This is a genomic window from Rhodococcus sp. EPR-157 (assembly GCF_001647195.1).
GTDB lineage: Bacteria > Actinomycetota > Actinomycetes > Mycobacteriales > Mycobacteriaceae > Rhodococcoides.
On sequence record NZ_LVCV01000176.1, the window covers coordinates 1 to 50,971 of the forward strand.

47 protein-coding genes and 1 pseudogene are annotated in these 50,971 nt (G+C 63.6%); 20 read left to right on the forward strand and 28 right to left on the reverse strand.

What is annotated here, in order from left to right; translation table 11 throughout:
* The 4 genes from A2J03_RS07775 to A2J03_RS07790 all read left to right on the forward strand — a co-directional run.
* Positions 1-873 (forward strand): ABC transporter permease (locus A2J03_RS07775; protein WP_331712361.1); only part of this gene is annotated, 873 nt, incomplete at its 5' end.
* Entirely contained in the window at positions 863-1,105 is a 243-nt protein-coding gene (locus tag A2J03_RS07780) for a helix-turn-helix transcriptional regulator (protein WP_068371706.1), read from the forward strand. The genes A2J03_RS07775 and A2J03_RS07780, both read left to right, overlap by 11 nt.
* Before the next feature lie 29 nt (positions 1,106-1,134).
* Complete coding sequence (locus tag A2J03_RS07785) at positions 1,135-1,824, forward strand: TetR/AcrR family transcriptional regulator (protein WP_068371709.1); 690 nt, start codon at positions 1,135-1,137, stop codon at positions 1,822-1,824.
* A 63-nt stretch (positions 1,825-1,887) separates the two neighbouring features.
* Complete coding sequence (locus tag A2J03_RS07790) at positions 1,888-2,496, forward strand: YqgE/AlgH family protein (RefSeq protein ID WP_068371712.1); 609 nt, start codon at positions 1,888-1,890, stop codon at positions 2,494-2,496.
* Positions 2,497-2,617: 121 nt separating this feature from the next.
* Here the strand turns inward: A2J03_RS07790 and A2J03_RS07795 are convergent, their stop codons facing one another.
* Positions 2,618-3,997: a glutamate decarboxylase gene (locus tag A2J03_RS07795; RefSeq protein ID WP_068371715.1), complete on the reverse strand. Its 1,380-nt coding sequence runs from the start codon at positions 3,995-3,997 to the stop codon at positions 2,618-2,620.
* A 436-nt stretch (positions 3,998-4,433) separates the two neighbouring features.
* On the opposite strand from A2J03_RS07795, the gene A2J03_RS07800 reads away from it, so the two are divergent.
* A complete protein-coding gene (locus tag A2J03_RS07800) occupies positions 4,434-5,618 on the forward strand; it encodes an esterase/lipase family protein (protein WP_068371718.1) in 1,185 nt (394 codons plus the stop codon).
* Positions 5,619-5,690: 72 nt separating this feature from the next.
* On the opposite strand, the gene A2J03_RS07805 is transcribed toward A2J03_RS07800, so the two are convergent.
* The 3 genes from A2J03_RS07805 to A2J03_RS07815 all read right to left on the reverse strand — a co-directional run bounded on the left by A2J03_RS07805 (position 5,691) and on the right by A2J03_RS07815 (position 8,295).
* Positions 5,691-6,854 (reverse strand): GGDEF domain-containing protein, encoded by a 1,164-nt coding sequence (locus A2J03_RS07805; protein WP_231912415.1) that lies wholly within the window; start codon positions 6,852-6,854, stop codon positions 5,691-5,693.
* A 74-nt stretch (positions 6,855-6,928) separates the two neighbouring features.
* Positions 6,929-7,885, reverse strand: a complete 957-nt coding sequence (locus A2J03_RS07810) for a DUF1648 domain-containing protein (protein WP_068371725.1) — start codon at positions 7,883-7,885, stop codon at positions 6,929-6,931.
* Positions 7,886-7,893: 8 nt separating this feature from the next.
* A complete protein-coding gene (locus A2J03_RS07815) occupies positions 7,894-8,295 on the reverse strand; it encodes an SdpI family protein (protein ID WP_068371729.1) in 402 nt (133 codons plus the stop codon).
* 70 nt (positions 8,296-8,365) lie between these two features.
* On the opposite strand from A2J03_RS07815, the gene leuS reads away from it, so the two are divergent.
* Together leuS and A2J03_RS07825 are read left to right on the forward strand one after the other, a co-directional pair.
* The gene (gene leuS, locus A2J03_RS07820; RefSeq protein ID WP_068371732.1) at positions 8,366-11,188 is read left to right on the forward strand and encodes a leucine--tRNA ligase; all 2,823 of its coding nucleotides are present in this window, start codon (positions 8,366-8,368) and stop codon (positions 11,186-11,188) included.
* A gap of 149 nt (positions 11,189-11,337) precedes the next feature.
* The gene (locus A2J03_RS07825; RefSeq protein ID WP_068371735.1) at positions 11,338-12,606 is read left to right on the forward strand and encodes a lipase family protein; all 1,269 of its coding nucleotides are present in this window, start codon (positions 11,338-11,340) and stop codon (positions 12,604-12,606) included.
* 11 nt (positions 12,607-12,617) lie between these two features.
* Here the strand turns inward: A2J03_RS07825 and A2J03_RS07830 are convergent, their stop codons facing one another.
* The 7 genes from A2J03_RS07830 to A2J03_RS07860 all read right to left on the reverse strand — a co-directional run bounded on the left by A2J03_RS07830 (position 12,618) and on the right by A2J03_RS07860 (position 23,115).
* The gene (locus tag A2J03_RS07830; protein WP_068371738.1) at positions 12,618-13,304 is read right to left on the reverse strand and encodes a thioesterase domain-containing protein; all 687 of its coding nucleotides are present in this window, start codon (positions 13,302-13,304) and stop codon (positions 12,618-12,620) included.
* A gap of 179 nt (positions 13,305-13,483) precedes the next feature.
* Positions 13,484-14,713: a glutaminase gene (locus A2J03_RS07835; RefSeq protein ID WP_068371741.1), complete on the reverse strand. Its 1,230-nt coding sequence runs from the start codon at positions 14,711-14,713 to the stop codon at positions 13,484-13,486.
* Positions 14,714-14,753: 40 nt separating this feature from the next.
* Positions 14,754-15,458: a TetR/AcrR family transcriptional regulator gene (locus A2J03_RS07840; RefSeq protein ID WP_068371825.1), complete on the reverse strand. Its 705-nt coding sequence runs from the start codon at positions 15,456-15,458 to the stop codon at positions 14,754-14,756.
* A 16-nt stretch (positions 15,459-15,474) separates the two neighbouring features.
* On the reverse strand, positions 15,475-17,004 hold the full coding sequence (locus A2J03_RS07845) for an FAD-dependent monooxygenase (RefSeq protein ID WP_068371744.1): 1,530 nt from the start codon (positions 17,002-17,004) through the stop codon (positions 15,475-15,477).
* On the reverse strand, positions 17,001-18,677 hold the full coding sequence (locus A2J03_RS07850; protein WP_068371747.1) for a (2,3-dihydroxybenzoyl)adenylate synthase: 1,677 nt from the start codon (positions 18,675-18,677) through the stop codon (positions 17,001-17,003). The genes A2J03_RS07845 and A2J03_RS07850 overlap by 4 nt, the downstream gene beginning before the upstream one ends.
* Complete coding sequence (locus A2J03_RS07855) at positions 18,674-20,995, reverse strand: hydantoinase B/oxoprolinase family protein (protein WP_068371750.1); 2,322 nt, start codon at positions 20,993-20,995, stop codon at positions 18,674-18,676. Before A2J03_RS07855 ends, A2J03_RS07850 begins: the two co-directional genes overlap by 4 nt.
* 17 nt (positions 20,996-21,012) lie before the next feature.
* A complete protein-coding gene (locus A2J03_RS07860; protein ID WP_068371828.1) occupies positions 21,013-23,115 on the reverse strand; it encodes a hydantoinase/oxoprolinase family protein in 2,103 nt (700 codons plus the stop codon).
* A gap of 250 nt (positions 23,116-23,365) precedes the next feature.
* Here A2J03_RS07860 and A2J03_RS07865 point away from each other — a divergent pair, with 250 nt between their 5' ends.
* Genes A2J03_RS07865 through A2J03_RS07880 form a run of 4 tightly spaced genes read left to right on the forward strand, consistent with a single transcriptional unit; the run spans position 23,366 to position 26,214 of the window.
* Positions 23,366-24,118: a maleate cis-trans isomerase family protein gene (locus tag A2J03_RS07865; RefSeq protein ID WP_068371753.1), complete on the forward strand. Its 753-nt coding sequence runs from the start codon at positions 23,366-23,368 to the stop codon at positions 24,116-24,118.
* A 16-nt stretch (positions 24,119-24,134) separates the two neighbouring features.
* Positions 24,135-24,752 (forward strand): VOC family protein, encoded by a 618-nt coding sequence (locus tag A2J03_RS07870; RefSeq protein WP_068371756.1) that lies wholly within the window; start codon positions 24,135-24,137, stop codon positions 24,750-24,752.
* Positions 24,749-24,994 carry a hypothetical protein gene (locus A2J03_RS07875; protein WP_068371759.1) on the forward strand — a complete coding sequence of 82 codons (246 nt, stop codon included), beginning with the start codon at positions 24,749-24,751 and terminating at the stop codon, positions 24,992-24,994. Before A2J03_RS07870 ends, A2J03_RS07875 begins: the two co-directional genes overlap by 4 nt.
* Positions 24,991-26,214: an alpha/beta hydrolase gene (locus A2J03_RS07880; protein WP_068371762.1), complete on the forward strand. Its 1,224-nt coding sequence runs from the start codon at positions 24,991-24,993 to the stop codon at positions 26,212-26,214. Before A2J03_RS07875 ends, A2J03_RS07880 begins: the two co-directional genes overlap by 4 nt.
* A gap of 61 nt (positions 26,215-26,275) precedes the next feature.
* Here A2J03_RS07880 and A2J03_RS07885 read toward each other — a convergent pair whose 3' ends face one another.
* Genes A2J03_RS07885 through A2J03_RS07900 form a run of 4 tightly spaced genes read right to left on the reverse strand, consistent with a single transcriptional unit; the run spans position 26,276 to position 28,559 of the window.
* Positions 26,276-26,701 (reverse strand): pyridoxamine 5'-phosphate oxidase family protein, encoded by a 426-nt coding sequence (locus A2J03_RS07885; RefSeq protein WP_068371764.1) that lies wholly within the window; start codon positions 26,699-26,701, stop codon positions 26,276-26,278.
* A gap of 21 nt (positions 26,702-26,722) precedes the next feature.
* Positions 26,723-27,283, reverse strand: a complete 561-nt coding sequence (locus tag A2J03_RS07890; RefSeq protein WP_231912416.1) for a GNAT family N-acetyltransferase — start codon at positions 27,281-27,283, stop codon at positions 26,723-26,725.
* A 33-nt stretch (positions 27,284-27,316) separates the two neighbouring features.
* A complete protein-coding gene (locus A2J03_RS07895; RefSeq protein WP_068371767.1) occupies positions 27,317-27,988 on the reverse strand; it encodes an SDR family oxidoreductase in 672 nt (223 codons plus the stop codon).
* A 49-nt stretch (positions 27,989-28,037) separates the two neighbouring features.
* Positions 28,038-28,559: a mycothiol transferase gene (locus A2J03_RS07900; protein WP_068371770.1), complete on the reverse strand. Its 522-nt coding sequence runs from the start codon at positions 28,557-28,559 to the stop codon at positions 28,038-28,040.
* A gap of 138 nt (positions 28,560-28,697) precedes the next feature.
* Here A2J03_RS07900 and ggh point away from each other — a divergent pair, with 138 nt between their 5' ends.
* Positions 28,698-30,035, forward strand: a complete 1,338-nt coding sequence (ggh, locus tag A2J03_RS07905; protein ID WP_068371772.1) for a glucosylglycerate hydrolase — start codon at positions 28,698-28,700, stop codon at positions 30,033-30,035.
* A 115-nt stretch (positions 30,036-30,150) separates the two neighbouring features.
* Here the strand turns inward: ggh and A2J03_RS07910 are convergent, their stop codons facing one another.
* From A2J03_RS07910 to A2J03_RS07955, 9 genes and pseudogenes are all read right to left on the reverse strand, one after another.
* Positions 30,151-31,068 (reverse strand): alpha/beta fold hydrolase, encoded by a 918-nt coding sequence (locus tag A2J03_RS07910; protein ID WP_068371776.1) that lies wholly within the window; start codon positions 31,066-31,068, stop codon positions 30,151-30,153.
* Positions 31,069-31,299: 231 nt separating this feature from the next.
* Positions 31,300-33,342 (reverse strand): PhoX family protein, encoded by a 2,043-nt coding sequence (locus A2J03_RS07915; protein WP_068371779.1) that lies wholly within the window; start codon positions 33,340-33,342, stop codon positions 31,300-31,302.
* A 191-nt stretch (positions 33,343-33,533) separates the two neighbouring features.
* Positions 33,534-34,262: an amino acid ABC transporter ATP-binding protein gene (locus A2J03_RS07920; protein ID WP_068371781.1), complete on the reverse strand. Its 729-nt coding sequence runs from the start codon at positions 34,260-34,262 to the stop codon at positions 33,534-33,536.
* 3 nt (positions 34,263-34,265) lie between these two features.
* Positions 34,266-35,969 (reverse strand): annotated as a pseudogene (locus A2J03_RS30945) (ABC transporter substrate-binding protein/permease).
* A gap of 285 nt (positions 35,970-36,254) precedes the next feature.
* Complete coding sequence (locus A2J03_RS07935; protein ID WP_068371789.1) at positions 36,255-37,019, reverse strand: LLM class F420-dependent oxidoreductase; 765 nt, start codon at positions 37,017-37,019, stop codon at positions 36,255-36,257.
* 16 nt (positions 37,020-37,035) lie between these two features.
* Entirely contained in the window at positions 37,036-37,548 is a 513-nt protein-coding gene (locus tag A2J03_RS07940; protein ID WP_269455182.1) for a TIGR04338 family metallohydrolase, read from the reverse strand.
* A 28-nt stretch (positions 37,549-37,576) separates the two neighbouring features.
* On the reverse strand, positions 37,577-38,572 hold the full coding sequence (locus tag A2J03_RS07945) for a hypothetical protein (protein ID WP_231912418.1): 996 nt from the start codon (positions 38,570-38,572) through the stop codon (positions 37,577-37,579).
* Positions 38,569-39,894: a sensor histidine kinase gene (locus tag A2J03_RS07950; protein ID WP_231912419.1), complete on the reverse strand. Its 1,326-nt coding sequence runs from the start codon at positions 39,892-39,894 to the stop codon at positions 38,569-38,571. Before A2J03_RS07950 ends, A2J03_RS07945 begins: the two co-directional genes overlap by 4 nt.
* Positions 39,818-40,636, reverse strand: a complete 819-nt coding sequence (locus tag A2J03_RS07955) for a DUF2786 domain-containing protein (RefSeq protein WP_068371843.1) — start codon at positions 40,634-40,636, stop codon at positions 39,818-39,820. The genes A2J03_RS07950 and A2J03_RS07955 overlap by 77 nt, the downstream gene beginning before the upstream one ends.
* Positions 40,637-40,844: 208 nt before the next feature.
* Here A2J03_RS07955 and A2J03_RS07960 point away from each other — a divergent pair, with 208 nt between their 5' ends.
* Genes A2J03_RS07960 through A2J03_RS30950 form a run of 4 tightly spaced genes read left to right on the forward strand, consistent with a single transcriptional unit; the run spans position 40,845 to position 44,206 of the window.
* A complete protein-coding gene (locus tag A2J03_RS07960; protein WP_068371792.1) occupies positions 40,845-42,131 on the forward strand; it encodes an ABC transporter substrate-binding protein in 1,287 nt (428 codons plus the stop codon).
* A gap of 34 nt (positions 42,132-42,165) precedes the next feature.
* Positions 42,166-43,215 carry a carbohydrate ABC transporter permease gene (locus tag A2J03_RS07965; RefSeq protein ID WP_197480664.1) on the forward strand — a complete coding sequence of 350 codons (1,050 nt, stop codon included), beginning with the start codon at positions 42,166-42,168 and terminating at the stop codon, positions 43,213-43,215.
* A complete protein-coding gene (locus tag A2J03_RS07970; protein ID WP_068371795.1) occupies positions 43,212-44,033 on the forward strand; it encodes a carbohydrate ABC transporter permease in 822 nt (273 codons plus the stop codon). Before A2J03_RS07965 ends, A2J03_RS07970 begins: the two co-directional genes overlap by 4 nt.
* On the forward strand, positions 44,030-44,206 hold the full coding sequence (locus A2J03_RS30950; protein WP_197480665.1) for a hypothetical protein: 177 nt from the start codon (positions 44,030-44,032) through the stop codon (positions 44,204-44,206). The genes A2J03_RS07970 and A2J03_RS30950 overlap by 4 nt, the downstream gene beginning before the upstream one ends.
* Positions 44,207-44,407: 201 nt before the next feature.
* Here A2J03_RS30950 and A2J03_RS07975 read toward each other — a convergent pair whose 3' ends face one another.
* Positions 44,408-45,076 carry a TetR/AcrR family transcriptional regulator gene (locus tag A2J03_RS07975; RefSeq protein WP_068371799.1) on the reverse strand — a complete coding sequence of 223 codons (669 nt, stop codon included), beginning with the start codon at positions 45,074-45,076 and terminating at the stop codon, positions 44,408-44,410.
* 133 nt (positions 45,077-45,209) lie between these two features.
* Between A2J03_RS07975 and A2J03_RS07980 the strand changes: the two genes are divergently transcribed.
* From A2J03_RS07980 to A2J03_RS07990, 3 genes are read left to right on the forward strand one after another with little or no spacing between them, the layout of a single operon-like run.
* Positions 45,210-46,118 (forward strand): alpha/beta fold hydrolase, encoded by a 909-nt coding sequence (locus A2J03_RS07980; RefSeq protein ID WP_068371802.1) that lies wholly within the window; start codon positions 45,210-45,212, stop codon positions 46,116-46,118.
* The gene (locus A2J03_RS07985) at positions 46,105-46,983 is read left to right on the forward strand and encodes a metal-dependent hydrolase (RefSeq protein ID WP_068371805.1); all 879 of its coding nucleotides are present in this window, start codon (positions 46,105-46,107) and stop codon (positions 46,981-46,983) included. The genes A2J03_RS07980 and A2J03_RS07985 overlap by 14 nt, the downstream gene beginning before the upstream one ends.
* Positions 46,980-48,038: a PDR/VanB family oxidoreductase gene (locus A2J03_RS07990; protein ID WP_068371807.1), complete on the forward strand. Its 1,059-nt coding sequence runs from the start codon at positions 46,980-46,982 to the stop codon at positions 48,036-48,038. Before A2J03_RS07985 ends, A2J03_RS07990 begins: the two co-directional genes overlap by 4 nt.
* Positions 48,039-48,145: 107 nt before the next feature.
* Here the strand turns inward: A2J03_RS07990 and A2J03_RS07995 are convergent, their stop codons facing one another.
* Together A2J03_RS07995 and A2J03_RS08000 are read right to left on the reverse strand one after the other, a co-directional pair.
* Complete coding sequence (locus A2J03_RS07995) at positions 48,146-49,228, reverse strand: inositol-3-phosphate synthase (RefSeq protein WP_068371810.1); 1,083 nt, start codon at positions 49,226-49,228, stop codon at positions 48,146-48,148.
* Entirely contained in the window at positions 49,221-49,802 is a 582-nt protein-coding gene (locus A2J03_RS08000) for a PadR family transcriptional regulator (RefSeq protein WP_068371813.1), read from the reverse strand. Before A2J03_RS08000 ends, A2J03_RS07995 begins: the two co-directional genes overlap by 8 nt.
* Positions 49,803-49,974: 172 nt before the next feature.
* Between A2J03_RS08000 and A2J03_RS08005 the strand changes: the two genes are divergently transcribed.
* Entirely contained in the window at positions 49,975-50,571 is a 597-nt protein-coding gene (locus A2J03_RS08005) for a hypothetical protein (protein WP_068371816.1), read from the forward strand.
* Between the two features lie 25 nt (positions 50,572-50,596).
* Here the strand turns inward: A2J03_RS08005 and A2J03_RS08010 are convergent.
* Positions 50,597-50,971, reverse strand: a 375-nt coding sequence (locus A2J03_RS08010; RefSeq protein WP_231912420.1) for a hypothetical protein, incomplete at its 5' end; no start/stop codon positions are given.

Consider the following 50,971-nt stretch of genomic DNA (forward strand, 5'->3'; position numbering starts at 1 on the left):
CACAATGGAAGCGGTGACTCGATGAGCGCGAAAGGAGTAGCTGTACGAGCAGGGTTGCGGCGCACCCGTATAGAGCTCCGCCAGATGTTCACCGATCCGCAGGGTCTGGCCGCGCTGTTCCTCTTCCCGGCATTGATCATGGTCGCGTTGTTCTTCATGCGTAACGGGACTTTTCAGTCGACCGGTTACGGACTTGCGGTGCTGGCGTTGCCCGGTGTCATGGGTACCATCGTGTTCTTCAACGGTGTGTACACCATCGGTGAGAGCTTCGTGCTCGACCGCGAGGATGGAACACTGTTGCGTGCCAAAGCAACTCCGAACGGAATGATCGGATACTTCATCGGGCGCATCGGCACCAACGCCACTGCCGTCCTGGTTCAGGGGATGGCCGTACTGGGTGCTGGGGCGATCATTGTCGGTGGTGTCTCCTTGGACAGTGCACGATCGTGGATCGTCCTCGTGTGGGTTCTGGTACTGGGACTATTGGCGACGTTGCCGCTCGGTGCGTTGCTCGGGGCAGTCGTGGGCACCGCGCGTGGTCTGTTCTTCGTGACGATGCCGCTGATGTTGGTCGTCGGAGTCTCGGGGATCTTCTATCCGATCACCGCGCTCCCGGGGTGGTTGCAGAGCATTGCTCAAGTTCTGCCGTGCTACTGGCTCGGACTTGGTTTGCGATCGGCATTGCTGCCCGCGGACGCGGTCGCCATCGAAATCGGCCAGTCGTGGCGCCATCTGGAGACGGCGGGTGTGCTCGGGGCATGGGCCGTCGTCGGACTCGTGTTGGCACCGATAGTGTTGGGACGCATGGCCAGAAACGAATCCGGTAGCAAGATGGACGAGCGACGAGACAAGGCCCTCGCACGTGCCTACTGAAGTTATCTACAACCGCATCGCGATGCTGCGCGCCGAGCGCGGGATCTCGAGGCGGGAGTTGGCCGACGCCCTCGGTGTGCACTACCAGACCGTCGGCTACCTCGAGCGCGGTGAATACAGCCCGAGCCTCCATCTCGCGCTGCGGATTGCGGCGTACTTCGAGGTGTCGGTCGAAGTGATCTTCTCGATCGACCCCTTCGCGAGGATCGGGTCCAAGGAGTCCTCTGCCTGACGCGTGGTCCCGCCGATACTGTGTTATCTATGACGACCACCCCCCGTGCGCGCGCCAGGGCGCAGACGCTGGCCGACATCACGCGTATCGGTCGCGATCATCTCGCCGCGGACGGTGCAGCTGCGCTGTCCCTGCGGGCGGTGGCGCGTGATCTCTGTGTCGTGTCCTCGGCGGTGTACCGCTACGTCAAGAGTCGGGACGAGCTGCTGACCCTCCTCGTCGTCGACGCCTACACCGAACTGGGTGACGCGGTCGACGCCCTGGTCGACGCGGCCGAGAGCCCGGTCGAGAAATTCCTGGCCCTGGGTCGTGCCGTTCGAAGTTGGGGGCTGAGGGAACCGGCGCGATATGCGTTGCTGTTCGGAAGCCCGGTTCCCGGGTATCACGCGCCGGCCGAGCAGACGACCGGGCCGGGCACGCGAGTCGTTGTCAAGCTCGTGTCGATCTTCGATGACGCCTCCCGGTCGGGGCGACTGGTCGATAGACCGTCACCGTCGTCGCTCGCGTCCTTGCACGGCAGCTTCACCGAGATTCGTAACGAATTGGGAACGGAATTGCCCGACGACGCGATTGCCCGCGGAGTGTCGGTGTGGGCGTCGCTGTTCGGGGCGGTGAGCTTCGACGTCTTCGACCAATACGGCGCGGATACCTTCAGCAGCCGAGACGAGCTGTTCGAGTACCAATTGGCATGTCTGATCGAACTCGCAGGGTTGGAGTGACACCTATGAACTCGTGCGATTCCTTACGTCACATCCGCTTGTGCGCGGTGCCACAATGTTCCCATGGCGGCGCACGCGGAAGAACCTGAAGACCAGACGGCATCCGTCGACCAGGGGGTACGGCCAGGGAGCCTGCTGGTGTCGTCGATCGAGCTCGTGGAACCGACGTCCAGACGTACCGTCATCTACATCATCGAGCACAACGACGCAGGCAGCCTCGGTGTCGTCATCAATCGGCCGAGCGAGACCGCGATCGTGAACGTTCTGCCGAAGTGGGCGGACCTCGCCGCACGACCGAAGGCTCTTTTCGTCGGCGGCCCCGTGAAGCGCGACTCGGCGCTATGCCTGGCGACCGTTCGCACCGGCGTCGACGTCGAAGGATTTCCGGGGGTGCGGCGCGTCGACGGGCGTGTGGTCATGGTCGATCTGGATTCCGACCCAGCCGAAATCGCACCGCTCGTCGAAGGTGTCCGAATCTTCGCCGGCTATTCGGGCTGGACGCTCGGTCAACTCGAGGGCGAACTCGAACGAGACGACTGGATGGTGGTGTCTGCTCTCGCGTCCGACGTCATCGGGCCGCCGAAGATAGATCTGTGGGCACATGTTCTGCGGCGCCAGCCGATGCCGCTGGCGATGCTCGCGTCGCATCCGATCGATGTCGAACGGAACTGATGGGCCTCTGCCCCGTGCTGAGGGGGCTCCGCCCCAGTGGCACGAATGAGTGCGCCCCAGGACACTTAACCGCGCCACTGCGGCGGAGCCGCATCTGACCGCGCACTGCGGCGGAGCCGCATCAATGCGCGAAATGCGTCCTCGCCGGATGTCCCTTCCCCGCGGCTGCCGCATCGAGTTGGTCGATCACCTCGCCGATTGCGATGCACAGCAACCGTCCCAAGTCTGCGCTGAAACCCTCGCGCACGACGATGCGGAGCACGGCGACGTCCGTTGCATTGTCGGGCATCGTGTACGCCGGTACCTGCCAGCCGCGGGCTCGCAGTTCGTGAGAGACGTCGAACACCGTGTAGTGCTGCTTGCCGGTCAACTCGAACGAGATCACCGGGATCGCGCTGCCATCGGTGATGACATGGAATGCCGGGTGTTCGTCCAGATGACCGCTCACCCGAACTGCTGTGTCGCGCAACGCGTTCATGATATCGGTGTAACCGGATCGGCCGAGGCGAAGGAAATTGTAGTACTGCCCGATCACCTGATTTCCGGGCCGCGAGAAGTTCAGTGTGAACGTCGGCATGTCTCCGCCGAGGTAGTTGACCCGGAACACCAGATCCTCGGGTAGATCCTCAGGAGCACGCCATACCGCGAAACCGATTCCCGGATAGGTCAATCCGTACTTGTGACCGCTCGCGTTGATCGATTTCACCCGCGGAAGCCGGAAGTCCCACTCGAGGTGCGGATGCAGGAACGGTACGACGAATCCACCGCTGGCCGCGTCGACGTGAACGGGAATGTCGGGGCCGCCGCCGGCCGCAAGCGAGTCGAGCATGTCGCAGATCTCCGAGACCGGCTCCAGCTCCCCGGTGAACGTGGTGCCGAGGATCGCGACGACGCCGATGGTGTTCTCGTCGACGGCTCCCCGAACCTGATCGGGGGTGATGACGTACCGGCCCGGTTCCATCGGCAAGTACTTCGGCTCGACGTCGAAGTAGCGGCAGAACTTCTCCCAGACGACCTGAACATTGCTTCCCAGAACGAGATTCGGGCGAGTGGTGTCGGCGTCACCGCGTCGTGCTCGCCACCGCCACTTGAGAGCAAGTCCTGCCAGCATCACCGCTTCGCTCGAACCGATCGTGGACACACCCGTCGCGCTGCCCGGATCTTCGGGGTCGAGTCCCGGCGCGTGGAACAGGTCGGCGACCATGTTGACGCAGCGTTCCTCGATCGACGCCGTCGCGGGGTACTCGTCCTTGTCGATCATATTCTTGTCGAACGTTTCCGCCATCAACTTCTCGGCCTGTGGATCCATCCACGTCGTGACGAACGTGGCTAGGTTGAGGCGCGAGGAACCGTCGAGCATCAGTTCGTCGTGAATGAAGCGGTACGCCGCCTCCGGATCGAGTTGCTCGTCCGGCAGCCGGAGCGCAGGTACCGGGTTCGTCGCCAACCGACCGGTGTATGCCGCAGCGATCACTCCGCCAGGATGCTCGATTCGTGCCACGTTTCCTCCAAGGCAATAGGGGTCCCTTGGACGCTAACGTCGTATCGGAGGCGTCCGCATCATCCTTCGCAGGCGATTTCTGCGGATAGTTCACTCGGCTCACGAAATCCTTGGAGCATTCGCGCACACTGTTTGTGAGGGCCTCCAACGACGACGCAGAATGGCAGATCCTTCTCCAGAACTTGCCGAACAGCATAGGAAAACTGTTTCGGTGAACTTAGTGTTCCTTCTGGCTCGGCTGACAGCATCGACGCTGCGCCACACGCGGAAGGCAGGGTTTCCGGAGGGGAACCTCGAAGGTCGTTGTCACGACTGGCTTTTCGTGGAGGTCGCGTGTTTCGGTATGCGACGAAATCGATGCAGTAGCGGCATCTTTGCGCTCACGATTGATCGTGGTCGCGTCCTTGGATGACCACATGAAGAAAGCGAACGGCCTATGTCGATCAAGCATGCCCGATCCGGCGGCACAGCGCGGTGGACCGCGACCATCGGAGCAATATCCTGTGCACTGTTTCTCGCCGGAACCGTCACCGCCACAGCGCAGCCCGCAGTAGAGCCAGCTCCGCCGGCCACGATCACCGAGGACGGCGCGGAGGTTGTGCCGCCCGAGGGTAGCGAAGAGCAGCGGGTCAAGGCCGAGGACCAGGGCGTCGAGCGACCCAGCATCGACCAAGTCGGCCAGGCCTCCAGCACCTATGACCCGGAGAGCGAGACCTCCGGCTACGGACCGGTGTTCACCAACTTCATCGCCGGGTTCCTCTACAACGTGGTCAACCCCAACGTCGCCCCGCAGGGTGCGAACGATTGGAACTGCAAGCCCACCGCCGCGCACCCCGAACCGGTCGTTTTGCTGCACGGAACGTGGGAGAACGCATTCAACAACTTCTCTCGCATGTCGCCTGCACTGAAAGCAGCAGGGCACTGTGTGTTCGCGCTCAACTACGGCGACAGTGACGCCAGCGCTCTGGGCCACGTCCAGTCCGTCCGCGGAACCGGCCCAGTTACCGAGAGCGCCAAGGAAATCGCCACCTACGTCGACGCGGTCCTCGCCCGCACCGGCGCCAGCAAGGTGAACATCGTCGGTCACTCGCAGGGCGGCCTGGTCACCCGTCAGTACCTTCGCTTCGAAGGTGGAGCCAACCCTTCGGATCCGAGCCAGAACAAGGTCAACAAGGTTGTCAGCGTTGCCGGATCCAACCACGGCACCACGCTCGTCGGTATCGGCACGCTCGGCCGTACCATCAACAACCTCGGCCTGAACGTGCTCGGACTCGTCGGCGCGATCGCCGGTCCTGCCGCATCCGATCAGGTCATCGACTCACCACTGGTCAAGGCACTCGCTGTCGGTGGGGACACCGAGCCAGGCATCGACTACACCGTGCTCGGTACTCGCTACGATGAGGTCGTCACCCCGTACGACACGACGTTCCTCGCGGCCGGACCCAATGCGACGGTCAAGAACATCGTGCTCCAGGACGGCTGTGGCATCGACCTGTCCGACCATCTCTCGATCTCGGTATCGCTTCGTGCGATCGGCATCGTGAAGAATGCTCTCGACCCGGTCGGCACTCCGGCCAACGCAATTCCCTGCGCGTTCAACTCGCCGATCACCGGTGGCTGAGTAGGCGCACGAGCCTAGCAGGAGAAAGCCCGAGTCCGCCGCGATGTGCGACGGACTCGGGCTCTTCCGGTTTCACAGTTGTGTTGTTGCGGTGCGATTTCCGCCGTCGTATTTGGCGCGGTACATCATGGAGTCAGCGGCCCTTGTCGCCCTCGTGATGACGCTCGGCCCCCCGCTCCACAGGTCCGACGGGTTGGAGACGATGGCGGCACCGACGCTGACGGTGATCGGGATCGGATCGTCCGGACGGTAGAGGGAACGCCCGACTTCGTAGATCAGATCGTGTGCGTGTTCGATCGGGCCGGAGAACACGATCAGGAACTCCTCACCGCCCGTCCTGGCCACCACACCGTCGCGTTGGAAGAGCTCGCGCAGTCTCTGCGACACCGTGACGATGACGTCATCGCCGGCATCGTGTCCGAAGTAGTCGTTCACTGCCTTGAACCTGTCGATATCGACCACCACGACGACGAGCGAGTGTCCCCGCGCATGGCTACTCGATAGGAGTACGGGAGCTGCGTCGTCGACTCCACGCCTGTTGAGTAGTCCGGTGAGTGGGTCGAGAAGGGATCGTCTGGCATCGCGGCCGATTGCCGTCCACGCGATGTGAGCGAGAAGGGGAATGGCCGAGTTGATCGCAAAAACTACGAGTCCGCCGGCGATGGCGGTCGGGTTATCCTCCACGCTCCACAGGCACGCCCGCACCGTGGTAATGGAGATGATGACGGCGCACCAGGCGAGGTGGGCGAGCAGCCATCGTTGACTCAGAAAGTAGGTGCACAACGCGCCGGTGACGACGAACAGACCGGAACCGATGAGTCCGCCGAAGGGTTCGTACAGCACAAGCACCGATGCGAGCCCGACATCGCCGAAGATTGCGAACGCGATGAAGTCTCGGCGGGTAGGCAGCGGACCGAAGAACCATCGCAGCGCGACGGCCAACTGGAGCGTCAGGACAAGTCCGACCCACGCCTGGGCCAACATGCTTTGTGGACCCCGCGAACTGAACAACATGAGAATCGATGCTGCGGCGAACAACAGCGTTGCTGCACCGAAGACATTCTGGATGGAGCGGTGCAGTCCACGGGTCGATCGATGCTTGATGATCCACTCGTAGTCGAACGGTTGCTCGTACCACTCTTGCAGTGCCGTCCACACGGTGTCGGTAGATGGTCGCCGGTGACTGGCGCTCTGTCCCTGTCGCCTGCCCACCGGTGGTCCTATGTCGTTCGTCATGGCCTCCGGTCACTACCCCTGTGTCGGTTCAGCCTAACCAGAAAAAGCGACAGTTAGTTTTGTTTTCGGACGATTCAGCGCTGTGAACAGAGCGTGTTGAGGGTGCCGGCTATGTGTTCTGCGTTGGCTGTCGTGATCGTCAATCTCTGTCCGTTGGCGAATGTCACGAACACCGCCGGACCTTTGGTTGTCGCGACTGCATAATTCCCACGACCTTTGGAGCGTAAACCCCATCCGCCGAAGTCCGAGAACGGATCCACCTCGCGTACGGACGCACCGGTGATCTCACCGATCGAATAGTCGAACGCGGACATCCCGAGGCTGCGAACGTGTAGTCCGGCTCGGTCGACGATCAGCTCGTAGCGCATCAGTGACACAGTCAGGATCGCGAGCGGCGCGAAAATGGCCACCGGCCACCAGGATTCCGACAACCAGCAGGTCAAGGCTGCAGCCGCTGCGGTGATCGAGAACAGGATCGTGAGTGCGACCCTGCCGGCTCCCAGAGGTTCGACGATGGGGAGATCCAGGTTCGCTGCTCTGGGCAGGGACGCCGGTGGCGGGGAGTCGGCATCGGTGCGCTCGCGGTAGTCGCGGAGCAGGGATGCTCCGAGGAGCCCCACTGAGAAGCCCACCAGGGTGCCGACGCCTAGCGCCCACCCTGGCACTTCCACGTTGTCCACCGCGGTCAAGTCGAGTTGTCTTTCGAGGATGGCCAACTGAAGGACGGTGATCAGCCCGACGACGGTGAGGCCGATCATCAGCATCGTCCGACGCATGATGAGCAGGCCGTGGGCGAGCGCTGCCAGTGCGCTGCACCCGCCGCCGACGAGCACGATGACGATCGCGAGGGTCCACGCACTCGTGTTGGGGCTCATGAAGCCATCGGGCTGGGTGCCGGACCAGTGCGTTGCAATCTGCTCGGGAAGTCTGGACTTCCAGAGCTCGACCGCGATCAGCCCCAGTGCCGCAGCAGCAATCGGAACGACGACGCCGAAAACTACGCCTGCCGGGTCGAATGTCCGCTGCTTCATGATCTACGTCAGCTTGGGGCGCACGCGTCCTTGAGGCTGCAGGAAATACAGGAGTGGCCGCATCCGCCGGTCTCCGGGACGGGTGCTGCAGCGGCGGCACGGGCGCCGATCGAGCCTCCGACACCTGCGGTCACGAATGCGGCGATCAGGCACGCAACGACTGCGACGACGGCAAATGCTCCGGTCAGCAGCACGGCAGCGGCGCCGCCGATGAAGAGGAGTAGGGCGGCGGCGGCGTTGGTGGGGCCGGCGACACGATTGGCCATGACGAACGTCTCGTCGTCGCGCATCGACTCGGTTGTCCGGACGCCTGCCCAGCGGTTACGTGGCAGTTTGCCTGCCAGGCTCGCAGCGGCTACCAGGCCGACGACGAGGGCAAGCACGAACAACAGTATCGACACGACGATCACGGTAGGTAAGGATACGTCGACTACAGGCCGCGGTACCAGGCGCCCCAGCTCACGCTTTAGGCTGGTAGGTGTGACCGATCCAGTCGAAACGCCTTCCGAGTCCGTCCCCGAGCATCGCTACACCGCGGATGTGGCAGGGCGGATCGAGCAGCAGTGGCAAGACCTGTGGGATGAGCAGGGGATTTTCGACGCCCCCAACCCGGTTGGATCGCTTGCCGGTGAGGTTCCGGGGGACAAGCTCTTCGTCCAGGACATGTTCCCGTATCCGTCGGGCAGTGGCCTGCATGTCGGGCATCCACTGGGATACATCGCGACGGACGTCTTCGCGCGCTTCCACCGCATGCACGGTCGCAATGTCCTGCACGCGCTCGGTTACGACGCGTTCGGACTACCCGCGGAGCAGTACGCCGTGCAGACAGGAACACACCCTCGCAGCACCACCGAGGCCAACATCGCGAACATGCGCCGCCAGTTGCGGCGATTGGGTCTCGGGCACGATCGGCGACGGTCGCTGGCGACGACGGATGTCGACTTCTACCACTGGACGCAGTGGATCTTCCTGCAGATCTTCAACGCCTGGTACGACGTCGACCAGGCCAAGGCACGCCCGATCTCGGAGCTGGAAGCAGAGTTCTCCTCGGGAGAGCGCGCGCTGGACGACGGACGTGACTGGACTTCTTTGACGGCGTCCGAGCGCGCCGGCGTGCTGGACTCCTACCGTTTGGTCTACGAATCCAACTCGATGGTGAACTGGTGCCCCGGGCTGGGCACCGTTCTCGCGAACGAGGAAGTTACTGCCGACGGACGCAGTGATCGAGGAAACTTCCCGGTCTTTCGAAAGAATTTGCGGCAGTGGATGATGCGCATCACCGCGTACTCGGACCGCCTGATCGACGACCTCGAGTACCTGGACTGGCCGGAGAAGGTCAAGACCATGCAGCGCAACTGGATCGGGCGATCCCGCGGCGCGCAGGTCTCGTTCTCCGGGATCGAGGTGTTCACCACTCGTCCGGACACACTGTTCGGTGCCAGCTACGTCGTTCTCGCCCCCGAGCACGATTCGGTCGACGGGTTGGTGGCGTCCGAGTGGCCCAGCGGGGTGTCGGACGAGTGGACCGGCGGCGCTGCAACCCCCGCGGAAGCCATTGCGGCGTACCGCGCGTCGATTGCGGCGAAGTCCGACCTCGAACGCCAGGAGAACAAGGAGAAGACCGGCGTCTTCACCGGCTCCTACGCTGAGAATCCAGTCAACGGCGAACAGGTACCGGTGTTCATCGCCGACTACGTGCTGACCGGCTACGGCACGGGCGCAATCATGGCGGTGCCAGGCCATGACCAGCGTGACTGGGAGTTCGCGACGAAGTTCGGCCTGCCTGTTCGTGAAGTCATCGCCGGCGGTGACGTCACTGGCGCTGCGTACACCGGCGAGGGATTGCTGGTGAATTCCGGCTTCCTGGACGGACTTTCGGTCGAGGATGCGAAAGCCTCCGTGATTGCTCACTTGGAGAAGGACGGCAAGGGCCGCGGAACGATTCAGTACAAGTTGCGCGACTGGCTGTTCGCGCGTCAGCGCTACTGGGGCGAGCCGTTCCCGATCGTCTACGACTCCGATGGCAACGCACACGCCCTTCCGGATTCGGTGCTGCCAGTAGAGCTTCCCGAGGTCGAGGACTATGCACCGGTCTCCTTCGACCCCGATGACGCAAGTTCGGAGCCGTCGCCGCCCCTGGCCAAGGCGTCGGATTGGGTGAACGTCGAACTCGATCTGGGCGACGGGCTGCAGACCTACCGCCGCGACACCAACGTCATGCCGCAGTGGGCAGGCAGTTCGTGGTATCAGCTGCGCTACATCGACCCCACCAACTCGGAGACCTTCGCCGATCCGGAGAACGAGAAGTATTGGGTCGGACCACGCCCGGAGATCCACGGGCCGAACGACCCTGGCGGTGTCGACCTCTACGTCGGTGGCGTCGAACATGCCGTATTGCATCTGCTGTACTCGCGGTTCTGGCACAAGGTGCTGTTCGATCTCGGCCACGTCAGCTCGAGCGAGCCCTACCGTCGCCTGTACAACCAGGGCTACATCCAGGCGTATGCCTTCACCGATGCGCGCGGGGTCTACGTTCCCGCCGACGAAGTGGAAGAGCGCGACGGCGGCTACTTCTATCAGGGTGAACCCGTCAATCGTGAGTACGGGAAAATGGGCAAGAGCCTGAAGAACTCCGTCTCCCCCGACGACATCTTCGCCGAGTACGGTGCCGACACACTGCGTGTTTACGAGATGTCCATGGGCCCGCTCGACACCTCACGCCCCTGGGCGACGAAGGACGTCGTGGGCGCGCAGCGGTTCCTGCAGCGCGTGTGGCGGCTGGTGCTCGACGAGGAGACCGGCGCCGTTCGCGTCACCGACGAGAAGCCGACCGAGGACACTCTGCGCGTACTCAACCGTGTGATCGACGGCGTGGAAGCGGATTACACTGCGCTGCGAGACAATACGGCCGGGGCCAAGCTCATCGAGCTGACCAATCACCTCACCAAGGCATACCCGGACGGCGCGCCTCGCGGCGTGGTCGAGCCGCTGGTACTCATGCTCGCTCCGATGGCACCGCACCTGTCGGAGGAGCTGTGGCGTCAGCTCGGTCACGACCGGTCGCTCGCCCACGGGCCGTTCCCGCGGGTCGACGCCAAGTGGCTCGTCGCCGACACCGTCGACTATCCGATACAGGTCAACGGCAAGGTGCGCAGCCGCATCACCGTGCCCGCGGATTCCTCGGTCGGTGACGTCGAGAAGGTCGCGTTGGCCGAGGAGAAGATCGTGGCCCTGCTCGAGGGCAAGGCGCCGACCAAGGTCATCGTCATTCCGGGCCGGATGGTCAACATCGTCCTGAAGTAGCCGACCGCCGTCGAATTCGCACTTGTGCAGGTGAACGGCCGCATTTCGGCTGCACAAGTGCGAACTCGCGGAGACCGAACCCATCCTTGGAGGATGAGACTCGGACATTCGGCTTCTCCCACGGGGCGTCGTGCGCTTTAATCTGTGCCATGTCACAGATCGGTAAAGGCTTTGTTGTGCGGTTGGTTACGCTGATCGCATTGGTGGTCGGTTCGAGCGCGTATGTCGCCCAGGCAGACCCGGGTCCAGGCTCTCCGATCCCCGCGAACGATCCGTTCTACAGCTACGACGGCTCCCTCGACGTGGCTCCGGGAACCGTACTGCGGACCCGACCCATGACCTTCGCGACGCCGAATCTGACCACGCCCATCAAGGGCGAGCAAGTGCTGTACCGGACCACCGACCAGCAGGGCGACAGCGTCGTGACCGTCGCAACGGTATTGCGGCCGCTGATCCCCGGGCCGACGAAAATCGTCTCGTACCACATGGCCTACGACGCGCTCGGCTCTCAGTGCGACCCGTCGTACACCTTGAGCGGCGGCGCGACCAGCCAGATCGCCAGCGCCGAACAAACCGTCATCGCCGGCTACCTCGCCGCCGGATACACCGTGGTCGCACCGGACTACGAGGGCGAAGAGCTGGAGTGGACGGTCGGACGCCAATCCGGATACGCCGCCCTCGACGGCGTCCGGGCTGCGGAGGCGTTTCTCGGGCTCCCGTCCTCGACTCCGGTGGGGCTGATCGGCTACTCGGGTGGATCCGTACCGACGCAGTGGGGTGCCGAGGTAGCGCCGCGCTACGCACCTGAGTTGAACATCGTCGGCGTCGCGGCAGGTGGTGTGCCCGTCGACTTTGCGCACAACCTCCCGTACGTCAGTGGCAGCCCCAAATGGGCAGGGGTCATTCCGGCACTCATCGTCGCCTATCAGCGTGCGTACGGTCTGGACACGAGCGAGTTCGTCTCGGACTACGGCCTACAGGTGATGGATCAGGTCGACCAGGAGTGCATCGCCCAGTTCGCCGACGACTACCCCACTCTCACCGACGCCGACATGGTGAAGGCGCCGTACACCTCGCTGCTCGATGTTCCGGCGGTGGTGGAGATCATCAACGACAACATCATGGGTATATCCGGGTCACCGAGGGCTCCGCTCTTTCTGGCGGTCGGACATTCCGATCCCATCGGCGATACCGTCATGATCACCGCCGACGTCCAAGGGCTCGCGCACGAGTACTGCGGCCGCGGCGTGGACGTGCAGTATGCCCAGTACGACGGCTTGAACCACGAGCTGGCCTTTCCACCCTTCGAGGCTCAGGCTTTGCAGTTCTTGACGGAACGCTTCGCGGGCGGCCCAACGCACAGCAATTGCGCGACCATCCCGGTAGGCAACTCGCTGGCTCCCACGCCCGTCCCCTGACACACGGCGGTCTAGATGAAGCGGTTGACCAGCTCTCCGACGACAGCGAAGTCGTCGACCCGAGGCACGTTGTACTTGACTACCTCGCCACTGATGAACGGGTGCCACGCCGGCCCGCCGACGGAGTCCTCGTCGGAAACGATGAGGGCGTTGCCGACGTAGACGCCGGGGAAATGACGGTTGGCGAGGGACTCGTTGTGAGCAGCGGCAGCGAGGAGTTCCTCGGCCCGGCTTCGATCGATGTCGTCGCCCATCCTCGTGAGCATGTCGTGCGGTGCTTCGCCGTCGTGGTGCAGGGGGTCGCTGCCGAGGAGGGTAAGGCTGTTCACATAGCCGCCGCGCACCTGGAGTTCGACGGCGATGGCGTGGGCAAGTAGGCCACCGAACGACAGTCCCAGAAGGTTGATCGGACCTTCGGTGGACACCTCGCGGATCTCGTCGGCGTAGTGAGCGGCGAGGGCGGTGATCGATCCCGGACGCGCATCCACCGCGGATGCCTGCACACCGTAGACGGGACGATCGGCCCCGAGGCGTGTGGCAAGCTCGGCGTAGCAGCTGGTCAGGCCCTCGATCGGGTGGATGCAGAAGACTGGAGTCTGCGTGCCCGCGGTGTCGATGGGTACGATGGTGGGCGTCGCATAAGCGGTGACTGTGCGGTCGACGAAGGACAGCTTCGAGTAATCATTGACAACGGTCATGCTGAGCCTCCGGGGTCGAGTCTTGGTGCTGGGCGTGCGATCCGCCCGCTTGGTCTGCGCCGCGTGACGAGTATGTCGTGGCAGAAGTCGAATGTGTTACCTGCGTCACACACTCGTTATGTTCGTGGTCAAATCGAGACCTCGAATTACACTGCGGTAATTAGCTTTTCGCTCCACCCTCAGCGAACCTCCGGGTACCTACCGTCGCCGAAGTCGGGGTCCGGGAGCACACCGTCGGGATCGACGAGCACTACGGTCCGTCCGTCGAGCGCCAACCTCCTCATACCCTCGAGGACCATGCGACGACCCACGTCGCTGAGCCTGTCCACCCGACCCACATCGACTACGACGGTCGAGGTGCCGGAGTCGTCGTTCTCCAACCCGTCGAGGATGTTCTCGGCCCCGGTGAACTGGATGACGCCCTGTAGTTCGATGATCAGTTCGCCGTCGACGACGCGGATGTCCCGCAGCACCGAGGAACCGTACGGTTCGACGTCCATCAGGTGCAGGCCCATGTCGTCGGACAGCCGTTCGAAGACCTTGACTCCGCGGACGCTGTTGCCGTGGCTGTCGAGCCGGGGTGAGAAGACGCCGACCCCGGCCTGGCCGGGCAGTGCGCCCAGGAGACCACCCGAGACGCCACTCTTCGCAGGGATCCCGACGGCGGTGAGCCAGTGCCCGGCCGCGTCGTACATCCCCGAGCTCGCCATCACCGACAACGTTTGTCGTGCAACAGCTCTCGAAAGAACACGCTCCTTGGACACCGGATGAACGCCGGCATTGGCGAGCGTGGCTCCCATGACCGAGAGGTCACGCGCCGTCACGTTCACGGAACACTGCGTCGTATAGCCCTCGACCACGGCATGTGCCTCGTCGTCGAGTATTCCGTAGTTGCGCAGCATGTGTGCGATGGCCAGGTTGCGGTCCGCAGTGTCCAACTCGGACCGGCACACGGACTCGCTGACAGACAACCGGCGGCCCGCCAGTGTCGAGAAGAAGCCGAGTGCCCGTTCGACGCGCTGTTCGGTGTCGGGGCCCAACAGTGAATGCGTCGTGATCGCGCCGGCATTGATCATTGCGTTCTTCGGGCGTCGGGAATCGCCTTCGAGCGATAGCTCGTTGAACGCTTCTCCCGACGGTTCGACTCCGACAGCGCTTGCGACAGAACCGAATCCACGATCGGTGAGCGCGGCGGCATACGCGAACGGTTTCGAAATGGATTGAATGGAGAACTCGGTCTCATCGTCGCCGACGGAATGGGTGCGGCCGTCGACGGTGGTCAGCGCGATGCCGAATACGTCGGGATCGGCGTTCATCAACTCGGGTATGTAGTCCGCAACTGCACCGTCGGTGTCGTCGGCAAGGTTGTCGAGCACTTCCCGGAGATAATCGCGAACAGGTGATTTCACAGCCGCAAACCTAACATCGGCTAGGGCGGCGCCTCGGGGGTCACTCCTTGGCGAGTATCCGCTCCAGATAGTCGAGATCCTGACGCAGCATCGAGATCGCGCGTTCCGGGCCCTCGGGTACCGCAGGCGTACCGTCGTCCTGCGCGACGGTCCGCACTGCCATATCGGCAAGCTGGGTGGCCACCGTGCGAGCGTTGTCCGGATCGCCCGGTTGATGCCACCAGGCGATCCAGTTCAACATCCCGATGATGCCGAGCGCAGCGGTGCGTGGATCGACCGGCCGCATTTCCCCGGCCTCGATCCCGCGCTCGATCACTGTCACGAATTCTTTCAGCACATGCCGACGACTCTGGTGATAGGTATGCGAAAGCGACTCGGGCAGATCGGCTTCGGACCTGATGATCAGCTTGAACCGATCGGCGGTCTCCGCTTGACCGATCGCTATTGCGGTGGCCATCTTTCGTAGCTTCTCCGTGGGTCCGAGTTCGGGTCGTTCGTTGATCTCGTGCAGCACGGCTGCCGGAGTGGCGGTGCTCTCGCTGATGAGCCTGGACAACAGTTCGTCCTTGTTGGCCACGTAGTGATAGAGCGCGGGACGGGTGAGGCCGGTCGCGTCGGCGACGTCCTGGAGTGTGGTGCTGGCGAAGCCCTTCTCCGCGAACAACCGAGTCGCCTGGTCGAGAATCTGCTTCTCGACCAGTTCACGACGTGGGTTGCGCCCCCGTGGTGCGTCTTCACGTGTCATCAACGCAGAATAGCCGTCACGTACCCACCGCCACGAGGTGCGTGCGCGCGCTGACCAAGCCCGCCACGGCATCGGCACGACACAGTTCGGGCACATCGACGACGACGAGAGCCGTGCTCGAGGCCAGTATTCGCTCGGCCAGATCGAGTCTCGTCAGGACGGCCGAGCGGTCGGGTGGTCCGGTGAGCCACACCGTGGTGCCGGCCCGGGCCTCGTCGACGAATGCCGTCGCCTTCTCGTTCCAGGCGGAGTCCACCTCGACGTACAGGCAGGTCGTCGTGGGGTTCTCGCGTAGTTCTGCAGGCGCACGCCGGTCGGCGAAGGAGCCATGAGTGTGCTGTAGGGGTCGGCTCATCACCCAGTCGTCGATGTCCTCGGCGTCGACAGCATCCGCCTTCACCTGCCCGAAGGCGGCGATACCGGCGACGGTCACGTCCGGCGCGGATTCGAGGAAACGTCCGAGTCCGACCTTTCCTGCCCTGGTCATGTACGCGACCATCAACTGCTCGACGGGCAGGTGTGCGCGCGCGGGGAAGGACTCCCACCAGTGCTCGCTACGACGGGCGATCTGTTGTAGATGCTCTACGTCGGGCCGCCGCACGCGCTCGTACTCGGCAAGCGCGTCGGCGATGGACTCCGCCGAAGACAGTGCCGCATCGAGCGCGATGGCGTCTTCCATGGCGAGCTTGGTCCCGGATCCGATCGAGTAGTGCGCGGTATGGGCCGAATCTCCGAGCAGCACAACGTTGCCGACCGACCAGCTCCGGCACGTGACGGTACGGAACTGCATCCATCGGGTCCGATTGCCGATGAGTCGGTGTCCCTGCAGCGTGTCCGCGAACGCGCTTTCGAGGTAGCGCAGCGACCTCTCGTCACTGTCGGCGAGTCCCGATGCGGTGGATGCCACATCGAAGCCTGCTCGACGCCACGTCGCGGCATCCGTCTCGACGAGGAAGGTGCTTCGGTCCTGGGCGTACGGGTACGCGTGCGCGACGAAGGTTCCGTGCTCGGTGGGCACCGGTACGAAGACGGCGCTGGGAAGCGCGAAATCGGTTCCGCACCAGAGGTACAGGCCAGATCCCGTGGCCGTCTCGGCGCCGAACCTCGGATCGGACGCACGAGTTGCGCTGTTGATACCGTCGCTCGCGATGACGAGGTCGGCGTCGAGGTCGGACGCCGCGCGGCGTCCGCCGAATTCGAGCCGAACGCCCGCGCGGCGTGCTTGATCGTGCAGGATCGACAGCAAAGATGTTCGCGCTATGGCGAGTAGGTCGCCGTGTGCGAGGCGCGCGGTTCTGCCGCCGACCTGCATCGACATCTCATGTGAATACGCCGTGCTCACAATCGCGTCCAGTGACGGGGCGTCGGCCTCGCGCAGATTCTTCTGGGTTCGGGATGCGAGCCCGACGCCGAAGCCGAACGTGGTGTCCGGTGAACTCTGTTCGTAGACGGTGATGTCGGCATCGGGGTTCGACAGTTTGAGCAGGCGGGCTGCGTAGAGGCCGCCGGGGCCTCCCCCGATGACTGCTACGCGGTCGAGTTTCATTCTTGCCTCTCGAGTTTCGCGGCGATATCGACGCGCAGATGCTTCTTGTCGATTTTGTTCACATTGGTTCGTGGCAGGGCATCGAGCCATTCGATGCGTTCGGGCCACTTGAACTTGGCGACGCCGAGTCGGGTCAGGTGGTCTTGAATATTCGCCAGAGTCAACGACTCCCCGGCAGCAACAAGGTAAGCGCAGGTCCGCTCTCCCAGGCGAGGATCGGGCATCGCCACGACAGCGGCATCGGAAATACCTGGGTGTTCGAGAAGCAGGAGTTCGAGCTCCTCCGCATTGATCTTTTCACCGCCTCGGTTGATGAGGTCTTTGATCCGGCCCTCGATGGTGACGTACCGGGTTCCGTCGATGATCGAGATGGAGGCCAGGTCGCCGGTCCGGTAGAAGCCGTCGGAGGTGAAGGCGACCTGATTGTGTTCCGGTGCAGCGAAATACCCTGTGATGGTGTACGGACCGCGGCAGCACAGTTCGCCCACTTCCCCGTCCGGAACCTCGGTCTCGGTGCCGGGATCGAGGATGCGGACCTCGTCGTCCGTCGACACCGGCGTGCCGACGGTAGAAATGCGTGCCTGACGCGGTGACGAGACGGGCGTGACCGTCAGCAATCCCTCCGACATTCCGAACAGCTGGCCACCCCAATGGGAGTCGCCGTCGTCTACCCGGTCCATCAAGGCCGGAGACACTTTCGCTCCGGACAACACGACGCGACGCAACTGTCCCCGGACCCGGTCGAATCGGGGATCGAGTACTGCCTGGTAGTGGCCGTGCCCGATGAGGACGTCGGTAGCTTCGGCCCGTTCCATCAGATCGAATGCCGAATCGATGTCCGCAGTGGCGAGCACGAGGCAGGCTCCGACCGAGTGTGACGCGTGCAGTCCACAGGCGATGCCGGCGTTGTGCACGATCGGAATCAGGTGCGCTACTCGACTGTCGGCCGTCCATTCCAGGCGCTGTGCGTACAGCAGCGCATTGTTCCAGTACTCGGCGTGGATCCGCGGGATCACCTTGGGGGCGCCGGTGGTTCCACCGGACAGTTGAAATGCCACGACTTCGTGCGGATGTGTGGCCGCGTCGATTGCCTCGACTGCGGCCCGCGCCCGACTCGGCTCGATCCCGCGTCCGATGTCAGCCAGATCCACCACGTCCACGCCGTCGCCTCCCACGGTGACGACACGCCGAACCGTCTCGCTGTCGGCCGCGTGATCGAGGGCGAAGCGCACCAGATCGAACGACCCTCCGGCCTCGACGATATGCAGCACCGCTCCTACGGTTCTCCCGACATGGCTGATCTCGTGCAGACGATGAGCTGCGAGAGTTGCCACCGGAACAAGGCCCGCCTTGACGCATCCGTACCACGCCAGGACGGTGTCCAGTCGATTGGTCAGCTGGAACAGGACTGACTCGAGCCGGGCGAATCCGAGCTGGATCAGACCGGCCGCTATCGCGTCGGTTCGGCGGTCCAGCTCGGCGTACGTCATCGATCCTTCGGCGCTGATGACCGCAGGTCGGTCCGGGAACCGAACGGCAACATCGTGGAACCGTCGTCCGGTCGACTCGGAACTCCATGAACCGCTGGCACGGTAGCGCTCCGCCAGTGAGTCCGGGTATCCGACGAGACGGCCGTCCCAGTCCGAGGGCGTGCGAGTGGCAGTCGCCGTCATCGCTCCGCCACCGCGGGCAGCAACCGGGAGATCTCGAGGGAGTGGTCGGGATGGTCGGCCGGAACGATCCCCGAGTAGATGGCCGTCCAGCATCCCGGGCAGCACAGCTGACGGAAGACGATGGGTGTGTCCACGTACTCGGTGGGGTCGGACGTCACCTGCGGTCCCGCAGCCGACGAGGGACCCTCGTATCGAGCCAGGTCCAAAACGCCACTGGACTTCTCGTCGCCGAGTAGGCGACCGCACTGCGCGCACGCAACGACCCGAACATCGCCGACCGTGACCTCGGCCAGGTTGTCATCGAGTCTGCGCGCGAGCGACAGGTCCATGATCGGGGCCTCCGAGTGCTCGGTGGACCGGGTACGCCTCTCGTCCAGGAGCGTGCGTCGACGCTGCGCGGTTGCGGGCTCATCGACCACACCATCGTCGATCACGACGCCGTACACGGTCGATGCGCCCTCGGCAGTGACCTTGCCTTCGCGTAGGTCGACAGCTACTGCGGACGGGTCGCGGTGCAGTGGATCTCCGTACCCGCCGCCGCCCTGCCAATGCATGTACAGAACTTCTCCCGGCGCGACATAGCTTTCGGCGTAGCAGGCCCCGAACTCCTTACCGCCGCCCAGTTCGTCGAGGGCGCCCGGGATCTTTCCTGCAGTGAACTGCTCGTTGATGTCGGTGTTGCGGGCGAGGATTTCGACACCCGTGTTTCCCGGATAACCACCGGCCAAACCGTTGTTCTGCGCCACCGCTTTGCCTGCGGAAGCCAGCACGAGGCCCATCGGCAACGACGTCCCGTACGGCGTGACCGCAATCGACGCACTGACGCCTCCGCGCTGGCGGCCGGGGCCGCCCGAGTCCGGCTCTTCCCGACGCCACAGTGTCAGCAGCGGGTACAGGAATTCGGTCATCTCGGTGTCGGGAATTCGACCCATCGGGATGCAGAAGAGCCCACCGGTGTCCATGCCGTCGGCGGTCGGTCTGGCGCCGTATCCGCCGGCCATCGGTTCCATCATGATGTTGAGGAACGGGACGGGCTGCTCGGCGCGCTCGTCGAGGCCCGCGATCACGGCGGTGTCCCAGGTTCCGCAGCACGCGGCTTGCACGCTCGTGCCGAGATCGACGGATCGGTCGAGCATCTGGGACAGGCATTCGGCGATGAGGGTGCCCGTCAGCCATGCAGGCCCGATCGGGCCACGGCTGACCGCGGCCGGGAAGCTGGCGTTGTTGATCGTGCCCTCTTCCGACACGAGGTCGAAGCAGCGCATCAATCCGCCTGCGGACCAGGGGATGTCGCCGGCGAGAATCGGCAGCAGCGCGAGCATCACACCGCCGCGCATGCCGGCGTAGGTGCAGTTGATGACACCGGTCTGCTTGTCGGTGCCGGTGAAGTCGAACGTGAGGTGATCGGCCGTCTTGCTCATCGCGACAGTGATCTTGTGCACGCCGCGGTCGCCCGTGTGCGACTGGTCCTGGTAGCCGGTCGCCTTCCATGTCCCGTCGGGCAGCGACGTCAACTTGCTGCGGAGGCGGCCCTCGGCATCGGTCATCATGCGCTTCATGACGGCCTTGACCGTGTCGGCGCCGTACTGCTCGATCACGGCGAGCATGCGATTGCGACCGACGGTGTTGGCGCCGATCTTCGCCCGGAGGTCGAGACCGACCAACATCGGAACCCGTGAGCGCCGCACCCAGACGTCGGCGACGTCGCGCTGAAGTTCGTAGTCGCGCACCACCTTGATCGGCGGTGTCGGAAGGGATTCGGAGAACACGTCTTTCGCGGACGGATCGAACGAGCCGAGGCCCGATCCACCGAGGTCCGGCTCGTGGCAGATCGCACTGGTCCAGGCGAACAACTGTCCTTCGTGAAAGATCGGCTGGTAGACGATGACGTCGCTCTGATGAAGTCCGCCGCCGACCCAGGGATCGTTGCAGAGGAACATGTCGCCCGGGGCGATCCCGGGGTTCGTGGCCCGATGCTGCAGCGTCCAATAGATCGCGAGATCGACGGCACCGACGAGCATGGTGTTGTACAGACCGACCTGAACTTCCTGTCCCACTTCGTCACTGATCGCGAAGTCGAAGTCGTTGGCGTCGGTGACGATCGGCGAACCCGACATCCGCTTGAGCGCCTCACCCATCTCGTCGGTGACCGACCACAGCCGGTGCCGGATGACCTCGTAGGTCAACGGATCGAGGTCGTCGATCTGCTGCTGGTTGACGGTGTGGATCGGGAGGGACGGAGGTAGGGAACGGTACAGGGCGTCGGGATCGACGGGGCGGCTCGAGAAGATCTCGGAACCGGGAATGGCTGAGGTCATGGTGGCTCCTACCAGTCTTACTGGGCGATGATGTTGAGGTTGCCGAGGCGGTCGACGGTGCCGGTGGTGCCGTGGGGAACAACGACCGTCGTGGTGGGAACCTCGACGATCGCGGGGCCGGCGAGGACGTGACCGGCTGCGAGCTTGCTGTAGTCGTAGATGTCGGTGTCGACGTAGCCGATCCGTCCGTCCAGGCACACTTTCCGTGAACCGATGCGCGCCTTGGCGGCGTCGGACGAATCAGCCGATTTGAGCTCCGGCAGCGTCGGCGAGAACGGTAGAACGCCGGTCGCACGAACTCGGTAGGTGATGGCTTGGATGCCCGCCTCGCGGAATCCACTGTCCTTGCCGTAGAGGTCTGCATATCGCTGCTCGAAGAGATCCGACGCGTGCGCGACGCTGGCGGCGTCGAGGTTTCCCTCCGGGATGGCGGTGGCGACCTCGGCCAGCTGCATCGTGTACCGCATGTCGATCTCGCGTTCGACCTGGATTCGACTGAACGACAGTCCCTGTCGACCGAGTGCGTCGCGTACCCGCTTCTCGAGACCCTCGAAGTTGCGTTCGGCGCGCGCCGGGTCGAGCGGCATCGCGGCGGGATCGGACAGCTCGGCAGCGAGCACGATGTTCGACGACGCGAGACCGTAGGCCGAGAACGCCGAAGCGACCTGCCCGAGTGGCACGATGACTTCCTTGACGCCGACTTCGGCCGCGTACCGGGCGCAATGGGCTGGTCCAGCTCCCCCGAACGCGTAGAGCACGAAGTTGCGCGGATCGTGACCTGCCTCGACGACGGTCTTGCGCAGCAGATCTCCGGTTTGCGCGTTCTGTACCGCATAGATTGCCGCAGCAGCGTCCTCGATGGACAGCCCGAGCGGCTCGGCGATGCGGCGTCGAATTGCCTCGCGCGCGAGTTCCTTGTCGAGTGGTTTACGTCCGCCGAGGAGGCCCCGTTCGGGCAGGATGCCGAGGACGAGATTGGCGTCGGCGTTGGTCGGTTCGGTTCCGCCCTGTCCGTAGCAGGCAGGCCCTGGTACTGCCTGAGCGCTGTGCGGACCGATCTGCAGGTTTCCACCTGGATCGACCCACGCGATCGCTCCGCCGCCGGAACCGATCGCATGCACCTCGAGGGTGGGCACGTTGATCGGATGATGGTTGATGATCGTGCTCGACGCGCGTACCGGTTCGCCGTCCACGACGAGTCCGACGAGGAAGGTCGTCCCGCCGACGTCGGTGGCGATGATGTTCTTGTGTCCGAGTTGTTTGCCGAGTGACACCGCGCCGACGACGCCGCCGGTCAGAACGGAGCCGACGGTGCTGATGGCATTCTTCGGGGCCTCTGCTGCGGCGACTGCGCCGCCGTTGCTCTGCATCACCAGCAGTGGTCCGGCGAGATCGAGCGCGCGGAGCTTGGATTCGAGCGAACCGAGATAGTCGGCGAGTCCGGGGCCGATCTGGGTGCTCATGATCGTGGTCGCGTTGCGAGCGAACTCCCGGATGCGGGGACTGACCTCCGAGGACAGCGAGACGAACATGGTGGGGTCGATCTCGTGGACGAGCTCGCGAATTCGATTTTCGTGCACTGGGTTTCGGAAGGACCACAGCAACGAGACCGCGATACCGGATACACCGTCGTCGACGAGGCTTCCAATGGCGATCCGGGCCGAATCCTCGTCGAGGGCGACGACGACGTTGCCGTCGCGATCGAGCCGCTCGGTGACCTCGAGAGCATGTCGTTTCGGAACAAGACCGTGAGACTTGCTTTGTCCCATCACGTTCTGCAGCTGCTCGGGAGAGCCACCGAGGTATCTGCCCTCGACGTTCATTATGTAGATCGAATCCCGGTGGCCCTTGGTGGTGAGAAACCCGACGGGCGGCACGTTGCCCATCACCAAGGCGTTCAGCGAGGACGTGGTGCCGTGGGCGATGTGGTGCGTGTTCGCCAGCATCTCGCGCGTCGAGCTCCCCAGCTGCTCGGCCAGTGCGTCGAGCACGTCCATCACACCCAGTGAGTAGTCGGGTGGTGTCGACGGTGCTTTCGCGGCGACGACCGTGCCGGAGCCGTCGTCGAGTACTGCGTCTGTGAACGTTCCGCCGACGTCCACTCCGATCACATATGCCATGCCGGTGTGCTCCTTAGGTCCGAGTCGAAGACGCCAGTGCGGTGTGAGAACCCTCTCGAACACCGCTTACGTCTGCGTCGAGTATTCGACGTGAACGACAACATGTCAAGCGGCAAATGTGAGCGCTATCACCATGCTCGATGGTGCCTGACCGGATCGCGGTCGTCGATTGCGCAGGCCAGTGTCGCTTGACGAATTGTCATTCACGTCGAATACTCGTCATCAACGTCAAATTCTGAGAAGGGACGCTATGAAAATCCACCGCGTCGGACTCGTCGTACCGAGTTCGAATGTGACGGTCGAAACCGAGATGCCCGCGCTGCTGGGGCGACACCGCGACGCCACGTTCTCGTTCCATTCGAGCCGGATGCGCATGCAGGCCGTGTCGCCGGAACAACTTCGTGCGATGAATGCCCAGCGCGAACGGTGTGTTCTCGAACTCGGCGATGCCGGCGTCGACGCACTCCTGTACGCGTGTCTCGTCGCGCTCATGGTTGCCGGACCCGGAGAGCACCAACGCGTCGAGGGACTCGTCGCCGAGCAGTTGGCAACGGGTGGGTCCGACGCCGCGGTTCGCTCGAGTGCCGGTGCGCTGATCGAGGGTCTGCGTGCGCTGGACGCAACCGACATTGTCCTGGTGACGCCGTACATGCGGCCTCTCGCCGAGAAAGTCGTCGAGTACATCGAGGCCGAAGGGATTCGGGTGCTCGACTGGCGCGCACTGGAGGTCTCCGACAACGCCGAGGTCGGGTGCATACCCGGAGAACGGGTGATGGACGCGGCTCGATCCCTCGATCTCAGCGGCGCCGACGCGCTGGTGATCTCGGCGTGCGTGCAGATGCCCTCGCTGCCACTCGTGCAGGCGGCCGAGGACGAATTCGGCATTCCGGTGCTGTCGGCGGCCACGGCGGGCGCCTACAGCCTGCTGCGGGCTCTCGATGTGCCCGTGGATCTACCCGGTGCCGGCTCGCTGTTGCGGGCCGACGTACCGGCAACTCTGTAAAGGAAGGTACTGCGTCATGTCCGACATGCGCCACAAAGTCAAAGGCGTCGATCACGTCGCCTACCCCACCTTCGACCCGGCGGGCACGGTGGAGTTCTACCGCGATGTGCTCGGTTTCCCCGTCGTGCACTCGATCTGTGCCGCCGGGTGGGGACCGGAAAAGCATCCCGACTTCATCCACTTCTTCTTCGACATCGGCAACGACGACCGACTCGCCTTCTTCTACTACTTCGGCCTCGAGCCGTTCGAGGGTGGACCACAGGGCGATTCGTACTCACGCTTCGCCGAGGACGTACCGATCTTCTTCATCAGGTCGCGGCATCTCGCTATCCACGTCGACAGTGAAGACGACCTCATGGAGTACCGGGGTCGACTCGACAGGAGTAGCTGGCCGGTCGAGATGCAGATCCAACACGAGACGATCGAGTCGATCTACACGCACGACCCCAACGGCTACATGATCGAGATCACCAGGGCGATGCGGTCGGTGACGCCTCAGGAGGATCTCGACGCCAACCTGACGATCGACGCGCTCATCGACGTCGTGCGCGGGCAGGATCCGAGCATGGCGAACCTCCTCGTACGCAAAGCCGAACTGATCCTGGAACGGGCAGAGGGGGCTTCGGTTCGATGACAACGATGTTCGTACTCGACATTCCCGAGAACACGTCGATCGTTGCGGTCGCGGACAGTGATCCTGCGGTGGTCCTCGATCGGGTCGGTTCCTACTTCCGCATGGTCTCGGACGGCATCATCGTCATCGACCGTCGAGCGACCGGGTGCAGGCACGCGGTCTGGTACAGCAGCGTCGCAGGCCTGATGAACTCTCGAATCACGCAGTGGGACAAAGACGCGATGAAGATCGAGCCGGCATGACAGGGTTGGGTGCAGGCCGCTACATCGAGGCCGCACAGGTACCGTCGTCGACGGTTACCTCGGTGCACGAACTGTCGACCGCAGACGGCGCCAAGGTCACCGGCGTACTGCGTTCGGTTCCCGGAGCCCGCACCGTCGTCTCGCTCATGCACCCCCGGCAGGATCTGACGCATCATGTCCTCGTTCCGGAACTCCTGGCTCGCGGATTTGCGGTCTGGACGCAGGGCACGCGCTCGGTCAACAACGACATCTCGCTATTGCACGAGCAAGCGCTGCTCGACGCCGCCGCGGGCCAGGTCTTCCTGTGCGACAGAACATTCGAACATCGTGTGACACTGGGACATTCAGGTGGAGGCACGCTGTACGCCTTCTATCACCAGCAGGCAGGATCGGAGCCGAAAAGTCGGTTGTCGTGCACTCCTTCGGGCCGGCCGGTCGATCTGGCGGCGGCCGACATGCCTCTTCCCGACGGCGCGATCTTCATGGCACCGCATCCGGGTCAGGGCGCGCTGCTGCTCCGGCTGATCGACCCGTCGGTCGTCGACGAGTCCGATCCCATGTCGGTCGATCCGGTCCTCGACCCGTTCGATCCGGCCAACGGCTTCGCCGAACCCCCGAACAGTTCGTCCTATTCGGAGGAGTTCGTACAGCGGTATCGGAGGGCCCAGCAGGATCGTGTTGCGCGGCTCGACGACATCGCGCGATCTCGCGTCGCGGAGGCGTCGGATGCACGCCGTCGGTTCGGCTCGAGTGGCGATCCTGCCGACCGCCGAAATGCATTGGCACCACGGATTCTGACCGTGTATCGAACCGACGCGGATCTGCGGTTCACCGACCTGTCGTTGAGTCCGAACGCGCGGCCGTACGGTTCGTTGTTCGGTCGGCGGCCGGATCTGACGAACTACGGCTTGGTCGGATTCGCTCGGTTCGCCAGCCCGGATGCCTGGCTGTCCACGTGGTCCGGTCTGACCACCAACGCCGACTTCGTGCGCTGCGCGCCCGCGGTCGAGGTGCCGTCGTTGTTCGTCGAACTGACCGGGGATCAGGCGTGCTTTCCGGAAGATGTGTCGAGAATGTGCGATGCACTTGGGTCGTCGGATAAAACGCGGGTCGCAGTCGAGGGCACCCACTTCGGTGGCCCGATCGCCGACGGTGCTCCCACCGGTGCCGCCCTGGCCGCCGCCGAGATCGGTGAGTGGTTGTCCGAACGCTTCCGCTGAGAAAGAGGTTTCGCACGGATTTCGGCCGATTTCGGCGCGTAACCTCGATTTCGGCGGGGGGTCAGATCGCGCCCAAATCCGAGGACACCCAGTGTTCGGTCTGTAGGAAGAACACTGTCTGTTCCCCGTGATCGGCGCTGGCGAACTGGATGTAGCCGTCGACCTTCTCGGGGGGCAGATAGCGCTCGGCCACTTCCCGCAGGTGCTGCGGGGTGCCCGGCTCTTCCCGGCTGACAGGGCCGTCGACCGCCACGTACCTGATCGACGGTTCGACCCGCTCGACCATCAGGCTGAAACGTCCTGCAGCGCGTATCAACTCGGCCTTCTTGGAGTTCTTTCCGGTCAGCACCCAGGCTTCACCGCCCGGTGTGTACTGGTACCAGACCGGTACCGTCAGTGGGCCTCGATCGGCGCCCGCGAACACCGACAGCGCCGCAATGTGCGGCTCGGACAGAAACTCTTCACGCTCCGACTTCGACAGTGGCATGGAATGAGCCTAAGTCGTCTGTTACAGATCGTCGAAGGGTTTGGCGTATCGAAATGTCCCGTTCACCGGGCCGTCCGAGAGTTGGAGGGCTTGGAAGTATGTACCCCATTCGGGGTCGGGAGACCCGACGCCCACCTCGGACCCGGCCTGGAATCCGAACCGGCCGTAGTAGTCCGGCTCGCCGAGCAGTACGAGCAATCGCTCGCGTGTGGCCTCGGCCGCGCCCACCAACGCGAACATCAACGCCGTCCCGACGCCCCGCCCCTGGTACTCCGGTAGAACGGCGAGCGGTCCGATACCGACGGCTCCGATGCCCACGCCCTCGATGCCCACGCCCTCGATGCCCACGCCCTCGGTGTCGCCGCCTTCGATGTCGCCGACGAAACCCCGGGACCCGATGACGTATCCCACGATCCGATCGCCGTCGAGCGCGACGAGTGACAGTTCCGGGATGTAGCCGTCGTCGAAGAGTCTTTCGGTAAGTCCGACCTCGATGGGAACGCCGTCGTCCTTGGCGAACGCGTCGTGGATCATCCGAAGAACCGCGGGTCGGTCGGCGGGCCGTTCACGTCGTAGCAGCACTCGGCCATTCTCCCGCTTCTGTCACCGTGCCCACTACCTCGGCTTCAGCACGATCTCCGTGGGGTGCGCATCTGCGGGAGTGTTGACGGCATGGCGGACGGCCAGAGCGACCGTGTCGGCCTGCAGGAACTTCGACCCGTCGTAGACGTCGCCCTCGTGCTCGACGATTGCACGCTGCATGTCGGTATCGATCCGCCCCGGGTGGACGGACGTGACGCGCAGTGACGGCTCCTCCTGGCGCAACGCGTCGCCGAACGCCCGCAACGCGAACTTCGACGCCGCATACGCACCCCAGCCCGGATTCGCGCGCAGACCGGCACCGGAATTGATCAGCACCACATGCCCGCCTGCCCGTCGTAGAGCGGGCAGTAATTCCTTCGTCAACGACACGACAGCGAGGACGTTGCCTTCGTACTGTGCTCGCCAGTCGTCGATCGACGACTCCTCGATCGTGCCGAGCGCCGCGACGCCTGCATTGTGAACGAGCACGTCCAGCGAATCGATGCCGCGGGCAGCAGAGGCGACCGCGTCGTGATCGGTCAGATCGACCGGCCATGGGGTCGAATTTTCGAGTTCTGCGGATATCGATGCCAGCGACTGCGACGACCGCCCGCCCAGGTAGAGGTGGTGATCGGGCGCGAGTTGACGCGCTATTGCCGCGCCGAGGCCTCGGCTGGCGCCCGTCACCAGAGCCGTTGAAGTCATACGGTCAACTTATCCAATGGTCATTCCGCAGGCTCCACTCCCGCCCGAGTCAGAAGGTCATTCCGGCATCGATCGCCATCTGCCTCGTCGTGTTCCCGCCGTCGAGGGCCTCTCGGATGATGTCCGCGTGCCCGGCATGCTGGGATACCTCGCGGAGGATGTGCAGCAGCGTGAAGCGCGCCGATTGCCACTCACGCTCCGGAGCCCACGGCGCCGTCGGAAGCGGGACCTGAAGGTCGAGGTCCATCTCGGCCACCGCCGCCTCGGTTGCCTCGGCTACGCGCGCATACTCCTCGACGAGTCCCGCGACGGTCTGATCGGCGCTGAGGACGTACTCCTCGGCCGCGGCGGCCATGTCGAACTCAGCGGTGTCGTCCATGTCCGCGATGACTTTCATCCAGCTGCGCTCGTTGCCTACGACGTGGCTCAACAGACCGCCGAGAGTCAGATCGCTGACCGTGGTCCGCTCCCGCGCTTGCTCGTCGGTAATGCCTTGGACGGTGATGAGGAAGTTCTTGCGCTGGTCGGCGAGCATTCGGAGGATGTCGGCCTTTTCACCGGTGAGTGTCATGTCGAGGTCCCTTTCGTCGGCGTCGAACCAACTCTAAGAACAATTGCGGACAACTTCGGTCCTCGACAAAAGATCAATTCTGGGTCAACAGTGAACCCTCGATAGGCGGAAAGTCAGGAACGGTCGCAAACTAGAGATATGGGCGACCGTGGATTCACCTCGACACAGCTGGCCGCTCGGGCTGCCTACCTACTGCGCGGCAACGACCTCGGCACGATGACGAGCGCCGCGCCGCGGTTGTACCCGCATATGTGGAGCTGGGATGCCGCGTTCGTATCGGTAGGTCTGGCGCCACTGAGCGTCGAGCGTGCAGTCGTCGAACTCGACACGTTGCTGTCCGCGCAGTGGAAGAACGGGATGATTCCGCACATCGTGTTCGCGAACGGTGTCGACGGCTATTTCCCCGGCCCGGGTAGGTGGGAGACGACCGAATTGGCGGTGCACGCGCCGTTGGGCGTGCAGACGTCTGGCATCACACAGCCACCTGTCCACGCGATCGCCGTGCAGCGCATTCTCGACCATTCGCGTCGCCACGGCAGGACGACGCGCGCAGTGGCCGAGGAATTTCTCGATCGGCGTTGGGACAACCTGGTCCGGTGGCACCGCTGGCTCGCCGAAGCGCGTGACATCGCCGACAACGGACGGGTCACTCTCTTCCACGGCTGGGAGTCCGGCATGGACAACTCCCCGCGATGGGACGCCTCATACCGAGGCGTCGTGGCCGGAGCGATGCCTGCGTATGTTCGCAAGGACGATGCAGTCATCACCGACGCCTCGCAGCGGCCGAGCAATCTCGAATACGACCGCTACATCTGGTTGGTCGAGGAAATGAAACAAGCGGGATACGACGACGCCGCCCTCGCCGAGAAGATGAGCTTCGCGGTCGAGGACGTGTTCGTCAGCGCGATCTTCGCGATGGCGTGCGACGTGTTGGCGACGATCGGTGAGGAGCATTCCAAACCGAACTCCGACGTCCGCGAACTCCGCGGCTGGGCTGACAAGTTCCGCAAAGGCGTCATCGCGACGACGGATGCACGCTCCGGCGCTGCACGAGATTACGACCTCCGAGCCGGCCGATGGATCACGACCGACACCATCGCCATGTTTGCACCACTGTTGTGCGGGGGGTTGGCTCGCGAGCAGGAACGGACGCTGCTTCGGATGTTCGAGGGGACGAGATTCTGCGGGCACCCGGATCTGCGATACGCGGTTCCACCGTCGACTTCGCCTGTGTCGCGGGACTTCAAGCCTCGCGAGTATTGGCGTGGCCCGGTCTGGCCCGTCATCACCTGGTTGTTCTCGTGGGCGTTCTCGCGTCGCGGCTGGGCGGAACGATCGCTGAACCTGCGCGAGGAAGGTCTGCGCCAAGCGAGCGACGGAAGCTTCGCCGAGTACTACGAACCGTTCACGGGTGAGCCACTCGGAAGTATGCAGCAATCCTGGACGGCGGCTGCGGTTCTCGACTGGCTGGGCTGAGAGGGGGCCTCCGGCCCCAGTGGCACGGTTAAGTGCACCCTGGTGCGCTCTTTCGTGCCACTGGGCCGGAGGCACACCGACCGACCGCGCGTGCGCTCGAGTGCATCCGGTGTACTCAACCACCGATCGCGTTGACGCCGTTCGCCCCGAGGTGACGCGCAACGAGCGGACCTACGGCGCGCAACGCCGATGCCGAGGTCATCTGCCAATGCGACTGCGGAACCGTGTACGTCGTGATCTGACCGCGAATGTAGGGGTGCCAGGTGGAGAGTCCATGCATCTCCTCGTGCGCCGCGCCGACGAACAGCACGTCCCCGTCGTAGACACCCGGGACGTGGCCGACGGCGAGCTCGTGGTTATGGCGGGCCGCAGCGATGAGTCGCTCGACCTCGTGAGTCTCGATGACGTCCGAGCCGGCGACGAGGGAAGGCAACGACTCGAGTGTGATGCGTTGTCCGTTGATTCCGGGCAGCGTGATTCCGACGGCGTCGAGCAGGTCTGCTGCGGGAAGGCTTGCTTCCAACGCGTTCTCCCGTTGGACGGCATGGCTGTCCAGCAGTACGAGCGAATCGACATGCTTGCCCTGCTGCCGTAACCGGACGGCCATGGCGTGGGTGATGGTTCCGCCGAGCGACCAGCCGAGCAGATTGTAGGGGCCGTCGGGAAGGATCTTCTCGATCTCGTCGATGTACCGCTGCGCGAGAGCATCGAGCGTGCCGGGCAGATCGGATTGGCCCGGGGTCTGGATTCCGTAGATCGGTCGGTCGGTGTACTTGTCGAATTCGCTGTAGCACCAGGACAGTCCGACGATGGGATGTATGCAGAACAGCGGCGCGCCCTCTCCATTCGTCCTGATGGGGAACACGATGTCGAAGGAGCTGGCCGAACCTGAATTCAGCTGAGGCGCACTCGATTCCGGCGTCATATCCGTCAGAAGCGCCGTATCCGCGCGCAGCGTGCCGAGAACCTTCAGGGCCGACAGCGACGAACCGCTGCGCTCGGAGAATTCGTCCGTAAGTCCGATGTCGCTCACTGCAAGTACCCTCCGCGAGTGTTTCGATGACGAGCCGTTCGGTCGCTGACCACCAGGTCTGTCTTGTCTGAGGTTTACACAACCGTTACCACCGGTCAACCAGCTCGAGCGGCTGACCGAGAGCGTGCGGAGAAGTCACATATGCGGTCGATCGATTGAATGAAACCTAACAACGACGAAGGCGCGCATAGCGGTTCACCACCGGCTATGCGCGCCTTCGAGGGCGGAGACTCAGGACTTCCAGACAGCCACCATCGAGGGACGCGGCTGGGAGTCGCCACCGTCGGGCCAGTGCGAGCCCGGGGCGTCGGCCGACGCGTCGTCGAGCTCGCCCGGATGCTGGACCGCGACCACAACGCGCTCGTCCTGGATGATCGGGCCGCAGGTCTCGGCGCCGACGGGCACCGTCAGGAACTGGCGGGTCTCGCCGCGACGCTCTCCGTCGACGACCACGGCGAACAGTCCGTCGTTGGATTCGAGAGCGTTGCCGTCCGTCGAGATCCACAGGTTGCCCTTGGAATCGAACGCAAGGTTGTCCGGGCAGGAGATCGGGCTGACCTGAGTCTTGTCGAAGCCGCCGAAGTAGGTGTCGGCTTCGTTCGGGTCGCCGGCGACGATCAGCAGATTCCAGACGAACGTGGTGCCCGCGTGATCGTCCTCGAGCTCGAGAACCTGACCGTTCTTGTTCTTGTTGCGGGGGTTGGCCTCGTCCACGCCGGCCTTGCCCTCGGTGCCGCGGTTGCTGTTGTTGGTCAGCGCGACGTAGACCTTTCCGGTGACAGGGTTCGCCTCGAAGTCCTCCGGGCGGTCCATCTTGGTGGCGCCGACCTCGTCACCGGCCTGCCGAGTGAACACGGCAACCTCTTCGGCAGACATACCGTCGACGAGCGATTCGCCTCGGCCGTCCTCGTTCGTGCGCAGCAGCGGAATCCACTCGCCCTTACCGGCGAACTTGCCCGACGGAGGAAGCGTTCCGCTGCCGTCGATCGCGTCCGGTGCATCCCCGGTGAGCACGGCGACGTACAGGGTGCCTGCGTCGAGGATGGTCATGTTCTCGCGCATGGCTGCCTGGCCGCCACCGGACATCATCTTCCGACTCGAGACAAATTTGTACATGTAGTCGAAGCGCTCATCGTCGCCGCTGTACGCGACGACTGTGCCGTCGTCGGTGACGTGGATGGTTGCGGCCTCGTGCTTGAACCGTCCGAGCGCGGTGTGCTTGATCGGTGTCGAATTCGGATCCCACGGATCGACCTCGACGACGTAGCCGAATCGGTTGACCTCATTCGGTTCCTGTGCGATGTCGAAACGCTTGTCGAAGCGCTCCCACTTCCGATCGCTGGCCGCGCCTTCGATTCCGTACCGTGCCAGACGTGCTGCCTGGACGGGTTCGGTGACCGATTCGGCGTTGCCGAAGTACTGGTTGAAGTTCTCCTCGCCCGAAAGCACAGTGCCCCAAGGCGTCAGGCCACCGGAGCAGTTGTTGAACGTGCCGATGGCCTTCGTTCCTGTCGGATCGACGCTCGTCTTGAGCAGATCGCTGCCGGCAGCCGGGCCAGTGATGACGAACTCCGACGTTCCGGTGATGCGACGGTTGTACTGGCTGAACGCCGGTGTCAATTTGCCCGAGCCCGATTCGCCGTTGACCTGCACTACCGAAAGACCGTGTGCTGCAAGGGCAATATCGAACTGCTCGCGCGTCGGATTCTCCTCGTCGTATCCCTTGAACAGGAACGGCTCGGCGGTGTACTCGTGGCTGACCACCAGCAGGTACCCGTTCGGTGTGCCCTCGATCGGAAGCAATCCGGCGAAGTCGTTGTTGAAACCGAACTGCATCGCCTGTGCGGCCGCGGTCTGGTTGTCGAAGTCGAAAGCAGGTGCGCCTTCCAGAACCGGATCGCCCCAGCGGATGATGACGGCCTGCTCGTAACCCTCCGGGATCACCACTGCATCCTCGGTATTGGGCTCCACTGCCGTGAAGTCGACGCCATCGACCGGAGGCGCACTCGTCGACCCTGCTGATCCCGTCGAGGCTGGCTCATCGGTGCTACAGGCGGCCAAGATGCCGCCTGCACCGACCGCTACCACGGCCATCGCGCCGCCGCGGAGAACCCCACGCCGGGTCATTGCGGTCTTGACGACGTCGCCGAAGTATTGACCCTTCGAGGTATTGGGAACCTCGTGGAAGCAGGCATCGCCGCACTTGTACTTGCACGTCACGTTCGACCGCGATGAGCTGCCGTCATGGGTTGTCAGGATAGGAAGAAGCTTCATGGATTGGCACAGTGTCAGCAAAAAGCGAAAGTAAAGAAACGCCAAGGTGAAGTCGGGAAGAACGAGCCTGCCCTAAGCGGCTCTTTCACGCTGGTGCGGCTCCGCCGCCAGTGGCATGGTTAAGCGTGTTCCGACAAACTTGAACGCGCCACTGGCGCGGAGCGCCACCTCCTACACCGGCGCGGACCGACCTACAGCACCTGCGACAGAAACTGCTTCAGGCGATCGGTGTGCGGATCGTCGAAAAGCTGTTCCGGAGTGCCGGTTTCGACAGCGCTTCCGTGGTCCATGAACAGCACCTTGTTCGACACCGAGCGGGCGAAGCCCATTTCGTGGGTGACGACCACCATCGTCATACCGCCCGACGCGAGATCCGCCATCAACGACAGCACACCCTTGACCAGCTCCGGATCCAGAGCAGACGTGGCTTCGTCGAAGAACATGACCTCGGGCTTCATGGCGAGTGCACGGGCGATCGCAACGCGCTGCTGCTGGCCACCGGACAAGTTGCCGGGACGCGAGTCTGCCTTGTTGGACAGACCGACCAACTCCAGCTGCTCCATCGCAGCGGCCCGCGATTCGTCCCTGGACATACCCTTGAGCTTCTGCGGAGCGAGGGCGACGTTGTCGGCAACGGTCTTGTGTGGGAACAGATTGAAGTGCTGGAAAACCATCCCGATGCGTTGACGCAGGTGGTCCGGATTGTCCTTCAGAACGGATTTCCCACCGAGCAGGATGTCACCCTGATCGGGTTCGTGCAGCCGATTGAGAGCGCGAAGCAACGTCGACTTGCCGGACCCGGACGGCCCGATCACCGTCGTCGTCCGGCCTGCGTCGACGTGAATGTTCACCCCGCGCAGGACCTTGTTGCTACCGAATGCGAGGTGAATATCGGTTCCGGTCAACGAAACTGAGCTCATGTTCTACCTCTCCACCACGATGGACGCCTCGACCGGATCGAGGGTGCCCGACGTGTCGGCCTTGCCGGAGCGCAGGCGCTTGTCGATGAAGTTCACCAGGTGCGTCAATGGAACGGTCAAGATCAAATAGAACACGCCTGCCGCGAGCAGCGGCGACAGATTGCCGGTCTGCGCGGCGGTGTCCTGCCCGATTCGGAACAACTCACGTTGCGACGCAAGCAGACCGAGGAAATAGATCAGCGAACTGTCCTTGATCAGCGAGATGAACTGATTGACGATCGCAGGCAACACACGCCGGATCCCCTGCGGGACGACGACGAGAGTCATCGACTTGCGATAGCTGAAACCGAGCGCGCGTGAGGCTTCGAGCTGACCGGAGTCGACGCTCTGAATGCCAGACCGAAAGATTTCACCGAAATAGGCTGCGGCCATCAACGATAGAGCAGCGATGCCCAGCGGGAACGGGCTCCGGCTGCCGGTCAGCTGAGTGAGCGTCGGACCGAAACCGAGCCCGATGAGGAGAATGACCACGGCCGCGGGCAGTCCACGAAAAATGTCGGTGTACACGCGCGCAGGCCATCTCAGCCAGCGGGCGCGGGAAATCCCCGCGACCGCCAAGCCGAGACCGATGATCGTGCCGATCACTCCGGAGGACACAGCCAGAATCAGAGTGTTCGGCAATCCGACTGTGATCAGCTTGGGAACGGTCTCCCAGATGAGTTGCCAATCGAAGAACGTGTCGTACAGGTTCGAGAGGGTATCCATCGATCAGGACGCGGGAGGGGTAGACGCCTTGCTGCCCGGCTTCCAGTCCGCGGGAACCTCACGGTCCGGGTACCACTCCTTCTCCAGGGTGTTCCACGTGCCGTCGGCAACCACCGCGTCGAGACCCGAGTTGAGTGCATCGATCAGCGGCTGGTTGTCCTTGGCCACGGCGAACGCGGTGAAGTTGGTGGTGTTGATGGTCTTCTCGAGGATCGCGACACCGTCCTCGGCCTTGACCTGCCCCGAAGCCTGCTGAGACGGAGCCACCCACGCGTCGATCTGGCCGGACTTCACATTCGCGTATGCAGTGTTGTAGTCGGGGAAGCGGACCGGCTCGATGCCGAGGGTGTTGGTGACGTAGTCGTCCTGAACCGTTCCTTGCACGACGCCGATGCGCTGCTGGTCATCGAGCTCGGCGATCGTCTTGATCGAGTAGTCGTTCTTCGCTACGAGTGCCATCTCGCCGAAGTCGTAGCCGTTGGTGAATCCGACGGTGTTGCGGCGAGCATCGGTTGTCGAGATCGACGACGAGCCGGCGTCGTAGACCCGGTTGTTCACGGCAGCGAGCAGGCTGGAGAACTCGGTCGCCGAGAACTCGACGGTGAGGTCCAGTTTCGCCGCGACGGCCCGCAGCAATTCGTTGTCGAACCCGGTGAAGTTGCCGGCCTCGTCGATGAAGATGTTCGGCGGGGCGTCGGACAGGGTGCCGACGTACAGCGTGCCGGGCTTGATCAGACCGAGTTCATCGGTGTCGATTTGATCGAGCGGGGTGACGTTGTCCGTCGTGTACTTGTCGAGCGAAACCTGATCGGACCCGGCAAGTGCATTCTCGCCGGTGCCGCCGGAGGAGTTGTCACTCGAACAGGCGACGGCCCCGAGCGTAAGTGCGAGCGTTGCAGCAAAGGCTGCAAGGGCACGGCCTCGTACAGGGCGACTGTTCACTGCGGATCTCCTCGATAAACGGATCAAAAGCCCCCTGAGGCTATCGCGGTGATACCGGCCTCAGGGAATCGGATTGCGGTTGTGTCAACCCGCTATCGCTGCCCGGCATTCCCCGCCGTCGGGGATTTCAATCAGTTCGGGGATACCGTGTCGGCGATCGCCGAGGACGATGTTGCACACCTCTGCTTGCGATGCAGGTGAGAATGGGGTCGGCTCTGTCGCGTCCATGAGTCGAGAATCCACTGCCGCACGATAGACGGCAAGGGAATTTGCCGAAACTGGAAACTACTTGTGGGCCTCACGCCACGCGATCGCGTCTTTCAGTTCGGTGAGGTCGTACTCGGGACCGCCGGTTCCGACGGTGAACAATGCGACTCCGGCGTCGACGTATCCTTGCGCCTTGTCCGCTCCCGGCCACGACACCGATCGAGTGATACCCGAGACATCGCGCCCGACGCTCTCGCCGTGCTCTGCGAGGATGCCGGACTTTCGCTTCAGCTCGTCGAGATCGGCGAAGCTGTGCCAGATGTGTGCATATTCAGCGACCATTCTGAGGGTCTTCTTCTCGCCTCCGCCGCCGATGAGGATCGGAATCTCGCGCGTCGTGGCAGGATTGCCGACCTCGAGGCGGTGCTTGATGCGTGCGAGGTTCTCGTTCAGCAACTTCAAGCGCGAGCCAGCAGTGCCGAACTCGTAACCGAAGTTGTCGTAATCCTTTTCGTACCAGCCGCCACCGATACCGAGGATCAAGCGACCGCCACTGATGTGATCGACGGTGCGGGCCATATCGGCGAGCAGGTCGGGATTGCGGTAGCCGCCGCCGGTGACGAGTGCGCCGATCTCGACGTTCGACGTCTGTTCCGCCCAGGCCCCGAGCATCGTCCAGCACTCGAAGTGTGCGCCGTCGAGGACGCCGTACAGCGGATAGAAGTGATCCCAGTTGAAGACGATGTCGACGCCTGCATCCTCCGAGCGCAGTACCGCGTCGCGAATGAGCTGGTAGTCGGGGGCGTGCTGCGGCTGGAGCTGTACACCGATTCTTATGTTCATGTCTCCATGATGCGCCTCATGCGAATTGGACGCCGGTCTGGTGCATCGTCGCGCGCAGGACGAATCCGGCTTCGTCGCCGATGATCTCGCTGACGAGCGTCACGAACCGGTCGACGAATTGTCCACCATGGGAGGAGAAGTCGGAATCGCCCGGTTCGAGGTGATGGGCGAGTTCGTGTAGTACGACGAGCTCGCGAAGCGCCCATGCCTCGTTACGTCGGTGCAACGGAACCGCGATGGTGCGGGTGTCTCGCTCGTAGTGCGATGCTGTCGGCCCCGACCGCTCACGAACATGTACGACGGTCCCCGCCTCCGGCCAGGTCTGGCGGACCCAGTTCAATGCCAGGACGGAATCGACGTAGCGCTGCACCGAGTCGACAGAGGCGAACTTTCGCTCGATCGGCAACGTCAGTGTCGAGCCGAGAATCTGGACGGTGCGCAGGTCCCGCTCGTCCGCGCGGTCGAACATGGTGCGGACCATGGTTTCCGCCTCGTACACCTTGGACCGCTGTGAATCCCTGTTCTTCACCGGTGCGAGCCTAATACGAGGCTACGACCTACTTGATTCGGTGAGTGTCGAACTCGAACCGTTCCGTGTGGTCGACGCGCGAGACGACGATGGTCGCGAGAACGTTCCGGTCCGGGGGATGAACTCGAACGGTGATCGAGCCCGAGTGTGCCGCATCCAGCTGCTCGACAACTGTGCGGCGGAATTCGACGGCTTGCCCGCTGTTCGCACCGAGGCCGCCGTCGTCGAGGAGCTGTACGGTGACGCCGCGTTCACGCGCAGACCTCGCAGCCGAAACGATGTCGGGTACGTCGAGTGCGCGTGCGCGAATGCTGTCCCGCAGCGTGGCCTCGACCAACAGGGCCTCGCGCGTGCCTGCCTCGTCGAGCTGGGTGGATTCGGCGATGTGTACGAGCACCGGACGCACGAGTGAGTCGAGTCGGCGGAGCTGGCGCTCGCGTTCGTCGCGCGCGGCATCGGCTGCAGCCTTCTCGGTCACCTGCCGAGTGCGTTCGTCGTGCAGCGCGTAGATGGATGCCGCGGCGGGCCGCACGACCCGCGCGAAGAACGTTGCAGTCAGCATCAACCCCGCACACGTCACGAATGTCGAGGCTGCGCCGGCGAAATCGGGTGACGCGTTCCAGTACACGACGAACGCGGCGATCTCACCGGACCAGCCCGGCAGGACACGTCCCCGAACGCAGAGGAATGCGCACAATGCTGCCCCGCTGCCGACGGTGGTCGTCACTTCCTGGGTCTGAGTCGCGCTCGTGTCAGCAACGGTCAAGAGCACTGCTACCTGGGCGGACGGTAGTGCAGCGACCGCGAACGCCCACGTTCTCGGCATCGGGTCCCCGGACACGGCGAGCAGCAGCACTGTGCCGATGGCGAGGAGTGCGACGATGACGAACTCGGCAACACAGCCGCCTTCGGGGCCCAGCATGGCCAGGCCTGCAGCGGCCACGAAGAGACCGGCGACGACGTACGCGCCCTTCGCCTGCATTCCTACAATGGTCGACGCGTCATGGCGAGGAGGTTCGGTCACGGAATCCTCGACCACTCGAGTGCGACGACCGTTCCTTCGCCGAGACGACTGTCGATCTCCGATGTGCCCCCATCCAGGGCGGCCATCCGGCGAACGATGCTGATCTCTATGCCGAGTCGTCCGGTGCCGGTCGATGCCGTGTCGAACCCACACCCGGTGTCCGTCAGCGTGACACGTGCTGAATTCTGCCGAAGATCGACGGCGACGGCCCGCTCGGCGTGGGCTCCGGCGTGTTGGACGCTGTTGCGGAGCGCTTCGGCCATCGCTCCCCCGAGGGCGGACTGCACCGCCATCGGGTACATCGACGCGTTCACGTCGATGTACGACGAGACGCTCACAGCATGATCCGAACGGGTCTCGTCGACGATCGTCGAGAGAGTGTCGACGAGCTGTGCAGCCGTTACTCGGCCGGCCGGATCGGTGTCCTTCGCTGCGAGATCCAGTGCGTCGAGCGCGCTTCGCGCGTCAGCGGGTAGACGCCTATCTGTGTCGGGCCGGGTCGCGGCAAGCAGTGTTGTGAGCACTCGATCGTGAATCAGTGCGTCGAACCATGCCCGTTCGCGTTCCCGAGCCTGCGCCACCGCGGTGTCGACGGCCGCATGCTCGACGAGTTCGGTTGTGGCATCCAGTACGTCGCCGGTGCGTAGGGCCATGATGACGGCTCCCGCCAGCAGTGCGGTTATGCCGAACGCCCAGATTGCTGCATAGCCGATGGCCGACGGCGACGCCTCGGGCCCGAACAATCCCAGTTGATCGATGGCTGCAACCGACGTTGTTGCCACGAATTGAACCGCCAGCGTTACCAGCGGACGCCAAACGAGTGCGGCGCAGAGCCCGGCGAGCCCGGCGAAAGCCGACAACCACGAGCCCCGCACGGCGCCGACGAGCACGTCACCGTTCCAGGCGACCAGCCACAACGCAGCCGCCAGGGGAATGCCCACCGCCGCACACGTGGCCGCGGCAGTAATCCACGACGGCGCAACGATGGTCACGACGAACAGGGCGATACCTGGCACGAACACCGACACCATCGCAATCGGCGTCCACCACCAGGCGAGGATGCGAGTGCCTTCGGCAATTTCGGACACGGAAACCAACAGGAACGCGATGAACCCGGCGCCTACGAATCGTGCAATCACTATTCGAATGCGATTGCCGGGGGTGATCTCGTCGACAGGCGCGCCGCTCGTGGCCCGAGCCGCAGCGTCGCTTTGGTGTCGCATCCCGGACACGCTACCTGCAGGTTCAGCGGCCGAGTTGCCCGCGTGCAGCGCCGATTTCGGGTTCACCGCCAAGCCTGGCGGCTCGTCCGGCGCGGTCACCGGCGGATCTGGCACCTTGCGAGTAACCAGCGTTCGCGCTCTGCCGTCGCCACGTTCCACGGGCTTTCGAGGTGGCCGAATAGTAGTCGCGTAACTCGACCTCCTTGTTGCGCAGCACGAGTGCCGTGCCCGCATCGGGCTTCTCCTCTGCGATGGCCTTCACCTCGGCCTCCTTCTTGACTGCCTGGAGGCGCTTGCCGATGCGCTCCGCGAAGGCCGTCTGGAAGTTCAAACGAGCGGTGACACCCGCGACAGGCACTACTTCTTTCGTCGTCCGACGTCTGGGGCCGTAGCCCTTCGTGACCGTGCGGACGGCTGTTTCTCCGCGGTAGGCGCCCGACTTGATGTACGCGTCCGACGCCCGCACCATTTGGATGAGCAGGCTCGAATACAGCGCCTCACACGTGTCGATGTCGGAGTCGAATCCGTAGGCGAACACCTGGGACGACGAGTGTGCGATGTCGCACTTGACGTCGTTGGCGAAGGCGATCGAGACGAACAGGTGCACGAACGTCTTGAGTCCTCGTTTTCCGGGCTCGCCGATCCTGATCACACGCTGCGCAGGAGTCGCGCGCTTCTCGCGTGACGCACTGTGCGAACGCGCCACCGCAAGATCGATCGATGTGGCCGACGCCAGGCGTTGCGCCGCTTCCATGAACGCCTCGGCTTCATGGGGATTGTCGGTCGACTCGGCCTGGCGTAGTAGCCCACCGATACGGGTCAGCATCTTGTCCGAACTCACGGGACAAACGCTACAACGCGCCACCGACAGCACACGCAGGCGCACGCTGGTGCAGGTGTACCGATTCAGCTTCGCGGAAATGCGCCCGTTCGGATGCATCGTGTGTCAAAGTGCGTATCGACATGTGCGTCGGGGGGAGCACATTCTCCATTTGCTGTGACCCTCCCCACGCACACCACCGTGCACGAAGTAAGTGGAGAGAAAAACAATGGCGTCTTTCATCTCGAAGGCAGTGCTGTCGAAAGCAGCGGTGCTTGCGACAGCGGCAACACTGCTGACGCTCACCGCATGCTCCAGCGACAGCGAATCCAGTGATGCCGCGTCGGAGAACGCCGACGGCCGCGGGCCCATCACGTACGTCGAAGGAAAGGACACCACCGAAACAGGTGTGGTGCGCCAGATCATCGACGAGTGGAACGCTGCGAACCCTGATGAGCAGGTCACGTTCAAGGAACAGTCCAATGACGCCGATCAGGCTCACGACGACCTGGTCCAGCATCTTCAGGCCGAGCAGAGCGACTACGACGTCATGGCTCTCGACGTCATCTGGACCGCAGAGTTCGCGGCAAAGGGCTGGCTGACCCCGCTCGAAGGGGAGTTCGCCCTGGACAACGCGGGCATCCTGCCGGCCACCGTCGAAAGTGCCACCTACAACGGCACCCAGTACGCAGCCCCGAAGAACACCAACGGTGGTCTGCTGTTCTATCGCAGCGACCTGGTCCCGACGGCTCCCACCACCTGGGACGAGCTGACCGCAAGCTGCACGATCGCGGTCGAGAACAACATCGACTGCTACGCCGGACAGTTCGCGTCGTACGAGGGTCTGACGGTCAACACGTCCGAGATCATCAACGCACACGGTGGATCGTTCGTCGCTGAGGACGGCAAGACTCCGACGGTCGACAGCCCTGAAGCACGCGCTGGCCTGCAGGCACTCGTGACGGCATTCGAGACAGGCGTCATCCCGGCTCAGGACACCACGTTCAAGGAGCCCGAGAGCCAGCAGGCATTCGAAGACGGTCAGGCTCTGTACCTGCGCAACTGGCCCTACGTCTACGGCACGGCGTCCAAGGAGGGCTCCGCTGTCGCCGGAAAGTACTCCGTCGCACCGCTTCCCGGCGTCACCGGCGTCGGTACATCCACCCTCGGTGGCTACAACGCAGCCATCAGCGCGTTCTCCGAGAACAAGGCAACGGCAGCGGACTTCCTCCGCTTCCTGCAGGGTGAGCAGGCCCAGCGCATCATCGCCGAAGGCGCACTGCCCCCCGTTCTGACCGCGCTGTACGACGACCCGGCACTGATCGCCGAAATGCCGTACCTGCCCGCACTGAAGGCGTCGATCGAGAACGCGGTACCGCGTCCGGTCACTCCGTTCTACCCGGCCGTGTCGAAGGCCGTGCAGGACAATACCTTCGCCGCGATCAAGGGTGAGAAGTCCGTGGATCAGGCGATCACGGACATGCAGGCCGGCATCGAGTCGGCAGGCTCCAACTAACGAGGCATAGCCTCGACGCGAGCAGGAGAACTTCATGGCTCTACCTACTGGTGACACCAGTGGGGCTGTAGACACGACCGCGGCCGGGGGAATTTCCCCCGGCCGCGGTCGGCATGCACGCACCGAGAAGAAGAAGCGGTTCGGATTGAGTTCCGGCCGCGCGTGGTTGCTCATCGCACCGACGCTCGTGATTCTGGCGATCGTCATCGTCTACCCCGTGATCCGGGCCCTGGTCATGTCGTTCCAGAAGGACGCGGGACTGGACCCGGCGACGGGGATGTTCGTCAAAGGTGGCAGCGCCGGATTCTCCAACTACACGCATTGGATTCTTCAGCAGTGCACGTCGGCATCGGGGACACTCGTCCCCTGCCCGCCGGGAACACTCGGCTCTCAGTTCTGGGGAGCCGTCGGCAATACCGCGTTCTTCACCGTCGTCACGGTGTCGATCGAGGTCGTGATCGGTTTCGCAATGGCAGTCATCATGGGCAAGACGTTCGCCGGTCGCGCGTTGCTGCGTGCCGCGATCCTGATCCCATGGGCCATCCCGACGGCGGTGACGGCCAAGCTCTGGTACTTCATCTTCGCGTACGACGGAATCGCCAACAAGCTTCTCGGAACGAACATCCTCTGGACAGGCGACGCCTGGCCCGCGCGATTCGCTGTCATCATTGCCGACGTGTGGAAGACGACGCCCTTCATGGCATTGCTCATTCTCGCTGGGCTGCAGATGATTCCGTCCGATGTCTACGAGGCTGCGCGAGTCGACGGCGCATCCGCGTGGCAGCGATTCACCAAGATCACCCTTCCGCTGGTCAAGCCGGCGCTCATGGTCGCGATTCTGTTTCGCACGATGGATGCACTGCGCATGTACGACCTTCCCGCGATCCTGACCGAAGGCAACCCGGCGACCAGGACGATCTCGATCCTCGTCGTCGAACAGATACGTCAGGGCTTCAACAGTGCGGCATCGCTGTCGACGATCTCGTTCATCATGATCTTCATCGTGGCGTTCATCCTGGTGAAGTTCCTTGGAGCCAATGCGGTTGCCACGCAGGAGAATCAACGTAAGGGAACGGCCTCGTGAAAGCGGCAAGGATATACGTCGGTGTCGTGATCATCCTGGTCTGGGGACTCGCTCCGTTCTACTGGATGGCCGTGACCGCATTCCGCGATCCGAGGTACACGTTCGACACCACACCCTGGCCGACGCATGTAACCCTCGAGAACTTCTCCAACGCGCTGTCGACGAGCAACGGCAACAACTTCATTCGCGCGGTGATCAACAGTCTGATCATCGGCGGTGCGACGACGTTGATCGCCCTCGTCGTCGGAATATTCTGCGCATACGCTTTGTCGCGGATCGACTTTCGCTTCAAGTACATGGTGGTCGGGGTCGTGCTCGGGGCGTCGATGTTCCCGGTCGTGGCACTCGTGACACCGCTGTTCCAGTTCTTCACCAACATCGGCTGGATCGGCAGCTACCAGGCGATGATCATTCCGAACATCTCGTTCGTTCTCCCCCTGACCATCTACACACTCGCAGCATTCTTCGCGGAACTGCCTTGGGAGCTCGAAGAGGCCGCTCGGATCGACGGGGCCGGACGCTTCCAAGCGTTCCGCTTGGTGATGTTGCCGCTCGCTGCGCCTGCGCTGTTCACCACCGCCATTCTCGCGTTCATCGCTGCGGTCAACGAGTACTTGCTGGCAAGCCAATTGTCCAGCGACAAGACAGAACCCGTGACGGTGGCCATCGCGCGGTTCTCCGGCAACGACCCACACGTGGTTCCGTATGCGGCCATCATGGCGGCGGGAACGATCGTCGCGATCCCCCTGGTGATCATGGTGCTGATCTTCCAGCGCCGAATCATCTCTGGTCTCACCTCGGGTGGCGTGAAGTCATGACCGCTCAGGACCACCTGCAATTGCTCGCGGGGATCCTGGGCTTCTTCGCGCTGATGGCCTTCATCGCCGCGGTCGCCGGGATCGTCGGGGGCGAGCCCCAGGTGTGGCCGTCCCTCGTTCTCCTCGGCTTGCTCGTGGCGCTCGGATTCGTGGTGCGGAGAATTCGCGCCTGAGTGTGTGTGCGCTGGAAGGTGCGCGTTCGCGCCCGAAGGTGACCGAATGAGCCGTTCGCTGCGGTTCGGAGCTCGGCGCGCAGGTTGCAGCGAGCGCGCGGGTTGCAACGGGTGCCTGGGCTGGAAGGTGCGCGTTCGCGCCCGAAGGTGACCGAATGAGCCGTTCGGTCACTACCCGGGGTAGGCCGAGCGAGCCGAAACTCAACCCTTGAGCCGCGCGAGCGCCACGAAGATCGGTTCGTCACCGTCGAGGTCGATCTCCTTGCGCCGCAGGAACGCGTCGAGCAGCCCCCAGACGAGGGCGGAGAGCTGGTCGACGAATTCGGCGGCCTCCAGTTCCTGATCGTCCAACCACAGGTCGGTCGCCGCCAACACCGCACCCACGGCAGCCCGGCACGCGTAGTCGATCCCGGTAGTGTCCGCATCGACCGACTTCAGGATCGTCTCCGCGACCGTCGAGAACCGGGTCGCGATGTCCCGGCCGATGTCGAGCGGGGGCGCCGCCGCGGAGTCCTCGGGTGTGGTCCGCGACTGCGCGAGGAACCGGAAGACGTTCGGGTGGCGTCCGACGACCTCGGCGTATCCCGTGATGGCATGACGCAGCGCTGACACCGGTGCATCGAGGAGGAAATTGAAGTCCGAGACCGCGAGTGTGTACACCTCGTCCGCCATCCGCTGAGCTACCGCGCTGTAGAGATCGGCCTTGTCGGCGAACTGACGGTACAGCCGGGGCTTGGTTGCTCCGGCCTCTCGCGCGATGTCGTTCATGCTCGGGTTCGGCCCGCCACTGTCGATAACTCGGTAGGCCGCATCGACGAATTCGTCCCGGGCTCTGCTTCTGCGCGCTTCCGGGTCGCGTGACGTCGGCATCCGCTCAGTCTAGGCGTTGTCCCAGGTAGTGGTGCGCGACTATTGACAGCCTGGCGGGAATTGGGGAGAGTTCACCTACGCCGTACCGACGGTAACGTTTATCGTACTAGCGGTACAACATGCAGGAGCATCGATGACGATTTTCACAGAGCGAGCCCGAGCGCGGACGGTGAACGCCGACCGGGCAGAGCTGTCGGTGCACGAGCACGGAAACCCTGACGGGCCGGTGCTCGTGCTCGTACACGGCTGGCCGGACACGCATCATCTATGGGACGGGGTGGTGCCGCACTTCGCCGAGAAGTTCCGCGTCGTCACGTACGACACCCGCGGTCACGGAGCCTCGACAGGCGACGGATCCGTTGCCGAGATGAAGCTCGCACAGCTCGCCGAGGACTTCATGGCCGTCGTCGACGCCGTGGCAGGCTCGACGCCGGTCCACGTCCTGGCCCACGATTGGGGTTCGGTCCAGGTCTGGGAGGCGATCTGCGAGCCGGGGTCCGATACCAGGATCGCGTCGTTCACCTCGATCTCCGGTCCGAGTCTCGACCACATGGGATTCTGGCTGCAGAATCCGAAGTTCACACCGAAAGGCCTGTGGCAGCTGCTGACTCAGCTCATCTCCGGCGCCTACACGTTGTTCTTCATGGCCGGCCCGCTGCCTCGGGTGTTCTTTCGGGTGTTCGGGCGAAGGTGGATCTGGTCGACTTCGCTGCGCATCGTCGAACGTGTGGACAAACGGAATGTCAACCTCTCGCCGACGTTCCGACGCGACATGGTCAGTGGACTGCGGATCTACCGCGCGAACGTTCTGCAAAAAGTGCTGAGGCCTCAGGAGCGCTACACCCATGTTCCGGTGCACCTGCTCGTCACCAGGCGTGATCCGGCGATCCGGCCTGCGTCGTTCGACGGTATCGAGCGATGGGTGACCCGGGTGAGCCGGACCGATGTGCGCTCGGGGCATTGGCTTCCGTTGAAAGACCCTGCCTTGGTCGCGCGAGAGACCTGTGCATTCGTGGAGAGGATCGAACATGAACGAGCATGACCCCGGTGAAGTATCCCTGCAGGCCCGCAATGTCTCCTTCGACTGGTCGCAGACACCGCTGCACTGGATGCCCGAGGAGCCTATTGCCTCGCACACCGTCAGTGCGCTGAATCTGCTTCTGCCCGAGGGAGAGCGGTGGTTCTGTGCCACGTACGCCGAGGCTCTACCGCTGATCGCCGATGCGAAGCTCCGTGAGGACGTGCTGGGATTCATCGGTCAGGAATCGATGCATGCCGAGACGCACAACGTCGTTCTGCACGACTACCTCGACGCGCACGATATCGACCCACGGCCGTTTGCAGCGCATGCGGAATATCTGATGCGAAAGGTGCTCGGCCCGCGACCTGCCTTGTCCGCCAGGGCCCAGAAGCAGCAGTTGGTCGAGCGAATCGCGCTGATCGGTGCGATCGAACACATGACTGCCTTCCTCGGAGACTATGCGCTCAACTCCCGGTGGGACGAGTTCGGCGGCGACGCCGTCATGATCGATCTCTTTCGCTGGCACGGGGCCGAAGAGGTCGAGCACCGAAACGTCGCGCACGACGTGGCGATGTACTTCGGCGTCGGCTACTTTCGTCGCAACATTTCGATGCTCTTCGCGTTCCTCGCGTTCCTCGTGTTGATGCTTCGGGGCACTCGGTTCATCGTTCGGCAGGACCCGGCGTTGAAGGACCGCGGATACATCGCTCTGTGGTGGGCCTGGATGTCTGCGATGCGCCGCGGTTCGCTTCCTTCTCTGGCTCGGATGACGAAAGGCGTTGCGCGATACTTGAAACCGTCGTACTCCCCCGAGAACGAAGGCAGCACAGCTCAAGCCGTGGCCTATCTCGCCACGTCACCGGCAGCCAGGGCGGCTCTGACGTGAATCTCGCGTTGCCGATTCCGGACGCGGTGCCGCCGGACCTCTACGGCCGTCGCGGGCGGGATCCGCTTCTGCGCGTGCTCGAGCGACTGATGAACGCGCACATGCATTCTCTCCGATTCCTGCACCGAAGCGACGTAGTCGGTGAGCGACGTGATCGACGCCGGCAGGTGGTGGTGGCCCATAGAGCTGTCGAGGCCCACGACGACAACGTCGTCAGCTTCACGCTCGCATCGCCCGACGGTAGCGAACTCCCTGCATGGCGGGCGGGTGCCCACATCGACGTGGAGATGCCGTCGGGCAGGGTTCGCCAGTACTCCTTGTGCGGCGACCCGGCCGACGGTAAGCGCTATCGAATTGCGGTGCGTCGCATACCGGGTGGCGACGGCGGATCGATGGAGATGCACGACGACGTCGGTGTCGGGAGCCGACTGATCATTCGCGGTCCACGCAACGCGTTTGCGTTCGCAGTTCCAGGTCACGGGTCCACTGCCGAGCATCTGCATTTCGTCGCGGGCGGTATCGGAATCACTCCGATCCTGCCGATGATGCGACTTGCGCACCGACTCGGACTGGATTGGTCGATGGTGTACACCGGCCGGAGCCGGAACTCGTTGCCGTTTCTCGACGAGATCGACGACTACGGCGACAGGGTGACGATCAGGACGGACGACGTCGACGGAATTCCCTCGGCAGACATACTTTTGACGGGATCACGCACCACATCCGCTGTCTACGCGTGCGGGCCGATGCCAATGATCGCTGTTCTGAACCGGGGTGTGAACCCGGGTTCGGAGTTTCACTTCGAACGGTTCTCGGCGCCGCCGATCGTGAACGGCGCGGAGTTCGAGGTGGAGCTTGCGCGGACCGGGCAGCGAGTCACGGTGCCAGCGGACAAGTCTGTCCTGGACGCCGTCAAACCGTTCCGTCCGGATATTGCGTATTCCTGCAGGCAGGGATTCTGTGGGACGTGTCGTGTACCGGCCGTCGGACGCCCGGAGGGCATGCTGATCTGCACCGATCGCTCGGCCGGTGAGCGGGTCGTTCTCGACCTGTGATTCATCCCGCCCAAGGCGGAGGCGCTCCGCACCAGTGGCGCGGTTAAGTGCATTGCTGTGCACTCAACCGCGCCACTGGCGGCGGAGCCGCCTTGAAACCGCTGGACCTACGCGTCGATGATGAACGCCTCGAGCTGCGTGCGCGCGACGTCGTCGGCGAGCTGCTTCGGCGGGCTCTTCATCAGGTATGCGGAAGCCGGGATGACCGGTCCGCCGATGCCGCGGTCGAGAGCGATCTTGGCCGCACGCACAGCGTCGATGATGACGCCTGCGGAGTTGGGCGAGTCCCAGACCTCGAGCTTGTACTCGAGGCTCAGTGGCACGTCACCGAAGGCGCGGCCTTCGAGGCGCACGTAGGCCCACTTGCGGTCGTCGAGCCAGCCGACGTGGTCGGACGGTCCGATGTGAACGTCCTTGGCGTTGAACTCCTTCTGGAGGTTCGACGTCACGGCCTGGGTCTTGGAGATCTTCTTCGACTCGAGGCGCGTGCGCTCGAGCATGTTGAGGAAGTCCATGTTGCCACCGACATTGAGCTGCATGGTGCGGTCGAGCTGAACACCGCGATCTTCGAACAGCTTCGCCATGACGCGGTGTGTGATGGTGGCACCGACCTGGCTCTTGATGTCGTCGCCGACGATGGGAACGCCTGCGTCGGTGAACTTCTTGGCCCAGACGGGGTCGCTGGCGATGAAGACGGGCAGCGCGTTGACGAAGGCGACGCCTGCGTCGATCGATGCCTGTGCGTAGAACTTGTCGGCCTCTTCGGATCCGACGGGCAGGTACGACACGAGCACGTCGACCTTGGCGTCACGCAGTGCCTGAGCGACATCGACCGCTTCGCCGTCGGCCTCGGTGATGGTCTCGCGGTAGTACTTTCCGAGTCCGTCGAGGGTCGGTCCGCGCAGTACCTGGACGTCCTTCGGAGCAACGTCGGCGATCTTGATGGTGTTGTTCTCGCTCGAGAAGATCGCGTCGGACAGGTCGAATCCGACCTTCTTGGCGTCGACGTCGAATGCGGCGACGAACTCGACGTCGCGGACGTGGTACTTGCCGAACTTGACGTGCATGAGGCCGGGGACAGTGGTGTTCTCGTCCGCGTCCTTGTAGTACTCCACGCCCTGTACCAGGGACGAGGCGCAGTTGCCTACACCCACAATGGCCACGCGGATGGCGTTGCTGTTCTCACCCATGGTCGGGTTCTCCTTCTGGTTTCGTTCTATGTGTCGACTTGGGGGTGGCGGTCGGGCCCGCCTGCTCGGCTGCGATGACTTCGTTGAGCCAGCGCACCTCTCTGTCACTCGACTCGAGTCCGAGCTCGTGAAGCTGACGGGTGTAGCGGTCGAGCGTCCCGCTTGCTCGATCCACGGCTTCGCGGAGCCCTTCGCGGCGCTCCTCGACCTGACGTCGCCGGCCTTCGAGAATGCGCATCCTGGCTTCCGCCGGGGTGCGACTGAAGAAGGCGAGGTGTACGCCGAATCCGTCGTCTGTGTAGTTCTGCGGTCCTGTGTCGGCTACGAGTTCGGCAAATCGCTTCTTGCCTTCCGGAGTGAGCTCGTAGACGCGCCGTGCTCGACGCTTCACAAGAGTGTCCGGACCGGCGTCCTCGGCAATCAGCCCGTCCGCCTGTAGGCGACGTAGAGCTGGGTACAGCGAGCCGTAGGAAAACGCTCTGAATGCTCCGAGCAGGCCGGTCAGGCGCTTCCGAAGCTCGTAACCGTGCATCGGAGCTTCGAGTAGCAGGCCGAGAATTGCTAGTTCGAGCACGACTACCCCCTTCTCCGATCACTGGACCGCGTTCTGCGATGCGCTCTGCGAGCATATACGCAAATTATATCGACTCGATATATGTACATACATAGCGGCAAGTGAGGTTGTAAGGACAAAGCCGCAACCCGGCCACGGCGGAACAACGAGCTCGACGATCACCCGATACTTCTTGCCGCTGACCATCGAGCCCACGATCGACCGATGGGCACGACGCATACACGCAGTCGACGACGGTTGCTGGATCACCTCCGAGCACGACATCCACCGCTGCATTCTCGCCCCAGACGGTGAACTGAGTGTCGACAGATACACCACCGAGGGCGGCGGAACCAGCGCAGTCCACGAGGGACGGCTGTACCTCCTGGGCTCGACGCGGTCGCACATGATGGATGACCGGAGGCATGGCCTCGTGCGCACCTACCCGGATGCGCAGCGATTGCGCATGTTGGACGAAGTCGACCGACGCATTGTGCCCGTGGACGGCCCGGCAGATGTCGCTGCAACGCGCGCAGATCGAGCGACGGGAGCCGACGGCACCCAGTGGTGCGTCGACGGCACGCACACACTACGGCGCATCGGCCCCGACGGCGTGACGTCGACGATCGACCTCTCGGGTTCAACTTCAACGGGTCCAACTGCAACGGGCCTAACTGAAGTGGGCACTGTTCGATGGACGACACCGGATGCGTTCACCGACCCCGCCAACGCGGACGTGGTTGCCCGGATCACCGTGGACGTCTCGCGCTTTCGTCGGAAAGCAGAGTGAATGCTTCGACGAGGCGTCCGGCAGATCAAGGTGATTCAGGATGGGCCATTCGGACTGACGGGTGATCGAGGTCGTCGTTGTCGAACACCAGGCTCGCACGCTCGGCTGGCCTCACTTCGTCGAGATACATCTGTGACGCCGCGTGGTAGCGAACCTTGAATGCGTTGTCTGCCTGCTCGTTTCCGCCGAGCGCCTCCGCGTCGCGAGCTACCCCGCGTCGTCTGGCGACGTCGAGCGAAGTGTGAACGAAGATGGTTGTGTCCCACAGGTCGGCGATCTCGGGCTTCTGGAGGAACGTACCGTCGACGATGAGGACCGCGGATTGCTGCAGTTGGACGGTAGGCTCGTCGACGGGAGTGTCGGAGGCCAAGTCGATTACGGCTCTCGTGTAGCGGTGGTC

What these genes read in the sequence shown, in the direction of transcription:
- A2J03_RS07840 (WP_068371825.1), bottom strand. Translation starts at nt 15,458, where the DNA reads ATGACACGTGAAGACGCACCACGGGGGCGCAACCCACGTCGTGAACTG.
- A2J03_RS07790 (WP_068371712.1), top strand. Translation starts at nt 1,888, where the DNA reads ATGGCGGCGCACGCGGAAGAACCTGAAGACCAGACGGCATCCGTCGAC.
- A2J03_RS07980 (WP_068371802.1), top strand. Translation starts at nt 45,210, where the DNA reads ATGACGATTTTCACAGAGCGAGCCCGAGCGCGGACGGTGAACGCCGAC.
- A2J03_RS30950 (WP_197480665.1), top strand. Translation starts at nt 44,030, where the DNA reads ATGACCGCTCAGGACCACCTGCAATTGCTCGCGGGGATCCTGGGCTTC.
- A2J03_RS07885 (WP_068371764.1), bottom strand. Translation starts at nt 26,701, where the DNA reads ATGCCACTGTCGAAGTCGGAGCGTGAAGAGTTTCTGTCCGAGCCGCAC.
- A2J03_RS07975 (WP_068371799.1), bottom strand. Translation starts at nt 45,076, where the DNA reads ATGCCGACGTCACGCGACCCGGAAGCGCGCAGAAGCAGAGCCCGGGAC.
- A2J03_RS07915 (WP_068371779.1), bottom strand. Translation starts at nt 33,342, where the DNA reads ATGAAGCTTCTTCCTATCCTGACAACCCATGACGGCAGCTCATCGCGG.
- A2J03_RS07785 (WP_068371709.1), top strand. Translation starts at nt 1,135, where the DNA reads ATGACGACCACCCCCCGTGCGCGCGCCAGGGCGCAGACGCTGGCCGAC.
- A2J03_RS07995 (WP_068371810.1), bottom strand. Translation starts at nt 49,228, where the DNA reads ATGGGTGAGAACAGCAACGCCATCCGCGTGGCCATTGTGGGTGTAGGC.
- A2J03_RS07870 (WP_068371756.1), top strand. Translation starts at nt 24,135, where the DNA reads ATGTCCGACATGCGCCACAAAGTCAAAGGCGTCGATCACGTCGCCTAC.
- A2J03_RS07860 (WP_068371828.1), bottom strand. Translation starts at nt 23,115, where the DNA reads ATGGCATATGTGATCGGAGTGGACGTCGGCGGAACGTTCACAGACGCA.
- A2J03_RS07895 (WP_068371767.1), bottom strand. Translation starts at nt 27,988, where the DNA reads ATGACTTCAACGGCTCTGGTGACGGGCGCCAGCCGAGGCCTCGGCGCG.
- A2J03_RS07855 (WP_068371750.1), bottom strand. Translation starts at nt 20,995, where the DNA reads ATGACCTCAGCCATTCCCGGTTCCGAGATCTTCTCGAGCCGCCCCGTC.
- A2J03_RS07830 (WP_068371738.1), bottom strand. Translation starts at nt 13,304, where the DNA reads ATGACCGTTGTCAATGATTACTCGAAGCTGTCCTTCGTCGACCGCACA.
- A2J03_RS07825 (WP_068371735.1), top strand. Translation starts at nt 11,338, where the DNA reads ATGTCACAGATCGGTAAAGGCTTTGTTGTGCGGTTGGTTACGCTGATC.
- A2J03_RS07810 (WP_068371725.1), bottom strand. Translation starts at nt 7,885, where the DNA reads ATGAAGCAGCGGACATTCGACCCGGCAGGCGTAGTTTTCGGCGTCGTC.
- A2J03_RS07960 (WP_068371792.1), top strand. Translation starts at nt 40,845, where the DNA reads ATGGCGTCTTTCATCTCGAAGGCAGTGCTGTCGAAAGCAGCGGTGCTT.
- A2J03_RS07800 (WP_068371718.1), top strand. Translation starts at nt 4,434, where the DNA reads ATGTCGATCAAGCATGCCCGATCCGGCGGCACAGCGCGGTGGACCGCG.
- ggh (WP_068371772.1), top strand. Translation starts at nt 28,698, where the DNA reads ATGGGCGACCGTGGATTCACCTCGACACAGCTGGCCGCTCGGGCTGCC.
- A2J03_RS07965 (WP_197480664.1), top strand. Translation starts at nt 42,166, where the DNA reads ATGGCTCTACCTACTGGTGACACCAGTGGGGCTGTAGACACGACCGCG.
- A2J03_RS07865 (WP_068371753.1), top strand. Translation starts at nt 23,366, where the DNA reads ATGAAAATCCACCGCGTCGGACTCGTCGTACCGAGTTCGAATGTGACG.
- A2J03_RS07935 (WP_068371789.1), bottom strand. Translation starts at nt 37,019, where the DNA reads ATGAACATAAGAATCGGTGTACAGCTCCAGCCGCAGCACGCCCCCGAC.
- A2J03_RS07850 (WP_068371747.1), bottom strand. Translation starts at nt 18,677, where the DNA reads ATGACGGCGACTGCCACTCGCACGCCCTCGGACTGGGACGGCCGTCTC.
- A2J03_RS07845 (WP_068371744.1), bottom strand. Translation starts at nt 17,004, where the DNA reads ATGAAACTCGACCGCGTAGCAGTCATCGGGGGAGGCCCCGGCGGCCTC.
- A2J03_RS07920 (WP_068371781.1), bottom strand. Translation starts at nt 34,262, where the DNA reads ATGAGCTCAGTTTCGTTGACCGGAACCGATATTCACCTCGCATTCGGT.
- A2J03_RS07880 (WP_068371762.1), top strand. Translation starts at nt 24,991, where the DNA reads ATGACAGGGTTGGGTGCAGGCCGCTACATCGAGGCCGCACAGGTACCG.
- A2J03_RS07985 (WP_068371805.1), top strand. Translation starts at nt 46,105, where the DNA reads ATGAACGAGCATGACCCCGGTGAAGTATCCCTGCAGGCCCGCAATGTC.
- A2J03_RS07875 (WP_068371759.1), top strand. Translation starts at nt 24,749, where the DNA reads ATGACAACGATGTTCGTACTCGACATTCCCGAGAACACGTCGATCGTT.
- A2J03_RS07805 (WP_231912415.1), bottom strand. Translation starts at nt 6,854, where the DNA reads ATGACGAACGACATAGGACCACCGGTGGGCAGGCGACAGGGACAGAGC.
- A2J03_RS07900 (WP_068371770.1), bottom strand. Translation starts at nt 28,559, where the DNA reads ATGACACTCACCGGTGAAAAGGCCGACATCCTCCGAATGCTCGCCGAC.